52 protein-coding genes (2 of these 52 only partly in view) are annotated in these 56636 nt (G+C 71.5%); 27 read left to right on the top strand and 25 right to left on the bottom strand.

The window, feature by feature from the left end; genetic code table 11:
• Positions 1–897 carry the 5' portion of an acrylyl-CoA reductase (NADPH) gene (gene acuI / locus ACZ466_RS48230; RefSeq protein ID WP_378288345.1) on the bottom strand. It extends 87 nt beyond the left edge of the window, so the window shows 897 of its 984 coding nt (coding positions 1–897); it begins with the start codon at positions 895–897; the stop codon falls past the left edge of the window.
• A 263-nt stretch (positions 898–1160) separates the two neighbouring features.
• Here acuI and ACZ466_RS48225 point away from each other — a divergent pair, with 263 nt between their 5' ends.
• Both ACZ466_RS48225 and ACZ466_RS48220 read left to right on the top strand, forming a co-directional pair.
• Entirely contained in the window at positions 1161–1727 is a 567-nt protein-coding gene (locus ACZ466_RS48225) for a TetR/AcrR family transcriptional regulator (RefSeq protein WP_378288346.1), read from the top strand.
• 129 nt (positions 1728–1856) lie between these two features.
• The gene (locus tag ACZ466_RS48220) at positions 1857–4052 is read left to right on the top strand and encodes an MMPL family transporter (RefSeq protein ID WP_378288347.1); all 2196 of its coding nucleotides are present in this window, start codon (positions 1857–1859) and stop codon (positions 4050–4052) included.
• Positions 4053–4071: 19 nt separating this feature from the next.
• Here ACZ466_RS48220 and ACZ466_RS48215 read toward each other — a convergent pair whose 3' ends face one another.
• Positions 4072–4998: an alpha/beta hydrolase gene (locus tag ACZ466_RS48215; RefSeq protein ID WP_378288348.1), complete on the bottom strand. Its 927-nt coding sequence runs from the start codon at positions 4996–4998 to the stop codon at positions 4072–4074.
• Positions 4999–5269: 271 nt separating this feature from the next.
• Between ACZ466_RS48215 and mftR the strand changes: the two genes are divergently transcribed.
• Positions 5270–5860: a mycofactocin system transcriptional regulator gene (gene mftR / locus ACZ466_RS48210; RefSeq protein ID WP_378288349.1), complete on the top strand. Its 591-nt coding sequence runs from the start codon at positions 5270–5272 to the stop codon at positions 5858–5860.
• An 18-nt stretch (positions 5861–5878) separates the two neighbouring features.
• On the opposite strand, the gene mftG is transcribed toward mftR, so the two are convergent.
• The gene (mftG, locus tag ACZ466_RS48205) at positions 5879–7483 is read right to left on the bottom strand and encodes a mycofactocin dehydrogenase MftG (protein WP_464042017.1); all 1605 of its coding nucleotides are present in this window, start codon (positions 7481–7483) and stop codon (positions 5879–5881) included.
• Between the two features lie 132 nt (positions 7484–7615).
• Between mftG and mftA the strand changes: the two genes are divergently transcribed.
• The 6 genes from mftA (at position 7616) to mftF (ending at position 12775) form a co-directional block, all read left to right on the top strand.
• The gene (gene mftA, locus ACZ466_RS48200; protein ID WP_378288351.1) at positions 7616–7738 is read left to right on the top strand and encodes a mycofactocin precursor MftA; all 123 of its coding nucleotides are present in this window, start codon (positions 7616–7618) and stop codon (positions 7736–7738) included.
• Positions 7739–7752: 14 nt separating this feature from the next.
• Entirely contained in the window at positions 7753–8028 is a 276-nt protein-coding gene (gene mftB, locus ACZ466_RS48195) for a mycofactocin biosynthesis chaperone MftB (RefSeq protein WP_378288352.1), read from the top strand.
• Positions 8025–9260 carry a mycofactocin radical SAM maturase gene (mftC, locus tag ACZ466_RS48190; RefSeq protein WP_378288353.1) on the top strand — a complete coding sequence of 412 codons (1236 nt, stop codon included), beginning with the start codon at positions 8025–8027 and terminating at the stop codon, positions 9258–9260. The genes mftB and mftC overlap by 4 nt, the downstream gene beginning before the upstream one ends.
• 101 nt (positions 9261–9361) lie before the next feature.
• On the top strand, positions 9362–10564 hold the full coding sequence (mftD, locus tag ACZ466_RS48185) for a pre-mycofactocin synthase MftD (RefSeq protein ID WP_464042013.1): 1203 nt from the start codon (positions 9362–9364) through the stop codon (positions 10562–10564).
• A gap of 1 nt (position 10565) precedes the next feature.
• On the top strand, positions 10566–11321 hold the full coding sequence (mftE, locus tag ACZ466_RS48180; protein ID WP_378281345.1) for a mycofactocin biosynthesis peptidyl-dipeptidase MftE: 756 nt from the start codon (positions 10566–10568) through the stop codon (positions 11319–11321).
• Complete coding sequence (gene mftF / locus ACZ466_RS48175) at positions 11318–12775, top strand: mycofactocin biosynthesis glycosyltransferase MftF (protein WP_378281344.1); 1458 nt, start codon at positions 11318–11320, stop codon at positions 12773–12775. Before mftE ends, mftF begins: the two co-directional genes overlap by 4 nt.
• Before the next feature lie 70 nt (positions 12776–12845).
• Here mftF and ACZ466_RS48170 read toward each other — a convergent pair whose 3' ends face one another.
• Positions 12846–13376 (bottom strand): DoxX family protein, encoded by a 531-nt coding sequence (locus ACZ466_RS48170; RefSeq protein ID WP_378281343.1) that lies wholly within the window; start codon positions 13374–13376, stop codon positions 12846–12848.
• A gap of 321 nt (positions 13377–13697) precedes the next feature.
• Between ACZ466_RS48170 and ACZ466_RS48165 the strand changes: the two genes are divergently transcribed.
• Positions 13698–17129, top strand: a complete 3432-nt coding sequence (locus ACZ466_RS48165) for a DUF4132 domain-containing protein (protein WP_378281342.1) — start codon at positions 13698–13700, stop codon at positions 17127–17129.
• A 2-nt stretch (positions 17130–17131) separates the two neighbouring features.
• Here ACZ466_RS48165 and ACZ466_RS48160 read toward each other — a convergent pair whose 3' ends face one another.
• The 5 genes from ACZ466_RS48160 to ACZ466_RS48140 all read right to left on the bottom strand — a co-directional run bounded on the left by ACZ466_RS48160 (position 17132) and on the right by ACZ466_RS48140 (position 23705).
• A complete protein-coding gene (locus ACZ466_RS48160) occupies positions 17132–18382 on the bottom strand; it encodes an MFS transporter (protein ID WP_378281341.1) in 1251 nt (416 codons plus the stop codon).
• Between the two features lie 431 nt (positions 18383–18813).
• Entirely contained in the window at positions 18814–20661 is a 1848-nt protein-coding gene (locus ACZ466_RS48155) for a feruloyl-CoA synthase (RefSeq protein ID WP_378281340.1), read from the bottom strand.
• A gap of 1139 nt (positions 20662–21800) precedes the next feature.
• The gene (locus ACZ466_RS48150; RefSeq protein ID WP_378281339.1) at positions 21801–22025 is read right to left on the bottom strand and encodes a hypothetical protein; all 225 of its coding nucleotides are present in this window, start codon (positions 22023–22025) and stop codon (positions 21801–21803) included.
• Between the two features lie 269 nt (positions 22026–22294).
• Positions 22295–22564 (bottom strand): hypothetical protein, encoded by a 270-nt coding sequence (locus tag ACZ466_RS48145; RefSeq protein WP_378281338.1) that lies wholly within the window; start codon positions 22562–22564, stop codon positions 22295–22297.
• A 736-nt stretch (positions 22565–23300) separates the two neighbouring features.
• Positions 23301–23705: a hypothetical protein gene (locus tag ACZ466_RS48140; RefSeq protein ID WP_378281337.1), complete on the bottom strand. Its 405-nt coding sequence runs from the start codon at positions 23703–23705 to the stop codon at positions 23301–23303.
• A gap of 227 nt (positions 23706–23932) precedes the next feature.
• Here ACZ466_RS48140 and ACZ466_RS48135 point away from each other — a divergent pair, with 227 nt between their 5' ends.
• A complete protein-coding gene (locus ACZ466_RS48135) occupies positions 23933–24481 on the top strand; it encodes a GNAT family N-acetyltransferase (RefSeq protein ID WP_378281336.1) in 549 nt (182 codons plus the stop codon).
• A gap of 480 nt (positions 24482–24961) precedes the next feature.
• Here the strand turns inward: ACZ466_RS48135 and ACZ466_RS48130 are convergent, their stop codons facing one another.
• Positions 24962–25897, bottom strand: coding sequence for a GlxA family transcriptional regulator (locus ACZ466_RS48130; RefSeq protein WP_378281335.1), 936 nt, complete (start codon positions 25895–25897; stop codon positions 24962–24964).
• 71 nt (positions 25898–25968) lie between these two features.
• Between ACZ466_RS48130 and ACZ466_RS48125 the strand changes: the two genes are divergently transcribed.
• A complete protein-coding gene (locus ACZ466_RS48125; protein WP_378281334.1) occupies positions 25969–26304 on the top strand; it encodes a cupin domain-containing protein in 336 nt (111 codons plus the stop codon).
• Between the two features lie 274 nt (positions 26305–26578).
• On the opposite strand, the gene ACZ466_RS48120 is transcribed toward ACZ466_RS48125, so the two are convergent.
• From ACZ466_RS48120 to ACZ466_RS48110, 3 genes are all read right to left on the bottom strand, one after another.
• Entirely contained in the window at positions 26579–27961 is a 1383-nt protein-coding gene (locus ACZ466_RS48120) for a sensor histidine kinase (protein WP_464042007.1), read from the bottom strand.
• Positions 27962–29148: 1187 nt separating this feature from the next.
• Positions 29149–29943 (bottom strand): patatin-like phospholipase family protein, encoded by a 795-nt coding sequence (locus ACZ466_RS48115; RefSeq protein ID WP_378281332.1) that lies wholly within the window; start codon positions 29941–29943, stop codon positions 29149–29151.
• On the bottom strand, positions 29904–30125 hold the full coding sequence (locus ACZ466_RS48110; protein WP_378281331.1) for a patatin-like phospholipase family protein: 222 nt from the start codon (positions 30123–30125) through the stop codon (positions 29904–29906). Before ACZ466_RS48110 ends, ACZ466_RS48115 begins: the two co-directional genes overlap by 40 nt.
• Positions 30126–30410: 285 nt before the next feature.
• Here ACZ466_RS48110 and ACZ466_RS48105 point away from each other — a divergent pair, with 285 nt between their 5' ends.
• Positions 30411–30863: an SPW repeat protein gene (locus ACZ466_RS48105; RefSeq protein ID WP_378281330.1), complete on the top strand. Its 453-nt coding sequence runs from the start codon at positions 30411–30413 to the stop codon at positions 30861–30863.
• A 163-nt stretch (positions 30864–31026) separates the two neighbouring features.
• Here ACZ466_RS48105 and ACZ466_RS48100 read toward each other — a convergent pair whose 3' ends face one another.
• Entirely contained in the window at positions 31027–31488 is a 462-nt protein-coding gene (locus ACZ466_RS48100; protein ID WP_378281329.1) for a MarR family transcriptional regulator, read from the bottom strand.
• A gap of 248 nt (positions 31489–31736) precedes the next feature.
• Between ACZ466_RS48100 and ACZ466_RS48095 the strand changes: the two genes are divergently transcribed.
• Positions 31737–32048 carry a hypothetical protein gene (locus ACZ466_RS48095; protein WP_378281328.1) on the top strand — a complete coding sequence of 104 codons (312 nt, stop codon included), beginning with the start codon at positions 31737–31739 and terminating at the stop codon, positions 32046–32048.
• Between the two features lie 817 nt (positions 32049–32865).
• Here the strand turns inward: ACZ466_RS48095 and ACZ466_RS48090 are convergent.
• A complete protein-coding gene (locus ACZ466_RS48090) occupies positions 32866–34176 on the bottom strand; it encodes a phytase (protein WP_378281327.1) in 1311 nt (436 codons plus the stop codon).
• Positions 34177–34778: 602 nt separating this feature from the next.
• Here ACZ466_RS48090 and ACZ466_RS48085 point away from each other — a divergent pair.
• The 8 genes from ACZ466_RS48085 (at position 34779) to ACZ466_RS48050 (ending at position 41956) form a co-directional block, all read left to right on the top strand.
• Positions 34779–35810, top strand: a complete 1032-nt coding sequence (locus tag ACZ466_RS48085; RefSeq protein ID WP_378281326.1) for a zinc-binding dehydrogenase — start codon at positions 34779–34781, stop codon at positions 35808–35810.
• Between the two features lie 20 nt (positions 35811–35830).
• The gene (locus ACZ466_RS48080) at positions 35831–36454 is read left to right on the top strand and encodes a TetR/AcrR family transcriptional regulator (protein WP_378281325.1); all 624 of its coding nucleotides are present in this window, start codon (positions 35831–35833) and stop codon (positions 36452–36454) included.
• Between the two features lie 186 nt (positions 36455–36640).
• A complete protein-coding gene (locus tag ACZ466_RS48075) occupies positions 36641–37024 on the top strand; it encodes an alpha/beta fold hydrolase (RefSeq protein ID WP_464042003.1) in 384 nt (127 codons plus the stop codon).
• Between the two features lie 247 nt (positions 37025–37271).
• The gene (locus ACZ466_RS48070; RefSeq protein ID WP_378281323.1) at positions 37272–38309 is read left to right on the top strand and encodes a Rieske 2Fe-2S domain-containing protein; all 1038 of its coding nucleotides are present in this window, start codon (positions 37272–37274) and stop codon (positions 38307–38309) included.
• Positions 38306–39061 (top strand): acetoacetate decarboxylase family protein, encoded by a 756-nt coding sequence (locus ACZ466_RS48065; protein ID WP_378281322.1) that lies wholly within the window; start codon positions 38306–38308, stop codon positions 39059–39061. Before ACZ466_RS48070 ends, ACZ466_RS48065 begins: the two co-directional genes overlap by 4 nt.
• Before the next feature lie 19 nt (positions 39062–39080).
• On the top strand, positions 39081–40295 hold the full coding sequence (locus ACZ466_RS48060) for an amidohydrolase family protein (RefSeq protein WP_378281321.1): 1215 nt from the start codon (positions 39081–39083) through the stop codon (positions 40293–40295).
• A complete protein-coding gene (locus ACZ466_RS48055) occupies positions 40292–41188 on the top strand; it encodes an SDR family NAD(P)-dependent oxidoreductase (RefSeq protein WP_378281320.1) in 897 nt (298 codons plus the stop codon). The genes ACZ466_RS48060 and ACZ466_RS48055 overlap by 4 nt, the downstream gene beginning before the upstream one ends.
• Before the next feature lie 48 nt (positions 41189–41236).
• Positions 41237–41956: a TetR/AcrR family transcriptional regulator gene (locus ACZ466_RS48050; protein WP_378281319.1), complete on the top strand. Its 720-nt coding sequence runs from the start codon at positions 41237–41239 to the stop codon at positions 41954–41956.
• Positions 41957–41984: 28 nt separating this feature from the next.
• Here ACZ466_RS48050 and ACZ466_RS48045 read toward each other — a convergent pair whose 3' ends face one another.
• The 3 genes from ACZ466_RS48045 to ACZ466_RS48035 are packed head-to-tail and all read right to left on the bottom strand — an operon-like array spanning position 41985 to position 45050.
• Positions 41985–42950: an acyl-CoA dehydrogenase family protein gene (locus tag ACZ466_RS48045; RefSeq protein ID WP_464044057.1), complete on the bottom strand. Its 966-nt coding sequence runs from the start codon at positions 42948–42950 to the stop codon at positions 41985–41987.
• Positions 42950–44149: an acyl-CoA dehydrogenase family protein gene (locus ACZ466_RS48040; RefSeq protein WP_378281318.1), complete on the bottom strand. Its 1200-nt coding sequence runs from the start codon at positions 44147–44149 to the stop codon at positions 42950–42952. Before ACZ466_RS48040 ends, ACZ466_RS48045 begins: the two co-directional genes overlap by 1 nt.
• A gap of 58 nt (positions 44150–44207) precedes the next feature.
• Positions 44208–45050, bottom strand: a complete 843-nt coding sequence (locus ACZ466_RS48035) for an enoyl-CoA hydratase/isomerase family protein (protein ID WP_378281317.1) — start codon at positions 45048–45050, stop codon at positions 44208–44210.
• 105 nt (positions 45051–45155) lie between these two features.
• On the opposite strand from ACZ466_RS48035, the gene ACZ466_RS48030 reads away from it, so the two are divergent.
• A complete protein-coding gene (locus ACZ466_RS48030; protein ID WP_378281316.1) occupies positions 45156–45884 on the top strand; it encodes a hypothetical protein in 729 nt (242 codons plus the stop codon).
• 56 nt (positions 45885–45940) lie between these two features.
• On the opposite strand, the gene ACZ466_RS48025 is transcribed toward ACZ466_RS48030, so the two are convergent.
• Positions 45941–47131, bottom strand: a complete 1191-nt coding sequence (locus ACZ466_RS48025; protein WP_378281315.1) for an acetyl-CoA acetyltransferase — start codon at positions 47129–47131, stop codon at positions 45941–45943.
• A gap of 1 nt (position 47132) precedes the next feature.
• Positions 47133–48551, bottom strand: coding sequence for an OB-fold domain-containing protein (locus ACZ466_RS48020; protein WP_378281314.1), 1419 nt, complete (start codon positions 48549–48551; stop codon positions 47133–47135).
• A 57-nt stretch (positions 48552–48608) separates the two neighbouring features.
• Between ACZ466_RS48020 and ACZ466_RS48015 the strand changes: the two genes are divergently transcribed.
• On the top strand, positions 48609–49823 hold the full coding sequence (locus ACZ466_RS48015; RefSeq protein WP_378281313.1) for a CaiB/BaiF CoA transferase family protein: 1215 nt from the start codon (positions 48609–48611) through the stop codon (positions 49821–49823).
• 23 nt (positions 49824–49846) lie between these two features.
• On the opposite strand, the gene ACZ466_RS48010 is transcribed toward ACZ466_RS48015, so the two are convergent.
• Together ACZ466_RS48010 and ACZ466_RS48005 are read right to left on the bottom strand one after the other, a co-directional pair.
• Complete coding sequence (locus ACZ466_RS48010; protein ID WP_378281312.1) at positions 49847–50134, bottom strand: Clp protease/crotonase-like domain-containing protein; 288 nt, start codon at positions 50132–50134, stop codon at positions 49847–49849.
• A 14-nt stretch (positions 50135–50148) separates the two neighbouring features.
• Positions 50149–51783, bottom strand: coding sequence for an AMP-binding protein (locus ACZ466_RS48005; RefSeq protein WP_378281311.1), 1635 nt, complete (start codon positions 51781–51783; stop codon positions 50149–50151).
• Positions 51784–51936: 153 nt separating this feature from the next.
• Between ACZ466_RS48005 and ACZ466_RS48000 the strand changes: the two genes are divergently transcribed.
• Positions 51937–53220 carry an amidohydrolase family protein gene (locus ACZ466_RS48000; RefSeq protein WP_378281310.1) on the top strand — a complete coding sequence of 428 codons (1284 nt, stop codon included), beginning with the start codon at positions 51937–51939 and terminating at the stop codon, positions 53218–53220.
• A 27-nt stretch (positions 53221–53247) separates the two neighbouring features.
• Here the strand turns inward: ACZ466_RS48000 and ACZ466_RS47995 are convergent, their stop codons facing one another.
• Complete coding sequence (locus tag ACZ466_RS47995; RefSeq protein WP_378281309.1) at positions 53248–54003, bottom strand: GntR family transcriptional regulator; 756 nt, start codon at positions 54001–54003, stop codon at positions 53248–53250.
• 110 nt (positions 54004–54113) lie between these two features.
• Positions 54114–54338 carry an amidohydrolase family protein gene (locus tag ACZ466_RS47990; RefSeq protein ID WP_378281308.1) on the bottom strand — a complete coding sequence of 75 codons (225 nt, stop codon included), beginning with the start codon at positions 54336–54338 and terminating at the stop codon, positions 54114–54116.
• Positions 54339–54399: 61 nt separating this feature from the next.
• On the opposite strand from ACZ466_RS47990, the gene ACZ466_RS47985 reads away from it, so the two are divergent.
• Entirely contained in the window at positions 54400–55206 is an 807-nt protein-coding gene (locus tag ACZ466_RS47985; protein WP_378281307.1) for an enoyl-CoA hydratase-related protein, read from the top strand.
• 111 nt (positions 55207–55317) lie between these two features.
• The gene (locus ACZ466_RS47980; protein WP_378281306.1) at positions 55318–55770 is read left to right on the top strand and encodes a MaoC family dehydratase; all 453 of its coding nucleotides are present in this window, start codon (positions 55318–55320) and stop codon (positions 55768–55770) included.
• A gap of 26 nt (positions 55771–55796) precedes the next feature.
• On the opposite strand, the gene ACZ466_RS47975 is transcribed toward ACZ466_RS47980, so the two are convergent.
• A protein-coding gene (locus ACZ466_RS47975; RefSeq protein ID WP_378281305.1) for a class I adenylate-forming enzyme family protein crosses the window boundary here: on the bottom strand, positions 55797–56636 show its end. It continues 897 nt past the right edge of the window; only the last 840 of its 1737 coding nucleotides appear in the window; its start codon lies off the right edge, out of view — the gene reads right to left on this strand; its stop codon occupies positions 55797–55799.

Here is a 56636-nt window from a genome sequence, read left to right as displayed (position 1 = left end):
CTCCTGCGCGATCGCGTCGAGCGCGCTCACGTCCAGGTCGCGTGACAGGCGGTCCCAGGCGGTCCTGCGCCGCTCGATGGGCGCCATCACGCTGTCGATGCCGAGCAGGGACACGCCGCGCAGGATGAACGGGGCGACCGACGCCGGGAAGTCCATGCCCTGGGCCAGGCCGCACGCGGCGACCGCGCCGCCGTAGCGCGTCTGCGCGCAGGCGTTGGCCAGGGTGTGGCTGCCGACGGAGTCGACGACGCCCGCCCAGCGCTCCTTCTGCAGGGGCTTGCCCGCCTCGGCGAGCTCCGCCCGGTCCAGCACGGTCGAGGCGCCGAGCCGCGTGAGGTACTCGCCCTCGGAGGACTTCCCGGTCGCGGCGGCCACCTTGAACCCGGCCTTGGACAGGAGCGCGACCGCGACGCTGCCGACGCCGCCCGTCGCGCCCGTGACGAGGACCTCGCCCTGGTCCGGGCTCACGCCGTGGTTCAGCAGGGCGTCCACGCAGAGGCTGGCCGTGTAGCCGGCGGTGCCGATCGCCATGGCCTGCCGGGCGGTGAACGCCGAGGGCAGGGGCACGAGCCAGTCCCCCTTGACGCGCGCGCGCTGCGCGAGACCTCCCCAGTGGGTCTCCCCTACGCCCCACCCGTTGAGCACGACCCGGTCGCCCTTGTTCCAGTCCGCGTGCTCGCTCTCGGTGACGACGCCCGCCAGGTCGATGCCCGGGACCATGGGGAACGTGCGGACGACGGGCGATGTGCCGGTGATCGCGAGGCCGTCCTTGTAGTTCAGCGTCGAGTACTCGACGTCGACGGTGACGTCGCCGTCCGGGAGCCCGGCCTCGTCCAGGCTCGTCAGCGCGACCGTCCGCCCCGCCTCGCCCTTCTCGATGGAAATCGCCGAAAACACTGGTGACCCGCCCTTTCCTTGACCGACCAAGGACCCGTCAGGCCCGTACCGGCGGGCCGCGCGTGCCGCGGATCGGCCCGGTCCGCATCCTGACATGGCCGCATTCATCATTACAAGTATTGCAAGACTATTGCTCTATGTCGGCGCCGCCCCCCACCTCCGGGTGATCGCGGGGCGACGCGACGTGAGCCGGTGACGAAGGCCACGCCGCCTTCCCTGTCCGATCGGTCAGGTCTGACCGATCGGACAGTTAGCGTGGTGCCATGGCACGAACGACCGGCGGGGCGCGCACGTCCGGCGGACTGCGGGAGCGGCTCCTCGCCTCGGCCCTGCGGCTCTTCGTCGAGCACGGGTTCCGCGGGACGTCGCTGGCGGGCATCGCCGCCGACGTCGGCTGCTCGAAGGCGTCGCTGCTGTACCACTTCAGCAACAAGGAGGCGATCCTGGCCGAGCTGCTGCTCCCGATCGGCAGGGAGGTCGCGGCGCTGGACGTCCGCCTGGCCGGCCTCGACGGCGAGAAGGCCGCCGCGGCCACGGTCCACGGCTTCGTCGACCTCACCCTGCGGTACCGGCGCGAGATCAAGCTGCTGTTCGACACCGACGCCGAGTGCCGGCCCGACCTGGAGGTCGAGGGCCTCGAAGGCGTCGAGGAGCGGCTGCTCGACGCGATGGCGGGCCGCTCGGCCGAGCCCTCGGACCGGGTCGCCGCGCTGATGGCGCTCAGCGGCATGTTCGTCACCAGCGCGGCCGACCTGCCGTACGACGACGACACCCTGCGCGCGGCGATGGTCGCCGCCGCCCTGCGGACCCTGGGCCGCGCCCATGACTGACCCGCGCTGACCTCACGCGGACCCACCCCCGTTCTCCCGGACGCCGCACCCGCGGCGGCTTCGCGCTGCCCTCCGACCGATCCGATCGACCGATCCGCCCGACCGATCAAAGGAAGGTTCTTCTCCCCGATGGCGACTTTGCTGTACCGGCTGGGCCGATGGTGCTTCGGGCGCCGCGGCCTCGTCGTGGTCACATGGCTGCTCCTGCTGGGCGTCATGGGCGGGGCGGCGGCCGCGTTCAGCGGCTCGACCACCTCCGAGTTCCGCATGCCCGGCACCGAGTCCCAGCGGGCGATGGACGCCCTGGGCGAGCAGTTCCCGCAGGCCGGGGGCGCCACCGGCACCATCGTGATCGCCGCCCCGCGGAACGCGCCGCTGACCGCGGAGCAGGTGACGCCCATCGTCCGGCAGGCCGCCGCGATCCCCGGCGTGACCGCGGCCACCGACCCCTTCCAGACCCGGTCGCTGTCGCCCGACGGCAGGTACGCGCTGGTCCAGGTCCAGTTCGCGACCAAGGCCGCCGACATCACCGACGCCCAGCGCACCGCCTACGAGAACATCGCCCGGGACGGCGACGGCGCCCAGGACCTGCGGGTCGAGGCCGGCGGCGACCTCACCCAGGCGCCGCACGGCGCCGCGGCCACCGAGGCCGTCGGCGTCGCGGTCGCCGCGGTCGTCCTGGTCATCACCTTCGCCTCCCTGGTGGCCGCCGGGATGACGCTGCTCAACGCCCTGGTCGGCGTCGGCGTCGGGATGGCCGGGCTGTACGCGCTGACCGGCGTGGTGGAGCTCAACGCCACCAGCCCGGTCCTGGCGCTGATGCTGGGCCTGGCCGTCGGCATCGACTACTCGCTGTTCATCACCTCCCGCCACCGGCAGAACCTGATGGAGGGCCTGGACGCCCGCGAGGCGGCCGGGCGCGCGATCGGCACCGCCGGGTCGGCGGTGGTGTTCGCCGGAGCCACCGTGGTCATCGCCCTGGCGGGGCTGTCGGTGGTCGGCATCCCGTTCCTGACCGCCATGGGCCTGGCCGCGGCCGCCACCGTCGCGGTGGCCGTCGTGGTCGCGCTGACCCTGCTGCCCGCCGTCCTGGCCTTCGCCGGTGACAAGATCCTGCCCCGCAAGCTGCGCGGCCGTGCCGCGGCGCAATCGGCGCAGGCCCCGGGCGGCTCACCGGAACGGGCGCTCGGGTTCCGGTGGGGCCGTGCCGTGACGCGCCTGCGCGTTCCGGTGCTGCTGGCCGGGGTGCTCGCGCTGGGTGCGCTGGCGCTGCCCGTCCAGGACATGCGCCTCGCCCTGCCCGACGCGGGCACCGCGGCCGAGGACTCGGCCCAGCGCCAGGCCTACGACCTGACCAGCGAAGGGTTCGGCGAGGGGTTCAACGGCCGGCTGATCGCCGTGGTGTCCGGCCCCGACGCCGCCTCCACCCAGGCCGCCGCCCGGCGGACCACCGAGATCATCGGCGGTGTGGAGGGCGTGCAGGCGGTCGCGCCGGCGCAGTTCAACCAGTCGCGCACCACGGCGCTGGTCGCCGTCATCCCCAGGACGGGCCCGACCGACACCGCCACCGAGGAGACCGTCCACGCCGTCCGCGACCGGGTCGCCGGCGTCCAGGGCGCCGAGGTCGCCCTCACCGGCACCACCGCGGTGGGGATCGACATCTCCGAGAAGCTCGCCGACGCCCTGCCGGTCTACCTGCTGCTGGTGGCCGGCCTGTCGATCGTGCTGCTGATGCTGGTGTTCCGCTCGGTCCTGGTGCCGGTCAAGGCCGCCGCGGGCTTCCTGCTGACCGTCGGCGCGACGTTCGGGATCACCACCGCGGTGTTCCAGCAGGGGCACCTGGCCGGGCTGGTCGGCATCGACACTCCCGGCCCGCTGGTCAGCTTCCTGCCCATCATCCTGATCGGCATCCTGTTCGGCCTGGCCATGGACTACGAGGTGTTCCTGGTCTCGCGGATGCGGGAGGACTTCGTCCACGGCGACACTCCCCGCCGCGCCACCGTCAACGGCCTGGGCCACAACGCGCGCGTCGTCACCGCGGCCGCGCTCATCATGATCGCGGTGTTCGCCGGGTTCGTCGTCACCCCCGACCCGATCATCAAGTCCATCGGGTTCGCGCTGGCGATCGGGGTGTTCATCGACGCCTTCGTCGTCCGGATGACCCTGGTCCCGGCGGTGATGTCGCTGCTCGGCCGGGCCGCCTGGTGGCTGCCCCGGTGGCTGGACCGGGCCCTGCCCGACCTCGACATCGAAGGGGAGAAGCTCCGCCGCGAACTGGACGAGCCCCCGGCCCGCCAACTGGAGTACAGCGGCATGGGCCGCTAGCCGCGGTGTCCGGGGGCGCTCAGGCGTCCTCCGGGAGGGCCTTCCGCAGCCAGGCACGGGCCGTCGCAAGGTAGTCGCGGGCGAGGCCCGTGCCCGCCGCCCACGCCTCGAATCCGTGGGGTGCGCGGGGCACGACGTGGAAGGTGGTGTCGACGCCTGCGGCGCGCAGCCGCCGGGCGTAGTCGCGGTCCTCGTCGTGGAACAGGTCGATGTCGCCCACGCCGATCCAGGCGGGCGGGAGCCCGCCGAGGTCCTCGCGCCGCGCGGGCACGGCGTAGGGCGGCACGTCCGGCGAGCCGGGCTCGGCGCCGAGGTACGAGCGCCAGCCGAAGCGGTTGAGCCGGTTGTTCCAGACGCGGTGGCCGACGGCGTCGAGGTCGCGCCGGGCGGCGGTGCGGTCGTCGAGCATGGGGCAGAACAGCCACTGCGCGACCGGCCGCGGGCCGCCCGCGTCGTGCAGCCGCTGGGCGAGGGCCGCGGCGAGCCCGCCGCCCGCGCTCTGCCCGCCGACGGCCACGCGGGACGGGTCGACGCCGAGCGCGGCCGCGTGCTCCTGGAGCCAGGTCCAGGCGGCGTGGCAGTCGTCGAGCGCCGCCGGGTAGGGGTGTTCGGGCGCGAGGCGGTACTCGGCGGACACGACGGTGATGCCGAGCTCCAGCGCGGTGGAACCGCAGAGCCGGTCGTCCTGCACGGCGCCGCCGATGACCAGGCCGCCGCCGTGGATCCACAGGAGCGCGGCGCCCGAGCGGCGCCGCCGGGGCCGGTACACGCGGATGCCGGGGGTGACCCCAGGGGCGAGTCCGAGGGTGACGCCGGGCTGCCGCGCCGGGGGCATCCGGCGCGTGGCCACCTGCATGAGGCGGCGGGCGGGCGTGCGCTCCAGCGGCAACGGCGGCATCAGGCGCAGCCTGCCGCGCAGCTCCGGCGCGACCGCCGAGAGCCTCATGATCGCTGCTCCGGAGTGGCGATCGCCTGCATGGACGGCTCCCTCCTGGTTCACGGCCCACGCGCCGGCGACGCGCGGCCGACCGGACGGTGGACGTGGCCGGAACGGCAGCATACGCGCGCGCCCTCGCCGGCGCCCGGGCGGCCGGGCGGGCGCACCGGGGCGGGCCGCCCGGTTCCTGATCACCCGAACCGGCCGACCATGGCAGGCTGGTGTCGTGACGACCGACAGCGGAAGGCGGAACGCGTCCACGTCCATGGGGAGGCCGCGTGTGACGTCGCGGGCCGCCCTGGAACGGCTGGCCTTCGGGCTGTTCGCCCGGCAGGGGTTCGACGAGACCACGGTCGACGACATCGCGGCGGCGGCGGGGATCGGCCGGCGGACGTTCTTCCGCTACTTCGCCTCCAAGAACGACCTGGTCTGGGGCGACTTCGAGGAGCACCTGACGAGGCTGCGCAGGCTGCTGAACGAGACCGATCCGGCCGTGCCGCCGGTGGAGGCCATCCGGCGGGCGGTGGTGGAGTTCAACCGGTTCGACCCGAAGGAGGTGCCCTGGCACCGGCAGCGCATGCGGCTCATCCTGGAGGTGCCGACCCTGCAGGCCGACGCCACCCTGCGGTACGCGTCCTGGCGCGCGATCATCACCGAGTTCGTCGCCGCCCGCACCGGCCTCCCGCCGACGGAGATGGTGCCCCTGCTCGCGGGCAACGTCGTCCTGGCCGCCGCGATCAGCGCCTACGAGCACTGGCTGTCGCGCGAGGACGAGCCGGGGCTGTCGGCCCTGCTGGACGAGACGATCCGCCAGGTGGCGGCCGGTCTGGCGACCGTGCTGGACCTGGCCGGAACGCCCGCCCCGCCCTGACCTGGCACTCCACCGGGCTCACCCCCCGTCCTGCCGGACGGCGTGGGCGATCAGCTCCCCGATGAGGACGGCCGTGGCGGCGGGACCGCGCAGCGGCGACGTGGGGAGGATGGAGGTGTCGGCGACGCGGAGCCCGGACAGGCCGTGGACCCTTCCGCGGGCGTCGACGGCTGCCGAGGGGTCGGCGGCCGGGCCCATCGGCACGGTGCCGCAGGTGTGCTGGGACGTGCCGAGACGGGCCGCCGTCCACTCGTCGAGCAGGCGGTCGTCGTCCAGTGTCCGGGGCAGGGGGTCCACCGGCCCCAGGGCGATCTCGCTGAAGGCCTCGGTGGCGACCAGGGCGGCGGTCGCCCGCACCGCCTCGCGCATGCGGCGCCGGTCGTCGGCGGTCCGCAGGTAGCCGTAGTCGATGTGCGGCGGGGTCGCGGGGTCGGGCGAGACGGTGCGCACGCCGCCGGTGAGGCGGGGCGTCTGCACCGAGGCGAGGAAGGCCAGGGGCGCGCCGGGCACCGACGTCCGCCCGCCGACCAGCCCGGCCATCGGCACGAGGGACTGGAGGATCTCCAGGTCGCCCGCGCCGTCGCCGTCCGTGGAGGGCAGGTGCAGGGCGCCGCCGAGCCAGGAGCCGGAGGGCTCGTCCATCGGCCGCCCGGGCATCCACTCCAGCACGACCTGCGGGTGGTCGCTCAGCGTGGCCCCGACCGCGGGGAGGTCGTGCACGACGGGGATGCCCAGGCGGTGCAGGTCCCGCGCGGGCCCGATGCCGGACAGGTGCAGCAGGTGCGGTGAGGCCAGGGAGCCCGCGCACAGCACGATCTCGCCGGCCTCCAGGACGGTCCGGCGTCCCTCGCGTTCGACCACCACCCCGGTCGCCCGGCCGCGGCGGACGACGACCGACCGCACCGGGCAGCCGCCCGCCACGGTCAGGTTGGGGCGTCCGAGCGCGCCGAGCAGGTAGGCGATCCCGGTGTTGACCCGCCGTCCGTCCACCGCGTTGGAAGGGACCGGGCCGAACCCGGGCGGGTCCTGGGCGTTCTTGTCGGGTTCGTCGGCGTGGCCGAGTTCGCGGGCGGCGGCCTGGAACGCCGCGGCGGCGGGGTGCTCCAGGCTGGTGCGGCGGATCGGGACCGGTCCGCGATCGCCGTGCAGCGGGGTGGCCCCGTGGTCGAGGTCGTTCTCCAGGGCGCGCATGAACGGCAGCGCCCGCTCGTAGGACCAGCGGGGGTCCCCCGCCCTGGCCGCCCACCGGTCGAAGTCCCCGCGGCGCGCCCTGATGAAGTAGCCGCCGTTGACGGCGGTCGATCCGCCGAGGAAGCACCCCCGGGTGACGGTGTAGGGCATGCCCGGCGTGAGGCGGGCCGGGAACGTGCGGACGGCGGGGTGGCCCGGTTGCGCGCCGGGGACCAGGCGCGCGTCGAGCAGGCCGGCGGGGAACTCCGGCGGCGTGCGCGGTACCGGCCCGGCCTCCAGCAGTAGGACCTCGCGGCCGGGGTCCTCGCTCAGCCGGGCCGCCAGGACCGCGCCGCTGCCGCCCGCGCCCACCACGAGCACGTCGGGCCGGGAGCCGCCGCGCCCACCCGCGCTCCCCTGGACGCGGCGCACGCGTTCATCGGGCACCGGCACAACAGCCTCCCACCGAATCGGCCCCCGGCCCTTCCTTTTGACACTCGATGCACTTACTATCGCCCACAGGCGGCACGGACCGCCACCCCGCCCCCCGCGGGCGGCCCACCGCTCATCAGCCGAGGAGGCCCCATGGAGACCACGACCCCCGACGCCCAGGCCGCGGACCAGACCGACGACCGCACCGCGGAGCTCGCCGACGCCGAGTCCCTCATCGAGGAGGTCTCGATCGACGGCATGTGCGGCGTCTACTAGAACCAGAGAGCGCCATGCCCGTGATCGACATGGACCGCGCCTGGGACCTGCACCCGCAGGTCTCGGTGCGGCCGGAACCCTTCGGCGCGCTGCTCTACCACTTCGGCACCCGCAAGCTGTCGTTCCTCAAGGACCGGCGGCTGCTGGCGGTCGTGCAGGGCCTCGGGGACGCGCCCACCGCGCGGGCCGCCTGCACGGCCGCCGGGGTCCCCGCGCCCGACCTGGACCGGTACGGCGCGGCGCTCGCCGCGCTGCACGGGTCGTCCATGCTCGTCGAAAGGACTCCATGAGCACCACAACGCGGCCGGCGTCCGGGACGCGGCTGGTCGACCTGTTCGAGCACGGGCTCGACGCGCCGATCTGCCTGACCTGGGAGCTCACCTACGCCTGCAACCTGGCCTGCGAGCACTGCCTGTCCAGCTCGGGGCGGCGCGACCCGCGCGAGCTGAGCACCGCCGAGGCCAAGGCCGTCATCGACGAACTGGAGGCCATGCAGGTCTTCTACGTCAACATCGGCGGCGGCGAGCCGACCGTCCGCTCCGACTTCTGGGAGCTGCTGGACTACGCCACCGCCCACCACGTGGGCGTGAAGTTCTCCACCAACGGCGTCCGCATCACCCCGGAGGCGGCCCGGCGGCTGGCCGCCAACGACTACGTCGACGTGCAGATCTCGCTGGACGGCGCCACCGCCGAGGTCAACGACGCGCTGCGCGGCCCCGGCTCCTACGACACCGCCCTGCGCGCCATGCGCAACCTCGCCGACGCGGGGATGAAGAACTTCAAGCTCTCGGTGGTGTGCACGAGGCACAACATCCCGCAGATCGACGCGTTCAAGGCGCTGGCCGACGAGTACGGCGCCCAGCTGCGCCTGACCCGGCTGCGCCCGTCCGGCCGCGGCGCCGACGTGTGGGACGAGCTGCACCCCACCCCCGCGCAGCAGCGCGAGCTGTACGACTGGCTGGTCGCCAACGGCGACAACGTGCTGACCGGTGACTCCTTCTTCCACCTGTCCGCCTACGGCGACCCGCTGCCCGGGCTCAACCTGTGCGGCGCCGGGCGGGTGGTGTGCCTCATCGACCCCGTCGGCGACGTGTACGCCTGCCCGTTCGCGATCCACGACGAGTTCCTGGCCGGGAACGTGCGGCAGCCCGGCGGGTTCGCCCGGGTCTGGCGCGAGTCGGAGCTGTTCCTCGGCCTGCGCGAACCGCAGACCGGCGGAGCCTGCTCCTCCTGCTCCTTCTACGACAGCTGCAAGGGCGGCTGCATGGCCGCCAAGTTCTTCACCGGCCTGCCCCTGGACGGCCCCGACCCCGAGTGCGTCCAGGGCCACGGTGAGAAACTCCTGGCGCAGCGGCCCGAAGACCGGGCGGGCATTCCCAAGCCGTCGGCCGACCACTCGCGCCGTACCGCCCCGGCCCGGCGGGCACCGGTGCCGGTGACGATCGGCCGCCGCCCGGACCTGGACCGGCCCCCGGTCAGCGCCTGCGCCGAAGACCCGCTGGCTGGCCTGCGGGCCCCCTAGGACGACGCTCCCAGGACGACACAGCGACGACACAGCCCTACTCTTCTCGGGCGGCGAGCGGGACGCGTCCCGCTCGCCGCCCCCTGCAAGGAGACAACCCGATGCCGAGAAACCCCTGGTTCGAGACCGTCGCCGAGGCTCAGCGCAGGGCCAGGAAGCGGCTGCCGGCCATGGTGTACGGGGCGCTGGTCGCCGGCTCCGAACGCGGCCGGACCATCAAGGACAACATGTCGGCCTTCGCCGAGCTCGGCTTCGCCCCGCACGTGGCCGGCCAGCAGGCGCAGCGCGACCTGTCCACCACCGTCATGGGCGTGGAGACCGCGCTGCCGGTGCTCATCTCCCCCACCGGCGTGCAGGCCGTCCACCCCGAGGGCGAGGTGGCGATCGCGCGCGCCGCGGCCAACCGGGGCGTGATCATGGGCCTGAGCTCGTACGCCAGCAAGCCCGTCGAAGAGGTCGCCGCCGCCAACCCCAACGTCTTCTTCCAGATGTACTGGAGCGGCGACCGCGACGCGATGGTGCAGCGCATGGAGCGCGCCCGCAAGGCCGGGGCCAAGGCGCTCATCGCCACCCTCGACTGGTCGTTCTCCAACGGCCGGGACTGGGGCAGCCCCGTCATCCCCGAGAAGATCGACCTCAAGACCGCGGTGAAGCTGGCCCCCGGCGTCCTGCCGCGCCCGGGGTGGCTGTGGAGCTTCGCCAAGACCGGCCGCATCCCCGACCTGTCCGTGCCCAACCTCCAGCCGCCCGGCGGCCAGGCGCCCACCTTCTTCGGCGCCTACGGCGAGTGGATGCAGACCCCGCCTCCCACCTGGGAGGACGTGGCGTGGCTGCGCAAGGAGTGGGGCGGCCCCTTCATGCTCAAGGGCGTCACCCGCGTGGACGACGCCAGGAAGGCCGTCGACGCCGGCGTCACGGCGCTGTCGGTCTCCAACCACGGCGGCAACAACCTCGACACCACACCGGCCACCATCCGCGTGCTGCCGTCCATCGTCGAGGCGGTCGGCGACCAGGTCGAGGTCCTCCTGGACGGCGGCGTGCGGCGCGGCGGGGACGTGGCCAAGGCCCTGGCCCTGGGCGCCCGGGCCGTGCTCATCGGCCGCGCCTACCTGTGGGGGCTGGCCGCCAACGGGCAGGCCGGGGTGGAGAACGTCCTGGACATCCTGCGCGGCGGCCTGGACTCCGCGGTCCTGGGCCTGGGCCACTCCAGCGTCCACGAACTGTCCCCCGAGGACCTGGTCATCCCGCCGGGGTTCCTCCTGACCCTGGGCGGCGGCGCGGTCGCGGACGCCCCGGCGAGCTGACGTGCCAGAGGAGAGGGGCCGCGACCTGGCGGAGGCGGCGTGGCCTGACGTCCAGGCCGATCCGCTGGTGCTGGTGCCCGTCGGCTCGACCGAACAGCACGGGCCGCACCTGCCCCTCTCCACCGACACGGTGATCGCGCGGGCGGTCGCCGAGGGCGCGGCCGGCGCCCTGCGCCGGCACCCGGCCGCGCCCGTGCTCGTCGCCCCGGCGATCGCCTTCGGCGCCAGCGGCGAGCACGCCGGCTTCCCGGGGACGATCTCGATCGGGCACGAGGCGCTGCGCGCCGTCCTCGTGGAGACCGTCCGCTCGCTGGCCCTGTGGGCGGGCAGGGTCGTCTTCGTCAACGGGCACGGCGGAAACGTGGCCACGCTCGACGCCGCCGCGCACCAGATGCGCGCCGAAGGGCACGACACCGCGTGGGCAGGCTGCGAGGTCCCCGGCGGCGACGCGCACGCCGGGTCCACCGAGACCTCCGTCATGCTGCACCTGGCCCCGCACCTGGTGCGGCCGTTCGGCGCCGTCACCGGTGAGCGCCGTCCGCTGGCCGAGGTGCTGCCCGACCTGATCGCCCACGGCGTCCGCGCCGTGTCCCCCTCCGGGGTCCTCGGCGATCCCGCCGGGGCGTCGGCCGAAGAGGGCCGCCGGATCGTGGAGGCGATGGTCTCGTTCGTCGCCGCCCGGATCGGCGCCGGCCGGGTGGACGCCCGGGGACGCCTCCTCGACCCCGGCGTCCCGGCCCCGGGACCACGCCCGTGAGCGGCTCGGGAGACCGGCGCTCCTTCGCCCTCCCGGCGGGCCTCCCCATCGCGCTCGACCGGGGGACGTCCCTCTGGTCGGGCGGACGGGTCGCCACCGGCGGATCACCCTGGAAGGTCGTGCGCCTCGGCGAGGCCGCCCGCCCCCACCTGGCGGCGCTGCGCCGGGCCGGAGCGCGCGGCCTGGCCGACGACTCCCGCGTCGGGCGGGCGCTGGCCCGGCAGCTCATCGACCACGGTCTGGCCCACCCGGTCCCCGTGCCGCGCCCCGGCCCGCACGAGGTGACGGTGGTCGTCCCGGCGTTCGGACGCGCCGACGAACTCGAAGGAACCCTGGAGGCGGTCAAGGGCCTGCCCGTCATCGTCGTCGACGACGGATCCCCGGACCCCGGGCCGCTGCGCCGCGCCGCCGCCGCGCACGGAGCACGGCTCGTCGGGCACGACCGCAACCGGGGCCCCGCCGCTGCCCGCAACACCGGGCTGCGGCTGGCGCGGACGCCGTTGGTGGCGTTCGTGGACTCCGACTGCCGCCCCTGCGACGGCTGGCTGGACGTCCTGGTCCCGCACTTCGACGATCCCCGCGTCGCGGCCGTCGCCCCGCGGGTGGTGCCCCGGTCCGGGGACACCCGGCTGCTGGCCCGTTACGAGGCCGCCCGGTCCGCGCTCGACATGGGCCCGCGGCCCGCGCTGGTGCGCCCGGGCGGCAGGCTCGGGTTCGTCCCCACGGCGACGCTGCTGGTCCGCGTGGCGGCGCTGGAGGACGCGCCCTTCGACGAGCGGCTGCGGCTCGGCGAGGACGTCGACTTCGTCTGGCGGCTGGGAGATCTCGGCTGGAACGTCCGCTACGAGCCCGCCGCCCAGGTCGCCCACACGCCGCGGCTGCGCCCTTGGGACTGGGCGCGCCGGCGCCACCAGTACGGCACGTCCGCGGCCGACCTTGCCCGCCGCCACCCCGGCCGGGTGGCCCCGGCCCGGCCCTCGATGTGGAACCTCGCCGTCCTCGCCTTCCTCGCCCGAGGGCATCCGGTCCCGGCCGCCGCCTGCGGCGGACTGGCCGCGGTGCTGCTCGCCCGCCGCCTCTCACAGCTCCCGGCGGACTGGAGCCTTGCCGTCGCCATCGTCGCCAAGGGCACCGTCGCCGACGCGGCGGCCCTCGGGCACGCGCTGCGCCGCGAGTGGTGGCCCGCCGGCCTGCTGGCCCTGGCCGCCTGCCCGCGCAGCCGCCTGGCCCGCGCCGCCGCGGTGGCCATGCTCGCGCCCATCGCGCTGGAATGGCTGCGGCGCCGCCCCGGCGTCGACCCGGTCCGCTACACCGTCCTGAGGCTGGCCGAGGACGTCGCCTACGGGTCCGGGGTGACGGCGGCCTCGGCGCGCGCCCGGACCGCCGCCCCCCTGCTCCCGGACATCCGCCTCCCCGACGCGCTCTCGTCCATCCGCCGACGTCTCAGAAGCTGAGACCGCTCCGGCGTTGAGCGACTGCTTCAACGGCGGAGCGGCCGCAGGGGTGTGCTCGTCGCCGCCGAGGTCAGCTCGCGGCCTCGACCTCCGCTTCCTCCGAAGTCGCCTCCGGCTCGCTGGGGGCGGGGGCGGGCTTGCGCCAGTACATGGCGAGCTGGGCGGCCGCCCCGGCCAGCCCCAGGCCGGCCGCCAGCGCGGCGGCCTGGCCGCCGGAGATCCGCCGGTCGAGCCCGAGCGCCGAGTCCACGCTGTACTTGCCCGGCCCGAGGGCGGCGAGGGCGGTGGAGGCGATCGCGAGGTTCATCACGTACTCGTAGCCCTCGGCGTTCACGAAGAACCCGTTGGGCAGGTGCACCGACCGGGCCGCGACGCCCATCGTGCCCACGACCGCGGACGCCGCCAGCGGCGTGCCGGCCCCCGCGATGAGCGCGGCCCCCGCACCGACCTCGACGGCCGCGCTCAGCTGCGCCTGCAGCCGGGGCTGCCGGAACCCGATCGATCGGAACCAGCCCGCGGTCCCGTCGAGGGTCTGGCCGTGACGCACCCCGTGCGTGATCATGGTGCCGCCGATGGCGACGCGCAGCAGCAACCGCGCCACGTCCGTGCCTCGGCTTCCGCGCCGTGCTTTTCCGGACACCTTGTTCCTCTCGTTCGCAGACCGTCAGTCTTCTACACCACGCCCGCACCGCCGAGGGCGACCGGGTGGTCTCCAACATCCGCGGTGCACCGCTCCCCCGGGCGACCACCGGCGCCACCGCGTCCGCAACGCGCTCCGGGGTCCGCCCCATCCCCACCTTCATTTCACGTCCCTCAAATCCACAACCTATGAAATCGCTCACGGAAGGATGGGCCCGACAAGCCCGAGCACTTAACCCGAACAGCGGCGTTTTGTCGTGCAGCTGTCCTACGGTGTCGCCCCATGAGTGACGAGCGCTCCCCAGTGCGGGACGAGGATGTCCTGCTGCTTCCGGCCGACCTGCGGCGGCAGTTGCACCCGCGGCGAGGCGGCCATCCCGGCCCTGCCATCAAGATCGACAAGGCCGCCGCGGCGCGGCTGCGGGAGCAGCGCGAGAAGCGGTGGCCCGATCCCGCCGCCCTCAGCGCCAGGATCGTGGCCGGTCCGGATTGGCAGGACGGCGCGCGGCGGTACCTCGCCGGCGAGGCCGACCCGGTGGGCGCGGCGGCGGTCGCCCTGGTCCCGTGGAAGATCGACTGCTCGGTTCCCGGCAGCGAGCACCCGTCGGAGTGGGTCTGGGAGGGGGACGCCTCGACGGGCAGATGGGTGAAGAAATGGGCGAAGGGACGCGGTATCACCGATGAGCGCGCCCTGCCGCCCTGGAACGGCTACGACGAGGACTGGACCAGGGCCCGTTACGGTGGCTGGTCGCGGGGCGGCGTCCCCGAATCGCTGCAGGACCGGCAGACCCTGCTCATCAACGCCTGGAGCGCGGAGCACGGAGTGGCGTTCGCGGCGTGCGCCCTGGTCGAGCTGAGCACGGCCGCGGCGACCTGGGCCGGCGACTCGAAGCTCCGGTTCCGGGCCGGCGCGAATCTCTGGCTGGGCCAGGAGGGCGCCCAGCGCATGCGCACCCTCCTCGCGTCAGCCGATGACGGCGACTACGGGCAGGCGGTCGGAAGGCTGGCCGAGCACCGCCGCACCATCGAGCAGAAGGTCGTCGTGTCGTACCTGGTACCGACACGGCAGGAATGGCTCGCCGAATGCCGGGACTGGCTGGAGGAGAACCGATACGGGCTGGAGTGGCTGCGCCTGGCGATCGCCACACCGGAGCAACTCGCCAAGAAGAACGGGCTGGACTGGGAGGGCTATCCCCTGGGCTCGCTCGTCACGCTGGCCGACGGCGCCGGCGCGGAGGCTCTGCAGCTGTTCGTTCAGGGCCTGGACGGCGATTCCGATGACACCGAGCGCAAGCGGCTGCTCAAGGTGATCGGCCTGATGCCGTCGGACGAGGCGTTCCAGGTGCTGGTCGACCGCGCCGACGATCCGCTTGTCGAGCCCGTGCTGATCAAGGCGATGACCAGGTTCCCGGCACGGGCGCTCCGCCTGCTGGCCGCGGCGGGCGCCACCGGTCTGCTCACCGGTCACGTGCGGGCCCACCCGGAGCTGACCGCCGCGATGCTGCCCGAACTGCCGCCCGGGTCCCGCGCCACCGTGGAGGCGGTCGCCGCGGCAGACGCGCGGGTGCCGGAGGCGGCGCCCGACGACCTGCCCGGGCTCCTGATCGAGCCCCCGTGGGCCCGCGCGGGCGGGACGAGGCGGCAGATCGTCATCGCGGACCTGGCACCGCCGCCCGAGCAGAAGATGACCTGGGCGCCGGGTGAGCGGGAGGCATGGGCCGCCACCATGCCCACCTTCACCACGGAGCTCGGCTCCGACTGGGAGGCTGCGGCGAAGGAGTTCCGCGGCGGCGGCATGTACTGGTACGACGAAGTCGCACTACTGACACAGGGACCCGACGAGGTGGTCCGGCCCTTGCTCGCCGAGTGGAAGGGCATCCCCTCGTGGGATACCGGTGACGTCCCAGCGATGAAGCGCCTGGTGAGCCGGTTCGGCCAGGACGCCCTGCCCGTGGTGTCACGCGCCGCCACGGGGAACCCCGCCGCATGCGGAGGGCTTCTCCTGCCGTACCTGAACGCCGAGATCGCGGCGCTGATGGCCGACTGGCTGGCCCGCAAGAAGCCGGCCCGGCAGGCGGCGCTCGCCTGGCTGGACCGGCACGGCGCCGACGCCGCGCGGATGCTGTTCCCCGCCGCGCTCGGCAAGGCCGGAAGGAACCGGAAACACGCCGAGGGAGCGCTGCGGCTGCTGGCCGGCCGGACCGGCGCCGAAGAGATCATCACAGCGGCCCGCGACCTCGGTGACGAGGCCGCGAGCGCGATCGGGGCCCTGGTGGCCGACCCGCTGGAGGCCCTGCCGGACCGGATCCCGGCCGTGGGCGACTGGGCCAATCCCGGCGCGCTCCCGCAGATCCTGCTGCGGGGCCGCGAGCAGGCCCTGCCGGTGGCGGCGGCCGGCCATGTGATCACGATGCTGGCGATCTCGATGCCGGGCGAGATGTACGCGGGCGTCGGCGTCGTCCGCGAGTTGTGCGACGGCCGCTCCCTGGCCGAGTTCGGCTGGGCGCTGTTCGAACGCTGGGAGCAGCACGGCGCGCCGGCCAAGGAGGGCTGGGCGCTGGACCAGCTCGGCTGGCTCGGCGACGACGAGACGGTGCGCGCGCTGGCCGCCGCGATCGCCGCCTGGCCCGGCGAAGGGGGTCACCAGAAGGCCGTGCGCGGGCTGGACGTGCTCGCCGAGATCGGTACCGACCTGGCGCTCATGCACCTGAACGGCATCTCCCAGCGGGTGAAGTTCAAGGGGCTCAAGGCCCGGGCCCAGGACAAGATCGAGCAGATCGCGGCCCACCGCGGCTTGACGCCCGAGCAGCTCGCCGACCGCATGGTCCCCGACTTCGGGCTCGACGATGACGGCAGCATGACGCTCGACTACGGGCCGCGCCGCTTCACCGTCGGCTTCGACGAGGCGCTCACCCCGTTGGTCCTCGACGAGGACGGGCGCCGGCGGAAGACGCTGCCCCGCCCGGGAGCCGGTGACGACCCCGACCGGGCACCGGCCGCCTACCAGCGCTTCTCCTCGATGAAGAAGGTGGCGCGCACCGCCTCCGCCGACCAGATCCGGCGCCTCGAGAGGGCCATGGTCACGCGACGGCGGTGGACCGCGGCCGAGTTCCGGGAGCTGTTCGTCACCCACCCCCTGGTCTGGCACATCGCGCGCCGCCTCATCTGGCTGGCCGAAGACGGCGGCGCGACCGCCGCCTTCCGGGTCGCCGAGGACCGCACGTTCGCCGACGCGCGAGACGAGGCGTACACGCTGCCCGCGACGGCGACCATGCGCATCGCGCACCCCCTGGACCTCGGCGACGAGCTCGCCGCCTGGCGCGAGGCGCTGGAGGACTACGAGATCCTGCAACCGTTCCCCCAGATCGACAGGCCGACGTACGCGTTCACCGAGCAGGAGCGCGGGAGCGATCACCTCGCCCGTTTCGCGGGCCTCACGGTGCGCACGGTGCGGGTCCTGGCACTGCGCCACCGCGGCTGGATCCGCGGGTACTCCGACATCTCCCGCGACCTGTCCGCCGGCCGTCGCGTCCTCGTCAACCTGAGCCCGGGTCTGGGCTACGGCAGTCCGGACGACGAACCGGAGCAGCGGATCGAGGACGTCCGGCTGGCCGGTGGCGCCCACTTCGGCGACCTGGATCCGGTGACCGCCTCAGAGATCATCGCCGACCTCACCAGACTGGCCGACGCGACAGGCACACCCACCGAGAAGTAGCTTCACCCGGCGGTGACCTCGCTCGCTCGGATCGGCACGGGAGCCGGGTCCTCCCCCGCGCCGGCGATTGAGCGGGCACGGGAGAGGACCCAGAGGACGAGGAGCGTCAGGGCGGTGACGGCGATGGCTGCCACCGCCGCCGTCACGACGATCGGCTGCAGGCCGAAACCGACGACCAGAGGGCCGGAGAGCAAGACGGTGACGGGCATCAGCACATAGCCGGTGACCAGGTTCCAGCTGTTCACACGGACCAGCGCCGCATGGGGGATCTCGTCCTGCAGGGCGGTCGTCCAGAAGACGTAGTAGACGGCCTGCGCCGCGCCTGGGACGAGCGCCGCCGCGGCGATGGCCGGCCATGGGGCTTCGCCGCCCATCAGCAGCATGGGAATCGACACCGACATGGGCAGGAGTACCGTCACCGGGACGAGGTGCGCCGGGCGCCAGCGGACGCCGATCACCGCCCCCGCCAATGCCCCGAGGGGTTGGGCCGCGCCGATGACTCCCCACGCCAGTGCGCCGCCGTGCCCGTTCTCGGTGTAGAGCGGGCCGACGATCTTCATGTAGCAGACCAGGGCCGCGGTGATCACCGTGTAGTGCAAGGTCATGATCCAGACCCACGGGCGCCCCGTGAACTCTCGCCAGCCTTCCCGGAGCTCACGGATGGGGCCGGAGCGGGTCCGGCCGGGGCGATGGGTCATGAGGCGGCTGAGCAGTACGGCACTGATGCCGCACAACGTTCCTCGTACTGCTGCGGCGGATGCGGGACCGGCCAGGGTCACCACCGCACCCGCTGACACGAACCCGATGAGATGGCCGAGCGCCTCGGTCTGGCTGACCAACGCATTTCCCGCACGGCGCTGGCCTCCCTCCAGGAGGTCGGCGATGATCCCTCGCACCGTTGGCATGAAGATGGCCGCGGCGACCCCGCTCAACCCAGCCAGTGAGCAGAGCAGCGGGAGAGGGGCGCGCTCCATGGTGAAGGCCGCCCCCAGCGCCAGCCAGGCCAGGCACGCGAGAAGCTCCGCGCCCATGAGCACGTGGTGACGCCGGAAGCGATCGCCGATGACTCCGCCGCAGAGGATGAGCAGTGCGGGGAAGGTACTGCAGGCAACAACGAGGGAGAGTTCTCGGGCGCCGTATCCCATCCCCATGACGCCCCACGCAAGGGCGACCTGGCCGATCCCGACGCTCGTGCTCGAGATGACCCGGGATATGAACAGCGGAGCGGCCGATGCCTCTCTGAGCGAGGCCACGATTCCGGACAATGGTGGATGCCTTCAGGTGAGCGAGCATGAACTGCGCTACGTGGGTCGCGGGCCGTTCACGGGATCGCCGAGCACGTTGGCGATACTCGACTTCCGGGTCGGTGGGACGCCTGCGCGAGGGTGAGCGAGTTCCTGGGGCCGCCATACGCAGCCGTGCAAGGCAGGACTGTACGGCGAACCTTCGAACGAGCCCCCGAAGACGACAACGCGAGGTCGGCCCCGCCGTTCGAGCAGCCGCCGCTCACGAGAAGTCCCCGAGCATGGCATCGTCGAAGCCTCATGTGTCTCCCCCGCACATAACTCACACCGTCATCTCAGGCCACAGAGCGTAATGAGTATTGCCGTCTGAGTCACCGAGTGAGTGGAATTCGTCGCCGTTAGAGTGGGCCGCCCGCGAGCGCGAGCACATGAGCGCACACTCAGGCGCGCTGCCCTCCCGCCGCATCATCGGGGTTCGCGGTGCTCCATGCGCGTTCAAGGCGGGCATGGCCACGGTCCGCGTCGGCGGGGAGGATGACCTGTTCGGGCAGCGGATCGGTGTGCAGCATGCGGACCAGATGGGCCCGGCGGTCCAGCACCGCGCGCTGGTTGATGTAGCCCTTGTCCGTGATCTCCCCGTCGGCCAGCGAGGCGGGCTCGTCCAGGACGAGAGCTCGGGCGATCCTGCGGGAGGTTCCCGAACCCGCAGCGTTCAGTCGCGTCAGCGCGGCCGCGAGGGCGGCGCGGACCTGGGGTGGTCCAGGGAACGGCTCTCCAGAACCGGCCAGTGCCTCCGCCTTGGCCGGGTTCAGCCAGACGAGGGCGCCGATGTAGGGCGTGTCGTGCCCGGTGAGGACCGCGTCGGCGAGAAGGCCTTGGGAGGCGTTCAGCAGTTGCGTGCGCAGCGTGCCGGCGCTGACCCAGGTCCCGGTGGACAGCTTGAAGTCCTCACTGATCCGGCCGTCGAACACCAGTCCCTTCTCCGGGTCGTCGTCGTCCACCATGCGGACGGCGTCACCGGTCCGGTAGTAGCCGTCCTCGTCGAACGCCTCGCGGGTCCGCGCGGGGTCGTTGAAGTATCCCGGCGTCACAGAGGGCCCCTTCACGCGTATCTCCAGCTTGGGGCCGACCGGCGCCAGTTTGATCGATACTCCGGGCACCGGGAGGCCGATGCAGTCGCTGCGGCCCGAGGCGAAGTACGCCGACGTCGCGGCGGGGGCCGTCTCGGTGCATCCCCAGGACGTCGTCATCGTGGCCTCGGCGCCGACCGACGCGGCGACCCGCGTGATGCCGTCCCAGATCTGCTGGGGCAGTGCCGCCGCGGCGAAGAAGACGAAGCGCATGCGGGAGAAGAACGCCTCCGCGAAGGCGCGATCGCGCTCCAGATGCGGGAGCAGCGACGCGTATCCGGCGGGCACGTTGAAGTAGACGTTCGGCCGGACCTCGGCCAGGTTCCGCACCGTCCGCCGCACGAGGTCGGGACCGGGCCGGCCGTCGTCCACGTACAGGCTGCCGCCGTTGGCGAGGGCCAGGCCGACGTTGTGGTTCCCGCCGAAGGTGTGGCTCCAGGGCAGCCAGTCGAGCATCACCGGCGGCTCCTCGGCGACGAACGGCCAGATCCGCCGCAGCATCCGCTGGTTGGCGCACAGCATCCGATGGGTGTTGATCACCCCCTTGGGCAGGCCGGTCGAGCCCGAGGTGAAGAGGATCTTCGCGACGGTGTCGGGTTCCACGGCGGCGAAGCGTTCCCGCACCTCGGGCGTCGGCGCGGTGGCGGCCCATTTCCGGAACTCCTCACGACCGGCGAGCACCTGCCCGGCGCTCGTCCCCAGGGCACTCGCGTAAGCCTGGGGGTCGTCGGCGAAGACGACCGCCGGTTCGACCAGCCCCACCATGGCCCGCAGCTTGACGTGCGCGGGGTCGAGCAGTGAGTAGGCGGTACTGACCGGCACGACGGGCGAGCCCACGGTGAAGCAGGCAAGCGTCAGCAGCAGGTGCTCGATGCCGTTGCCGGAGAGGATCATGACGGGACGGCCGGCGGCCCCGCGGTCGAGGAGCGCCTGCGCGAGCCCGTCCACCGCCCGCAGCGCCGCGCCATAGGTGACCTCGCGCCACTCGCCCTCGGCCCGGTCGGCGACCAGCAGGCGGTCGGGGTGTTTCCGCGCACCCTCGCGGAACGGCGCCGCCATGTTCCGCGCATGCGGCCCGAGCGGCAGGGCCGACCTCAGGATCGTCGAGCCGTCATCGAGACGTTCCGCAACCGTTCTGGGGGTAGTGAACAGTTCCATCACTTACCTCCGGGCCTTGCCCTGGCCAACGGGAAGTCGGCAGAGAACGAGACGTTCGTGAGTGTGGGGGACCATCAGCCGGTGAACAGCCCGATGCCGCCGCCCCTGGCGCACAGACATGGATGAGTCCGCCACGGCCCTGGCGCCGGCGGCCCCCTGCGGGTGGTCGAGCGGACCTTTGTCTGCCGCGAGACGATCGTCCCGGACCACCACCGACACATGTGTCTGGGAACGTGGATCTCGACCATGCATGCGCTGCGGACATCGCCTCACATTCGGTGCGCAGCGACGCCACCTCGTCGAGTTCCTCCCTGGTGAAGTCCGCCTCGTCCTCGACGCTCTCCGCCGTGTCCAGCATGGAGCGACCCGTACCGGAATCGCGGTTGATCGCGTCCAAGATCCAATGCTCGGTGAACGACTCGCGGGCCCTGGACGGCACCGAGACTCGCGGCCATCCCGGGCACGAGAGAGAGGAAGTCGATCTGAGGAACGGTGGTCCCCACCGCGATGAAGGTGATCGAACCCGGATCGAGCGTCCGGTCCCGCAGGGCCCGCCTGGTGACGTCGACGGAGGATGGCGACCTTGGACAGCCTCATGGCGAGAAGTTATACATCTACATTTCGCACCGTCAATAGCTTGTAGAGAGACGACACGGGGTCACCCTCGATCACGCTGGCCTGCATGGGCCACACGCCGACCGCCTCCTCATCCCCTCGCTCGAGCGTGCACTCCGCCGTCCTGAACTGATTTCGCCACCCAGATCGGCCACCCGGCCCACTTCAATTGATCGCGATGCGCCACCGCGTCACGCTCCTCGCGATCGTCACAGCCCTGCCCTGTCGACGAGCTGACGACCCGACGCCGACATCACCAATGCACGAGAACATGACCGCCGACTCAGCCGCAAGCGACCCCCCTGTTGGACAAGGCGATGCCGTCACCACCCGGTCGCGCGCCCGTCTAGCGCTCTTGGCGGCCCTGACGCAACTGCCGGCCTGGAGTAGCGGCTTACCATCTCGTCGTGGCGGGTGGCGGGCGAACGGCCGCTGGCGGTTGCGCTTGCAGCACCTCGTTGCGCGACCCGCAGGTAGATTCCGGGGGTGGGGCCTCGGGATGCGCTGTGCCGTCCGATGCGGATCTACTCGCCGCGGATCACCCCCGCCGCTCGGGGCAGTACGGCGGTAAGCCGATCACCGGCGGATTCAAGCTCGGCGAGGACCACGTCGTAGTACGCGCGGTCGGCCTTGATGACCGCGCCCCAGCCGATGTCGGCGCCGCCACCCGTGCCGCACGGGCCGCCCGGCGCGTTGGTCACAGCGCTCGGGATCACCGCGATGATCCGGCCCTTGTCACCCAGCAGCACGACCGGCGTAATCCGAGGCCGCTTACAACCGTCGCGAGAGCCAATGACGTTCCCGCCAGCCAGATGCCACCCGCATCCCCGCACAGACGCGCTCTTCTTGTCCTCAACAAACACCTTCGCCGCCTTCTCCCTGGCGGAACGGATTGGCGTCAGCGCGGAAGAGGGCCGGGGTCCACGATCGTTGCCGGCGTGCTCGCTCGTCGGGGCCGAGCCGACCGTACGGCAAAAGCTCCGGCACAAGAATTGCCGGAGCTTTTACCCGCGCATCGTCAGCCGATGCGGATCACGATCCTGGCGCCGTGGTGATGGTGATGGTGGCGGAAGAAGTCGTGCCTGAAGAATTCACGATGATGCCTGTCGAACCTCCGGTCGTCCCTGAACCTCCGATCTCCGTGGTGTCCGTTCCGGTCGCCATCCCTGTGGTGTTCGATGGAGACCCGCTGGCCAACGGATGTCGGAGCCGCGTTGGCGGCCGAGATGCCCACGAGTCCACTGAGCGTGAGCGCCGCCGTCATCAGGAAGATGATAATGAGGCGCACGTCTCTCATTCCTTTCGCTGGATTTTACCCTTCGCCTCCGCCCCTCCTTGCCATGAATGTGTCTTTAGGTCAGCTTATGAAATCTGAGTTAGAGGCACCCCCAAGCCCGGTCAAATCACTCAAAACCCCGTCTGACTCCGCCGAGATGCCACGGATCATGGCAATCGGGCAGCCTGCGACGTCTCCGCAGACGGGGTCGCCAGGTCCTACCGCGTCCACCACCAGGGCGCATCCGGTACCGGCCTCGGCCGCGCGACCTGCATGTCCCCTCTCCGCCCGCTACATGGACCCCGGTGTGGTGACGCAATGCCTTCTGGGTTTCGGTGGAATGGGTGGGCGATGCTCGGCAACCGGTGTTGAGGGCCTGGCAGGGCCGCCAGCGGAGGTGGGTCAACGGAGAGCGCCAAGTGCGGCTTGTTGGCTGGGCGAGTTGCCAGTCGAAGCCGTAAAAGCCTCAACGCCATCTGGCGGTGCCACGCAACAGCCGCCGCGATCATGTGCGAGATCGGCAACCTGATCTCCACCCGCATGACCGAGCTCGGACACCACGATCACGCAGACCGCGAGCTTGTCGTACCTGGTGGCCACGGCCGGTTGCGCTGAGCAGGTTGATCGTGCACTCCACGGCATGACGTTCGCGGTGGTCGGTCTTGGCACCCTTGAGCGGCCGGCCGCCGCGCGAGCTGCGCTTTCCCCGGCGGGATGCCTTGTCCTTCTTGGCGCGCGAGGATTAGGCCTAATGAGTAGGCGGCGCTGGTAGCGCTGCGACGGCCGGCCGCGTCACGCCCTTGTTCGCCCGTACCCGGTCCAACCGGGTACGGGGACGACCGCCACCGGACCGAGGCGCCCGGATGCTCTGCGGCACTGGTTTCAACTGCGGTGAGTCGCCCCGCTGCCCGGCGGTGTCCTCCAGCGCCATCGGCTTTTGGTCCTGCTCGACAGCCAGGTGCAGCTTGGTGGTCAGCCCGCCGCGCGACCGTCCGAGCCCGTGTTCCGCAGGTTCGTAGCACTCGCCGCCCGGCGGTGCTTTCTGCTCGTTCCACTTCCGCGCACCGGCGGCGTGCTGCGCAGATGGTCGAGTCGACGCGACATCCCAGGTGATCGGGCCGTCGGGGTCGACCTGGGCCTGCAGATCGGTCACGATCGGCGCCCAGGGGCCATCGCATTTCCAGCGGCGGAACGGGCCGTACAGCTACCGCTGGGGCACATCCCGCGCCCCCACCGGATCCCATTGATGAGCTGCCGTTTCGTCCGCTTCGGGGGCCGACCCGGCTGCTTTCCCACCGGCAGCAACGGCTCCGGCACCCGCTCCCGTGCGTAACCGTCGAATCACCGCGATCCACGCATCACCGAGCCTAACGTTGGTCCATGCACACGATGCCGTCACGGGTCGAACTACGCCCGCTCACTCTCTCGGACCAGGACGAGTTCTGCTCGCTCGTGCAGGCCAGCACCGAGCTGCACCGGCCATGGATGCAGCTGCCCGCGACCGCGGAGGAGTTCCAGGTCTGGATGCGGCGCTTTGACGACGGCACCAACCGAGGCTTCCTGGTCCGTGTCCAGGAGACCGGCGCAGCCGCTGGCATGGTCAACATCAACTCGATCATCCGGGGGCGCTACCAGGGCGCGTCCCTCGGCTATGCGGCCTTCACCCCGTCCGCAGGGCACGGGTACATGACCGAAGGACTCGCCATGACCCTGCAGTACGCCTTCACCGACCTGCGGCTCCACCGGCTGGAGGCCAGCATTCAGCCGGCGAACAAAGCATCCCTGGCCTTGGTCCAGCGGCTGGGCTTCCGCTACGAAGGACTTTCGCCCGCCTATCTCTATATCGACGGGGGCTGGCGGGACCACGAACGCTGGGCCATCACCGCATCAATTCCCTGGACACCCGATCCATCCCTTCCCGAGGTATGAGTCGCACGGCGCCGCTTATGAAACACGCTCCAGAACGAACGCGCTCGCCATCAAACACCGACCCGCCGCCAACGATGACGCCATACTCGGAAACGGCCACCACCGACCAGGAGCACCAAACCGAACACTGCTGGGCCGCCACTCCCCTCCCACCCACTATCGCGGCAGCCCGCTTTCTACGTACTCCGCGCGAGCAGGCAAGGGCGGGCTTCACACCCCGGCCACCTCATGCCTCCGGTGTCGCTTCGCGGGCGGCGAACCGGCACGCGGTCAATTGCGCGGTCTCACCAGCGAGGTCCCATCCGGGATGACGGCGGCATGACGTTCAGGCGGACGCGCGGCGCACGATCGACGCCTCGTTTGCCTGGGCCAAAGCGCCATCGAGAGTGAGCCCGGCCCGCGTGGACCGGCAGGTGATCGTTCCGTGCCGCCCACGTTCCGCTCTTGATCATTCGCATCAAAGGGATCTTTGCGAACGCGTCACGGGACCCGGAATGCCCGCCGGTACGCGCCCGGGGTCGTGCCCACCTGGGCACGGAAGCGCCGCCGCAGGTTGACCGCAGAGGTAAGGCCGACGCGGGCCGCGATCGCCTCGACCGGCAGGTCCGTCTCCTCGAGCAGGGTGCGTGCCGCGGTCACCCGGCGGGAGAGCAACCACGCGCCGGGGCTCGTGCCGAGCTGGTCGGCAAAGCGCCGGGCCAGGGTGCGCGGCGAGACGCCCAGATGCGCGGCAAGGTCGCGCACCGACAATGGTGTCCCCAGCCGCGCGCCGGCCCATTCGAGCAGGCCGTCGAGCGCGTCCCCGGGCGGCGGGGGCGGCACGTACTGCGCCTGGCCGCCCTCGCGGTGCGGCGGCATCACGATGTGGCGCGCGACGAGGGCGGCGTGCACGGCTCCGTGGTCCCGGCGGACCAGATGCAGACACAGGTCGATACCCGCGCCCGCACCGGCGCTCGTGGCGACGTCGCCGTGGTCCACGTAAAGCTTGTCCGGCTCCACGCGTACCCGGGGAAACTCGCGTCGCAGCTGCTCGGCACGCGCCCAGTGCGTGGTGGCGGAGCGACCGTCCAACAGCCCCGTGCGAGCCAGCGCGAACACGCCGGAGCAGATCGTGACCAGCCGCGCCCCACGCGCGTGTGCCTCCAGCAGCCCGCTGCGCACGCGGGGCGACAGCGGCGCCTCCACCGGCAGCCAGCCCGGGATGATCACGGTGTCCGCGGACTCGAGCGCCGACAGGTCCCGCGAGACGACCATTGCATACCCAGCCGACGTCGGCACCGGGCCCGGCGTTTCCGTGCACACCTCGAACTCATAGTGGGACGTCACGCCAGGCCGCCGCGTACCGAAGACCTCGACGGCACAGCCGAGCTCGAACGTCGACTGCACAGGCCGCACCAGGGCAACCACACGATGCATGGCAGGAAAGTACCCCACGGTGTCATCACAGCCCCTGCCCGCTCCAGCCCGTGCACGGCACGGTAGGAGGCATGCACCCCGAGATCTTGGTTCAAGAGGGCTACACCTCCGCCTCCATCGTCCAATCCCCGGTCCGCGAACTCTTCCCTGGGATCCGGCTCCGTCCCCTCTGGCGGGGACCGTCCGGCGCGCATGCCAATGTGCTGGAAATGGATCCGGGCACCTCCTGGCCGCGCCGCGACGTCCACGACCCCGGCCCGGAGGAGGTCTACGTGGTCGCGGGCACCTTCAACGACGGCGCACGCGACTACCCGGCCGGGACGTTCCTGCACGCGCCGGCAGGAACGTGGCATATACCGGCGACCACCACCGGTTGCACACTGTTCCTCTTCTACCCAGAGGGCTGAGGCGGCCCATCGGAAGGTAGAACGGGCCCCAGCCTGATGCGGAGTCGAGGGCTTCCAGCGGTCGGGGCCGCGCGGGACTCCAGGCCGGTGGCATCATCGCCCAGATCAATGGTGAACGCATAAGCGGTGACAGCGACCCGATCGCGATCGTGCTGGACTATCTCGAAGTGCCCCTCCAAGAACTCCCAACAATTGGCGTCCACCGTGGCGGCCCAGGCCGCTCAGGTTGAAGGTGGCCTTGGTGCCGTCCCCTCCATGTGTCGGCGCGGATCTCTCACGGTCCCGTCGGCGGGGGCGTGGCCCTAGCGGGAAGGCGCAGTACGAATCGTGCGCCGCGTGGGCTGTCCTCGGCGGCCAGGGTGCCGCCGTGGCTGTGAGCGATCTGCCGGGCGATCGGCAGACCGAGCCCGGTGCCGTCCGGGTCCCTGGCGCGGGAGGCGTCCAGGCGCGCGAACCGCTGGAAGATGACCTCCCGCTGTTCGGGGGCGATGCCCTCGCCGTCGTCGCACACCTCCAGCACCGCGACACCCGCCTCCAGGGTCAAGGTCACGGTGACCAGCGAGGCGGCATGCCGTTCAGCGTTGTCCAGCAGATTGTTCAACAACCTGGTCAAAGCAATCCGTTCGCCGCACACGGCCACCCCGGAGACCAGAGAACGGCGCACGGCGAGCGTGCCCACCCTGCACGGTCGCCGGTCCAGTTCGGCTCCCACCAGACCGGTCATGTCGATCACCTCGCGGCGGCCGGCGACGCCCGCGTCCAGCCTGGCGACCTGCAGCAGATCGGCGACCAGGGCCTGGGCCCGTTCGACGCTCTCCAGCAACGCTTTGGCGGTCTGAGGCCAGTCGGCCTGATGCGGCCACATCAGCGCCTCCTCGATCTGCGTGCGCATGGCGGTCAGCGGGCTGCGCAGATCGTGGGACGCGTCGGAGGCGAAACGCAGTTGCCGCTCGACGGCCGACTGGGCCCGTCCCAGGGTGCGGTTGGCGGTCTCGGCGAGCTCGCGGAGTTCGTCGCGGTAGGCGGGCACCGGTACCCGGTGGTTCAGATCGCCGGCGGTGATCTGATCGAGCTCCCTGGTGATCGTGTGCACCGGGCGCAGTGCCCTGCCAACGATCCGGTAGCTGCCCGCGGCACCCGCCGCCACCACCAGCAGCAGCCAGCCGACACCGAGCGGGACCAGCAACCCGCTCCCCACGTACCAGGGAACCTGGGGGGCGGCCACGTTCACCTGCCACAGGCCGTCGTGGCGGTGAACGGGGTAGGCCAGCACGATGACGCACCGGTCGCCGAACACCTTCCCGCCGCACGAGGAGGCCGTGGCGAACGCGTCGGGATCGGGCGCCAGGTGTGTCATGGGCGGCTTGCCCGCCATGTCCGGGCTGGCGGCGGCCACTCGCCCGGCGGGATCGACCACCTGCACCGACTCCCGCGAAGCGTCCACCGGAGTCACATCGACCCCTTGTACTCCCCGGCGTAACTGCTTGCCCACATTCACCGCGTTGTCGAACAGCCGCTGCGTACGGTCTTGGGCGATCTCCTGCCGGACGGCGAACAGCACGAACACCGCCACGGCGGTGCACAGCATCGCCATGACCGCGCCGGCCACCGTTGCCAGGCGAATCCGGATCGACCATCGCCGCCACACTGCGATCACCCCGCGTGATCAGCTCTGCTACCTGCCGGGGGAGATGCTCATAGGTCCACGCTAGCCGCCGGGCACCGGTGACGGAGAACCCGCTCCGGGGATGAGCCGGTCTCCGCCCATGCCGGTGGCCCTGCCGCCCTCGTCGTCGATTCCGACGCCGGTGATCTTCAGGAGGTCGTGCGTGAGAACCGAGAGTTCGCCGCAGTTCTCCTCACACCACGGATCGTACGCCGACCTGCGCCCGGAGCCGATCAATGCTGCCTCCCCAGTCGGACGACGCCTGCCACCGTCCCAGTGTGTGAATGGTGGACGCCGGCAAGCGCGTGGCGGTGTGTCACCGAGATCGCGGCACAGGACGGTGCTGCCGGTGCCGGCAAAGACGTGCGCCCGGCGCGCTGCACCGGCCGAATCGGGGCGATCAGCCCGTGTCCGAGGGGTCGCCAGGGGCTTCAGAACTCTCGTAACGAACGCAGGTTCCGTAAGCAACATAGGCGACATCGGTCATCACTGCCCTCCCATGGCTGGTCGCCTGGGGAATCGCGGTGAACCCCACACCCACCACGGCATCGGGGTGGAGGTCTCCCACCGCCGCGGCCAGGTGCTGAAGAGCGATCTCAGAAGTGGCGCCCGGCCTGCCGACCCGAATCTGCTGCGCCCGTATCCTGCGCTGATCGCCGGGGATGTAGTCCGTTGTGTACATCGGAGTGCCCACACCAACGTGCTGCCCACAGCCCGGTCAATGCCCCCTCACCGGTCATTCACCTGATGGGAAAAGGCCGCTTCTCATGTGCGGACGGGGGCACAGAAACGTTCTCCGCCGACCGCGCCCCGAATGCGCGCCCGGTGATAATCGATCGTCTGGCCCGCCAGGGGTGTGCCAGGAGTGTTCGGCCGGCAAACGGCTCGACAGCCTGCACCTTCGGGGCGGGCATCAACGCGCTAGGTGGGGGCAGACCCAATGACCGCCGAGGGGTGCGCCACTCACAACGAGAACAGTGACCGGGCGCATCGCGCATGTCCGACCGAGGTGACGACGACCTTGGCGCTCAGTCCGGCGTAGGCCGCGGCCTGCGAGACCGTGCAGTCTGATCGTTCCCGGATGCGCGAGCGTTCACCCTGGCACTCGTCATGTCGACGCTGGGATGCCCGAGACCACCGGCAGGGTCGGCTTCTCAGACGAAGGCCGCTGGTGGCCGTCATCCGGCAGGCTCAGATCGAACCGGGCTCGCCGCGGCGTGATCGGCCGCATGACGAGCGCTGTCCGGTACGGGGACGTTGTGCGCGATCCACTCGCGGGTCGTCTCGGTCGCTCGCTCGATCAGGTCGCGGGTCTGCCCGAAGTCGATGGGCAGCACCTGGGCCGGGTACAGCGGCGGGACCAGGCGCAGGCGGGTGCGGTGTTCGACGCACCGGATCGACGCGGCGATGCGCTGCTCGCTCAGCAGGTTGTAGGCGTGCAGCGCCATGGTGATCGCCGTGGAGGGCGGAACGGGCAGGTCACAGCAGAAGCCCGGGGACAGCAGGTAGACCTCGTCGGCCCCTTGCTCGACGGCGAGGTCGAGGGTCGTCCGCTCGGCGACGCCACCGTCCATGAGCACCTGCTCACCGATGGTCACGTTGGGGAAGAGCGCGGGGATCGCGGTGCTGGCCAGCAGGGCCGGCACCGCCGGGCCACACGAGAGGGCGACGGCCTTGCCGCTCCTCACCTCGGACGCCAGGATCGACAGCGGAAGCCGGGCGTCCTCCAGGTTCTCGATCGGAAGGGAACGCCGCAGGAACCGCTGCAGAGGCCGGTTGTCGAACAGATGGTTCTGGCGGCCGACCATCGCCTCGGTGAGCGTGAGCGGACGGAAGGCGAAGGTGTAGTTCGCGATGCCGAGCGCCTGCCGGACGCCCTTCACTGGATGGAGGGGCAGGTTGCGCGCGAGGGCGCGCAACGTCTGCGGCAGGATCAGCGGATACACATCGTGACCGCCGACCGAGCACCACATCGACGCCAACTCCTCGACGCCGTCGATATCGTACGGGCGGCGTAGTAGGCCGCGTTCAGAGCACCGGCCGACGCGCCCACCACAAGGTCGGCGCGTACGCCATGAGCGGCGAGCGCGCGAAGCATGCCGACCTGGGCCGCCCCCAGGCTCCCGCCTCCCCACAGGACGAATGCCGTCGTCATCGCCCCTCCCCCGGGACGGGCTCGGCCCGGGAGCCGACCCGCCCGCGTCGGTAACATGGTGTCATCGGGCGCCGAGAATCACATCGCCATCTCATGGCCATCTTTTTGCAGAGAATTGGCGTGACCCAAAGAACTGCGGCGCTCTTCTCACTCCCCGTCTCCCCGAGGTATTATATCGCTAGGCGATAGAGATTGATATCGCAGGGCGATGCGAGCGGGCCGAGTGGGCTCCACGCGAGGCCCCCGGCTCGAAGACCTCATCCGATCGCGGATTGGAGGACGGCTATGACATTCCGAGCCGCGGGTATCGAATCCCATCCCGATCTCGCAGAGCTGCGCTCCCGCTACGAGTTGGCCGCCGAGCAGCCCACCGCACAGGCGCTGGACGGGTTGACCATTCTCAGCGGCCTGTACCTGGCGGTGTCACCGTGGATCCTCGGGCTCGCGCGTTTCCCGGGCACTGGGGACCTCCGGGTGAACAACCTGATCACGGGCCTCGCCGTGGCCGTGATGGCGATGGGGCTGGCCGCGGCGTTCGGCCGCACCCACGGGGTGGCGTGGACCGTTCCAGTCCTCGGCGTGTGGACGATCATCGCCCCCTGGGTGGTGTCGGGCGCCACCCCCAAGGGCGGCACCATCGTCAGCAACGTCATCATCGGCGCGCTCATCCTCCTGCTGGGCCTCGGGGCCATGGCCCTTCCCACGCGACAACGGCGGACGGTCAACGAGCGACGATGATCGCAACAGGCTGATCAGGTGTCGCGGCCAGGCGCCAGGTACGACGGCGTCGGCGTCTGGCCGTGGCACGTGACCGGAACAGAGGCGCGGCAGGCCAGCCGAGCGAAGCGTTGCTCCAGCACCGTGGCGGCGTCGCGGTTGACCGCGTATGAAAGACGCTGAGTCAGCTCGCGGGTGCCGGGCGCCCTGGCTCGTCCGTCTGCGGGTCCGGGTCGCCGAGATGTTCCAGCAGTGCGGCGAGATGGTCCAAGACGGGTGCCAGTTCGCCGAGTTCGATGAGATGCCGGCGTGTCAGCGCCGTCAGAATCCGCTCGCCGTCGGGCCGCAGCCGGACACGGATCACACGCGCATCGGCGGCGTCGCGGTCCCGGGCGACCAGCCGCGCCTCCTCCGCCCGATCGACCAGCTCGACAGTGCTGTGATGACGCAACATCAGGTAGTCCGCCAGCTCACCGATCGTCGGTCCGCAGGAGCCGCCGTGCCCCTTGATCGCCAGCAGCAACTGGTGCTGCCGCGGAGTCACCCCGGCCGCCCTGGCATGCTGTTCACTCCACGCCAGAAATCGCCGCAGCCTCGTACGAAACTCCAGCAACGTCGCGAAATCCTGCTGCGTCAGCGGCTCCATGGGAAACTCCCCGCTCATTAATAAATCGTACAACGATATCTCCAATCCGTCACAGCCAGACACGTAAAAGCCCGGCGCGCCGCGCAGGACCGCCCCTGGCAGACAGCGCCCTTTTCCGTTCACACCGGCTGCCTCAGAAGGAACGTCGACCCCGCAGAGACGTTCGCCGCCCGGGGACCGCACTCCTCGGGCACCGTGACCAATGCGGCCGGCATCCGCCCACAGCGAAGCACAAAGGTCTTCGAAAGATGAAACTGACCTCATACCGAGCCCTGCTCACACTGGACTCGTCGGCATCACCGGTCAGCGGCATGCCGACCGCGACCCGTTCAGGAGTGATACGGATCCCCGAAACCGATTCGGAAGCGGTTTGCCACTTCCATGCGACCATCACCGCCACAGACGATGAACCTCTCACGCCAGGCGAGCGCCTGCGGGACGTGACAGTGAGCGTCACCGAGGAATCCGCACCGGACCATCTCACCGCAGGCGTGAAATTCGAACTGTGGACCAGCAAGCTGATCGGCCATGGGATCATCAGCCGCCGAATAGTCTGGTGACTTCATTGGACGCTTGTGTCCGCGCCAATGGGCGCAGACGTCCCAACCACCTGGTCGCCGCGACATTCGAGCGGCCGCGAGCGAATCGCCCCGAACCTGGTCCATTCATAGGGACCGATCGCAGCACGGCGCCCTGCTACCGCTCATCCTCAGCCGAGCGTTCGGCGAGATGGCGGCCAGGGCGCTCGTGCCCGGCTTCGTGTCCCTGAGCGGGTGGACGTGGCGCAGGTACGGTATCTGCGGGAATGCCTCCAGCAGGTACGGGCCGGGCGGCGGCAGGATCGGTCCTGGATCACGCACGGCAGCACTTCGCATGGGTCCGCTGGCAGCTTGCGGCAATACGATCATCTCGGGCACCTGAACAGCGACCTGTCGTAGCCGGCCACGTTCCTGGCGACGCAGGGGATCACCCGCGAGGTTCTGCGGTTCGCCCGGCCGCGTCGCCGACACCGCTCATGGACCCCGCGGCCGCACTCGCTGATCGCGTTTCATCGCGCTGCGCAAGGCGATGGCGTACGCCGAACTCAGCGACGAACCGGCGTTCCGGGCCGCGATCTCCACCGCCCGCCGTGAACTCGATGGAGATCACCGGATTCGCGGGGCACGGAGGCACCGGGCCGGTAAGTGCCGGCGAGTCTCTGCCGCGCGCGACTGGAGATCCCGACTGTTCGCCCTGCGATCACCGTCCACTACCGGTCGCGGCTGGCCAGCGCGGTGCGGCGGGTCGGTGTGAGATGAGTCAAGCGCTCATTGAGGAGGCCGCGTCGCCGGACCGATGAACGGCCTGCTCCGGATGCCGGAGCAGGCCGTTCGGCGACTAGGGGAAGCGTGGGTCGTTCCCGGCCCTGGTGTCCACGGTCAGCCCCATCGCGCGAGCGACGGCGCCCCAGGAAACGTAGGAGAAGTTCGTGGCATCGCGGTCGGCATCCACGTCGGGCCCCGTCTCCGGCTCGTCATGGGTGACGAGGAGGCCCTGCCGGTAACCGTCGACGGGACGGTTGGTCACGGCGAGTCCATCGGAACCGTTGATGTCGTCGACGCCGCCGACACCCTTGACCAGGAAGCTGCCCAGCGGACGGTTCCGGCCTTGGCGCTCGTAGACCGCGAACCTGTCGTCGCCCTGGCTCGAGACGAGCACGTATCCGGTCGAGCGGGGGCCGTAGTAGATGTCGACGCCCTCGGCGTCGGCCGTGAGCAGGTTGCCGCCGTAGCCCTTGGCCTTCGGGTCGACCGGTTGGCACTCCTCGGTCTCGTCGTCGTAGACGTCGTGGATCCCGAAGTCCTTGACACGGTCGACGAGCGTGGGCCGGCTGCCGGAGCCGAGCGGTAGTTGCAGCCGCCACAGACCGACGTCCTCCTGGGCTGCGTACAACACGCCCGACGCCTGGTCCACAGCGACGCCCTCGAGTTGCGGCAGCACGCCCGGCTCCTCACAGGGAACCCAGGTCGTCCCGTCCGGCAGCGGGAAGGAACTCGGCATGCTGAGCCGCTGGACTCCCGTGTAGCCGAGCCCGCCCCCGCTTTCGACGATCCGCGCGGTCGCGACAGTGGTCGTCCCCTCCTGGGTGACGACGGCGTAGGTCTCGCCGGGCCGCGGCTGCCAGATGGCCAGGCCGTAGGCGGTCCGCTCCTCGTCAACGGCCTCACGGTCGGGGTTGAACAGGAAGCTCTGGTCGGGCGCGGTGACCTCGGTCAGCGGGGTGCGCGCCGCCGTGCCGGCCGGGTCGATGACGAAGAAGCGGAGCTGATCGTTGTAGCGGTCCGAGACGACGGCGACGTCGACCCGCCGGCCGGACAGGCTGATGCCGTAGGCGATGTCGACGTTGTTGTAGCGCCCCGCGGCGGCGTCGGCCCGCGGCGCCTCGGTGGCGGGCAGCGACTGGAGTTCGCGCGAGCCCGCATCGTAGACGCGGAGGCCGCCCTCCTTGGCCGTCACGATCACCAGCGACTTCCGGGAGTCCGCGGGGTGGACCCAGATGGCCGGGTCGTCGCCGGAGGCGTTCCCACCGGCCTCGTCGTCGTACAGGATGGGGGTCTCGTTGTCCGTGGTCACGACGGCGGGCTGCGTGGTGGTGGCGTGGGCGCCCGCGTGGTGCGGCGCGAACAGCGCGGCAACGACCGTACTCACCGTTACCACGGCATTCAGGGTGTAGTTCACGACGGTCACCTTGCAGGACAAAGATTGCCGCTGCTCTGACCGGCGATGGCCAGGGGTGAAACTCAGCGCTCCCCCTGGACGGAGGACGCAACGTGGGCGACAGGGGCGAACCGGGTGGCGTTTCCCTCGGCTGCTTTGTGTACGCGGTCGGCCTGCTGGTCACAAGGTCTGAGGGCTGGTGGTTTTGATCCCGCGGATGCTGGCCGCGACGCCATCATGACCGCCGGTCCCTGCAGACGGCCGTTCCGCCGACCACGGCTTTGAGCGGCGTCGGCCGCTCCGGGTGTTCATCGGAGCGGCCGAAGCAGTGTCAACGCGCCTGGGCGACGTCGGTGAGTTCGTTGTCGCGGGTCTCCTTGAGCAGGAGGGGCGGCCAGCGAGTGCAGTCGAGGATCGGGAAGAGGATCAGCGCCCAGGGGACGCCGACCGTGTTGGCCCCGAGCAGGACCCGGCGCCGCCCGATCCGGTCCGACAGGATGCCGCCCGAGACGATCCCGATGGCCGTCCCTTGCCTCCCTTATGAGATTCGAGTATCTCTTGATACTCGCGTATCAGTTGATGGAGGGGCGTCCATGCTCGCTGCTTTCACCGCTGCCGGCGGCGTGGCGGCCGGGGAGGTCCCCGAGCCGGTGCCGGGCGAGGGGCAGGTGCTGGTCGCACCGCTCTCGGCGGGGATCTGCGGATCGGATCTGCACCTGGTCGACGCGGTCGCCGGCCTGGGCGACGACGCTCCCAGGATCGTCCTGGGGCACGAGTTCTGCGCCGAGATCCTGGAGGCGGGGCCGGGGACGTCCGGGCGGTTCGCGCCGGGGACGCGGGTGGTGTCGGTGCCCCACGTTCTGAGCCCGTCCGGGCCGGTCGACCTCGGATTGTCGCCGGTGCTGCCGGGCGGGTTCGCCCAGCGGGCGGTGATGCAGGAGTCGTTCCTCCTGCGGGTCCCGGACGGCCTGCCGGACGACCACGCCGCGCTGACCGAGCCCCTCGCGGTGGCCGTCCACGCGGTGCGCGCCGCCCGGCCCGGCCCCGAGGACGCAGCCCTCGTCGTGGGCTGCGGGCCGATCGGCCTGGCGGTGATCGCGGCACTGAAGGCCGACGGGCACGGGCCGGTGGTCGCCGCCGACTTCTCCCCCGCGCGCCGGACCCTGGCCGAGCGTCTGGGGGCCGACATCGTGCTGGACCCGGCCGAGTCCTCGCCGTACGACAGGTGGGCCGAGCTTGGGGTCGTCGAGCGGCCTCCCTCGCCCCTGCTGGGAGAGGGCGTCCCACCGGGGAACGTCATCGCCTTCGAGTGCGTCGGCGCTCCGGGGCTGATCCAGCAGATCATCGAGGGCGTCCCCCGGCACAGCCGGATCGTCGTCGTCGGCGTGGGCGTCGCGCCCGACACGATCACTCCGGTGTCGGCGATCCTCAAGGAGGTCTCGCTCACGTTCGTCTTCGCCTACCGGCAGCAGGAGTTCGCCCACGCGCTGGGGCTCCTGGCGGACGGGCGGGTGGACGGAAACCCCTTCGTCACCGGCACCGTGGGGCTCGGCGGCGTCGCCGGGGCCTTCGCCGACCTGCGCAGTCCCGACGAGCACGTCAAGATCATCGTTCGCCCCCGATGAGGGGCCGGGATACTGGCCGTATGACCTCACCGTCTTCCCCGCCCCGGAACCTGCGTGAGCGCAAGCGGCAGCGGGCGCGTGACGAGATCTACACGGCCGCGCTGGACCTGCTGGCCGAGCGCCCCTTCGACGAGGTCACGATCGACGAGATCTGCGAGCGCGCGGAGGTCGGCAGGGCCTCCTTCTTCAGGATCTACGGGGCGAAGGCCGGGCTCCTGCTGGAGTTCAACCACCGGCTGGCCCGGGACGCGCGGGAGGCCATGGCCGCGCAGCCGTCCGCCAGTGCCGTGGAGCGGCTCCGGGTGGTGCAGCGGACCCTGGTGACCGGCTGGACGGCGACCGGCCCCGCGCTCCGGGAGATGCTGCGCGCGTTCCTCGCCGAGGCCGGCCCCGCCCTCTTCTCGGCGGCCGGGGACGCGCCCGCGCATCCCGAACTGCTGTCGCTCGTCGCGGAGATCGTCGAGGAAGGGCAGCGGGCCGGGGAACTCGACACGCGGCTGGAGCCGGGGTTCGCCTCCTGGCTCGTCGTGACGGGGATGGCCACCGCCACCGGCCGGTGGGTCGTCGGCCAGAACGAGACGGGCCTGGAAAAGGCCACCGAAGACGTTCTGGAGGTACTGCTCGGAGGCCTGGCACGCTTCTGAGGCCGGCGGCCTCGTCCTCGGGACGCCCTTGCCAAGAAGGATCGTCGCATTTCTTATATAAACTATTATCGACCTTTCAGGGGCTCGCCGCCCTCGGCTCGAGCTTCACCTGCACACGCCTGCGGCTGCGGCCGGGCAGGCACTACCCCTACCGCGCTCTACACGTCCGCCCGTTTTGACGCCGATATGGTGGCGACGGCGCACTGGTCCGGGGAGTCGGGCGAGAGCGTCGCAGCGGCCGCCGATGGTGCGTGGCAGACGAAGAACATCCCATTGAGCACCACGCAGCTCATAGAACCCTTCGCCGTCGCGAAGGAGGCCTCGGCGGTCCGCGTTCCGGTCCTCCTGCTTTACGGGGAGCAGGACGTCACGGTCGAGCCGCTGCGGGACGTCGCAATATTCCGCTCCGCTCCCGACATCGCCACCGCCATCATCCCCCGGATGGCCCATATGCATAACTTCGCGCCGACGCGGGCGCTCGCCTGGGCGCGTCTCCAGGCGTTCATACCCCGGGTCGCCGCCGTGGGCGACCACGCCGCCGCGGCCGAGGCGGCTCCCCCGGCCTCCTGAGAAGGCCGGTCCGCACGGCGACTTCCGCGCGACCGGGCCGGAGCGCTCGGGGCGCCGGTCGATGGTGTCGATCGGAGCATGAGCCGGCCGGGCCTCGGAGGTCCGCGGCCGCCGGCCTGCTCACGCGTGCGCGCATCTCCCCCGCATCGGCCGTTCTACCAGGGCGTTCGCGGTCGGGCCTTGACGGGACATGGCTCCCATGGAATTTTCGAAGCACCTTCAAAAATTTCTCGGAGTAGGAGCCGTGGTGCCCGCCCCAGATCTCGATCTCCCCGCGCCCGCCCCCGTTCCCCGCAACCTCCCGGGGCTGCCCATGCCCCAGAACCCCGACCTCCTCTTCGACCCCGGACTGCGCCCGCGCGTCCTCCGGAAGGCCGAGGGCCGGTTCCCCTTCCCCGTCCCCAACGGCTGGTTCATCGTCGCCGCCTCGGCCGACCTGGCCCCCGGCGACGTCCGGCCGCTCTACGCCTTCGGCCGGGAGCTCGTCCTGTTCCGCGGAACGGACGGCGTCCCCCACGTCCTCGACGCGCACTGCAGCCACCTGGGCGCGCACCTCGCGGTCGGCGGCCAGGTCGAGGAGTCCTGCATCCGCTGCCCGTTCCACGGATGGAAGTTCGACGGCACCAGCGGCCAGTGCGTCGACGTCCCCTACGACGACGTCGAGTACGTCCCCGCGCGGGCCTCGATGCGCGCCTTTCCCACCATCGAGCGCAACCAGATGGTCTGGGCCTGGCACCACCTCGAGGGCGGTGAGCCGTTCTACGACGTGCCGGCCGTCCCGGAGTTCGACGATCCCGACTGGCTGCCGATCGTCGTCCGGGAGTTCCCGATCGCCACCTGCTGCCAGGAGATGGCAGAGAACAACGTCGACCGCGCCCACTTCAAGTTCGTCCACGGCACCGACTCCATCCCCGAGGAGGAGTTCCACGTGGACGGCCACTACAAGAAGACCGTGGGCGGGGGCGGGACCTTCGTCCGCGAGGGCTACGGGCTCGGCCTGGGCGTCCTGCGGGTGGAGGGCATGACCACCTTCGTCTCCAGCACCACCCCGCTGGACGAGGACAACGTCCACGTCCGCTGGATCTTCACCGCCCCGCGCTCACTGGGCCCGAACGCCGCGGAGGAGGCGGCCGACCTGTTCTGCCGGGGCCTCAGCCAGGACATCCCGATCTGGGAGAACAAGATCTACAAGGAGCCGCCGGTGCTGCGGCCCTCGGAGAAGGAAGTCAGCGAGCACCGGCGCTGGTGCCGCCAGTTCTACTCGTTCCCCAAGGAGCAGTCGTGAGCCTCACCCGCTGGGTCCAGGAACCCGCCCCGCCGGCCTCCGGCCTGTCCGACGCCACGCCGGCGCTCCCCTCCCTGGAGGCGGTCTACCTGACCGACCCCGCGGCGCTGGCCGAGGTGCTGCCCCCGCCGCTGACCCCGCCGGCGCGGCCGCGCGTCCACGTCCGCGTCGTCGACATCGACCTCCGGTTCGGCGAGCACCGCCACAAGGAGCTCGTCGGCTACTTCGCCGTCGAGGCCGAACTGGACGGCGAGCCGGGCGAGTACCCCCTGCTCATCCCGATCGACCTGGAGCCGGCGATCTCCATCAGCCGGGAGCGGTTCGGCGAGCCCAAGAAGCTCGCCGACATCGAACTCACCCGCGCCGAGGACGGCACGGTCCACGGCGCCGTCACCCGCCAGGGCGTCACGTTCATCGAGATGACCGGCCGGGTCACCGGCGAGCTGCCCGTCCCGGAGCCCTACCCGGCCCGGCAGTTCTGGTACAAGTTCATGCCCGCCGTCGACGGCACCGGCTTCGACGGCGATCCGCTGCTGGTCCGCATGGAGCAGGTGCGCACGGCCGAACGGGTCGAGGCGGTCGAGGGCGACCTCGTGCTCCGCGAGCTGCCCGGCTGCCCGGTCGTGGACCTGCCCGTCCTGGAGCCGCCCACCCTGCGGTGGGTGCGCCGCTCCAGCCGGAACGAGCCGAAGATCGTCGGGCCGGTCGACCCCGTCGCCTTCGCCCCCTACGCCCAGATCCGCTACCGGTGAACCGCCTCCAGGAGACACGATGAGCGAGCGCTACACCCTCATCTCCACCGACAGCCACGCGGGACTTCCCGCCGAGCGCTACCGCGACTACATCGACTCCCGCTACCACGCCGCCTTCGACGCCGCGCAGGCCGAGGCCGAGGCGATGCGGCGGCTCGCCGAGACCGACGAGCACCGCAGGTTCCTCAGCGAGTGGAACTCCGAGATCGGCCACCACGGCGGCATGAAGGGCGCCTGGGACCCCGAGATCCGCACCAAGGAGATGGACCACGACGGCGTCGCCGCCGAGGTGATCTTCCCCGACGCCGACTCCGCCGGCGTCGGCGGGGTCTCCAAGACCCCGTTCACCGCCGGGCTCGGCTCCACCGGCGACGACGACGCCGAGATGACCCTGGCCGGTGCCTGGGCGCACAACCGGTGGATCGCCGACTTCTGCGAGAACAGCCCCGAACGCCGGGCGGGCGTGGCGATCGTCCCGGTCCACGACGTGGACGCCGCCGTGCAGATGATCGGCTGGGCCGCCGACAAGGGGCTGCGCGGCGGCATCATGATCCCCACCAAGTGGGGCAGGCTGCCGTCCTACAACGACCCGGTCTACGACCCGGTCTGGGCCGCCGCCGCCGAGACGGGCCTGCCCGTCCACACCCACTCGGGCGTCGGGCCGGACGAGGACGACTACGGATTCACGCCCGGTCTCGTCTCCATCTACGCCACCGAGGCGTACTGGTGGGCGGCCCGGCCGCTGTGGGCGCTGATCCTGGGCGGGGTGTTCGAGCGGCACCCGAAGCTCAAGTACGTCATCGCCGAGAACGGCGCCTGGTGGGTGCCCGACATCATCAGCCGGATGGACTCCAAGTGGGAGGGCGACCACGCCACCCGCAAGTTCGGCCCGTCCGCGTTCCGGTCCGGTCTCACCATGAAGCCCGGCGAGTACTTCGACCGCAACTGCTGGATGGCCGCCTCGGTGATGGGCGACATCGAGGTCGAACGGCGCCACCGGATCGGCGTCGGCAACCTCATGTGGGGCAGCGACTACCCCCACCCCGAGGGGACCTGGCCGCACACCCGGCCCTGGCTGGCCGACCGGTTCGGGCGCGTTCCGCAGGACGAGGTCCGGCGCATCCTCGGCCTGACGGCGGCGGAGGTCTACGGCTTCGACCTGGACGCGCTGGCCCCGCACGTCGAGCGCGTCGGCCCGACGGTGGAGGAGATCCACGGGGCGGGGGCGGCGTGACCGGGGCCCTCCAGGACTTCACCGGCCGGGTCGTGGTGATCACCGGGGGCGCCGCCGGCATCGGGCGCGCCCTCGGTGTGCGCTTCGCCGCCGAGGGGTCCAGGGTCGTCCTGGCCGACGTCGAGGCCGGCGCCCTTGCCCGGACGGTCGAGGAACTGGCGGCCGGCGGCGAGGTGACGGGCGTGCGGACCGACGTCACCGACCCGGCCTCGGTCGAGGCGCTCGCCGAGGAGGTCTACGGGCGCCACGGCGCGGTCCACGTCCTGATCAACAACGCCGGAGTCGGCGCGCCGTCGGCGAAGTCCTGGGAGAGCACCCCGAACGACTGGCGCTGGGTGCACTCGGTGAACGTGTTCGGCGTCGCCCACGGCGTCCAGTCGTTCGTGCCCAGGATGCTGGCCGGCGGCGAGCCGGGACACGTCGTCAACACCTCCTCCGGGGACGGCGCCGTCAACCCGCTGCCGAACGCGTCGGTCTACGCGGCGAGCAAGGCGGCCGTGTCCGTCCTCACCGAGTGCCTGGCCACCCAGCTCCGGGAGGAGAGCGGCGGGCGGCTCGGGGTCTCCCTGTTCCTGCCGGGCGGCGGGCTGCTCGACACCGGGCTGTGGACGGCCGACCGCAACCGGCCCGCCGAACTGGCCAGGGAGCGCCCGCGCGGCACTCCCGCCGTCACCGTGGCCCAGTTGGTGGAGATGGCCGCCGCCAGGGGCCGGGAACTGCCCGTCCGGCCGCTCGACGAGCTGGCCCGGCAGGTCGTGGACGGTATCAAGGACGGCGTCTACTGCATCACCGACGACCTGGCCGAAGCCGCGGCGACCCTGCGGGAGCGGGCCGATCTCCTCGCCGCGGGCCGCTGCCCGACGGTCGTGGACGCCCATGGGATCCTGACCTGAAACGGCGTGGCGGCGGATGCCGCCGCCACGCCCCGTCAGGAGCCCATCGTGAGCGACAGCAAGCAGCCCGGGGCCGGGCCCGGCCTCCGGGCCGGCCAGGGCCGCGGCCGCGGTCGGCCACCGAAGATCGACCGCGCCGCGATCGCCCGTGCGGCGGGCGAGATTCCGCTGAACGACCTCACCCTCGGCAAGGTGGCCCAGCGGCTCGGTGTCAGCGTGCCGAGCCTGTACCACTACGTGCGCGGCCGGGACGACCTGCTGCGGCTGGCCGCCGCGCAGTCGGCCACCCGGCTGACCCTGCCCGTCGACCACGACCAGCACTGGGCCGTCTGGTTCTACGAATGGGCCGTCTACATCCGCGAGGCGTTCGTCGATGACCCCGGGCTGCTCACCCAGTACATCAACGGAGCGATCAACATCGAGGTGTTGGCCGAGCACGTGGACGGCGCCCTCGGACTGTGCGTCCGGCAGGGCTTCTCCCCCGCCGAGGCCATGCAGGCCTACGACCTGGTCTCCGAGTGCGCCCTGGGCGCGGCCGTCACCTTCCTGCGCCAGGAGGCGCATCCCATCGAACAGGACCTGAGCGGGGCCCTGGCCGAGAAGGACGTGCCCTATCTGCGGCTCGCGGTCAGCGCGGGACCGTCCGTGCCGCTCCCCTTCACCGAGCAGATCGTCACGGTCCTCGCGGGCATCGCCACCCGCCGGGGCGAGGACTGGACCGAGATCTCCGAACTGCTGGCGAACCTTCCGGGAGCCTCGGCCACGTAGAACGCGACGCCCCGCCCCGGCCCGTCCCTCAGAGCGCCGCGGCGAGGTGCTCGGCGTGCTCTCCCGCCGAACCGAAGACCGTCTCCTGGACCCAGGCGCGCTTGAGGTAAAGGTGGGCCAGGACCTCCCAGGTGAAGCCCATACCGCCGTGCACCTGGACGCCGGTGCGTCCGCCGCGGGAGGCCGCCTCGTCGGCGAGGAGCTTGGCCGACGAGGCGGCCTCGCGCGGGTCGCCGGACTCGGGATCGTCCAGCACGAGGGCGGCCACCAGCGTCGCGGCCCGGGCCAGGTCGGTCCTGACCAGGGACTCGGCGAGCAGGTGCTTGACCGCCTGGAAGGAGCCGATGACCCGGTCGAACTGCACGCGCTCCTTGGCGTACCGGACGGCGAGGTCGAGCGCGCCCTGGGCGACGCCGACCTGCAGGGCGGCGGTGAGCACCGCGCCCAGGAGCCGCCAGCGGGCCGCGTCCTCGGCCGTCCCGATCCGCTCGCCGTCCTCCGGGCGTACGGACACCTGCGCGACGGGGGTCAGCGGGTCCAGCGGCAGGGACGCGGGCTCGGCCTGCGGGGCGGGCAGGACGAACAGGCCGTCGTCGTCGACGATCACCACATGGGTGGCGGCCCGGGGGTGCTCGATGACGGGCGCGGTTCCCCCTCCCTGGACGGCACCGGTGTCGAGCAGCGTGACGACCGCGTCGCCGTCGGCCGCTCCCGGCACCAGCCCGGCGGCCAGGAACGTGCCGGTCACCGGGCCGGGTACCAGGGAGCGGCCGAGTTCCTCGAAGAGGATGACCGTGTCGGCCATGCCGAGGCCCATGCCGCCCTCGTCCTCGGGCAGCGTCATCCCGAAGACGCCCATCTCGGCCAGGCCCTTCCAGGCCGCGCGGTCGAAGGAGTCCGTCTCGGACGCGGCGCGCAGCCGATCGGGGTTCCAGGCGTCGGCCAGCCGGCCGCGCAGCGCCGCCCGCATGTCCTTCTGGTCGGCGGTGAGCATCAGGTCCAACGGGGCTCCTTGGGCAGGCCGAGCACCCGCTCGGCGAGGATGTTCTTCTGGATCTGGGAGGTGCCCGCCGCGATGGTGAAGGACAGGGTGTTGACGCGGTCCTCCACGACGCGGGCGTTGGAGCCGCCGGGCAGGTCGCTCATCGCCAGCGCCGCCCGGCCCAGCACGTGCGCGGCGAGGTCGCCGATGCGCTGGCGGCTCTCGGTGAACCTCAGCTTGAACACCGAGGCCCCCTGGACGGGGATCATGCCCGCGGACGCCTCCGAGACGTTCTTGCGGATGAGCGACCACAGCCCGCTCACCTCGGCGGCGAGCGCGCCGGCCTCCCGGCGCAGCGCGGCGTCGTCCCACAGGGTGCCGCCGCCCGGCACGGAGGTCTTCCTGGCGACGGCGACGGTCTCCTCCAGGAGGTTGCGCGACTCGATCACATCGGAGATGAAGGCGGTGCCGCGCTCGAAGGAGAAGGTGACCATGGCCACCCGCCAGCCGTCGTTCTCCGCTCCGACCCGGTTGGCGACGGGGACGCGCACCCCGTCGAGGATCAGCTCGCTGAACTCGCTGCTGCCCACGACGGTGCGCAGCGGGCGGACCTGCACCCCCGGGGTGTCCATGGGCAGGATCAGCCAGGTGACGCCCTTGTGCCTGGGGGCGCCGGGGTCGGTGCGGACCAGCAGTTCGCAGTGGTCGGCGACCTCGGCGTGCGAGGTCCAGATCTTGCGGCCGTCGACGACGTAGTGGTCGCCGTCGCGGACGGCGGTGGTGCGCAGGGACGCCAGGTCCGAGCCCGCGTCGGGTTCGGAGAAGCCCTGGCACCAGACCTCCTCGCCGCGCAGGATCCGCGGCAGGTGGCGGGCGCGCTGCTCCTCGGTGCCCTCCACGATGAGCGTGGGGCCCGCGTGCAGGAGGCCGACGAAGTTGGCGCCGACGTAGGGCGCGCGGGCGCGGGCCGTCTCCTCCAGGAAGATCAGCTGCTCGGTCGGGGTCGCGCCGAGCCCCCCGTGGCCGGCGGGCCAGTCCACGCCCGCGTATCCGGCGTCGAAGAGCATGCGCTGCCAGGCGGTGTCGTAGGCCCGGCGGGCCGGCCAGTCGTCGCGGTCGGGCTTGTCCGGCAGGGTGGGCAGGACGCCGGCCAGCCAGGACCTCAAGCGGTCGCGGAAGGCGGCCTCCGACGGGGTCAGACGCAGATCCACGGGAAGCTCCTGTGCGAGTGCGTGCGCGATGCCGGCGGTCGGTGCGGGGACAACGCCGTCACCAGCCGCGGAACCGGGGGGCGCGGCGTTCGAGGAAGGCGCGCAGCCCTTCCTGACCGTCCTCGCTGGTCATGTTGATCTCGGCGGCCATCGCCTCCTCGGCCAGGCTGGCGGCCCGGTCGCCGTCCAGGGCCCGGTTGATCAGCCGCTTGCCCAGGCCCAGCGCCACCGTGGGCCCGGCGGCCAGGCGGGCCGCCCAGTCCGCCGCGGTCTTGGCCAGTTCGTCGGCGGGGACGACGCGGTTGACCAGGCCGAGGCGCTCGGCGTCGGCGGCGGGCAGGTCGTCGCCGAAGAAGACGAGCTCCTTGGCGCGCTGGGGGCCGACGAGCCGGGTGAGCAGGTAGGCGCCGGCGCCGTCGACGACCAGGCCGCGCCGGGCGAAGACCTCGATGAACTTGGCGTTGTCGGCGGCCAGCACCAGGTCGCAGGCGTAGGCGAGATGGCAGCCGATGCCGGCGGCCGTGCCGTTGACCGCCGCGATGACCGGCTTCTCGCAGTCGAGGACCGCCGAGATCATCCGCTGCGCGCCGCCCGCGATGGCACGCGTCACCGATCCGGCCGGATTGTCGGGCATGTCCTCGGGCGGGGGCGGTGCGTCGGCCGCCGGGGCGCCCAGGTCGGCGCCGGTGCAGAAGTGGCGGTCTCCCTCGCCGGTGAGCACGATCGCCCGCACCCTGGGGTCGGCGCTCGCCTCCGCCAGCCTGGCGATGATCTGCTGGCGCTGTCCGGGGGTGATGGAGTTGCCCGCCCGGGGCCGGTTGAGGGTCATCCGGGCGACGCCCTCCTCCCCCACCTCCCACAGGAGTTCGGGTCCCGGTGGTGTTTCGGACTGTGCTGGCACGGGCCTGCCGCCTTTCTCTCGCCGTCAACGAGTGTAAATTATATAAAACATCATCAATCCAGTAGCGCGGAGCCGTCCAGCGCCCCTCACAGAAGCGGGTACAGCGTGAACGACAAGGTCTACATCCACGAGTTCATCCACATCACCAAGCAGAACCGCGCCCGCTACATGCACCACATGACGGCCAACTGGAGCCCGATCGGCCAGGAGCAGCGCAACCAGCTCTGCTACGGCGTGTGGGGCGTGGTCGGCAGCACCGGCCCCTGGCCCCAGACGGTCAACATGTGGGAGGAGGACGGCCTGGACGGCCTGGCCGCCTCCTTCCGGCTGGAGTTCGGCAACAAGATCCTGCAGGACCCCGCGCTGGAGAAGTGGTGGGCCGGCGCCGCCGACCTGCGCTCGGGCGGTTTCGACCGGATCATGCTCCCGCACCCGGAGACCCTCACCATCGAGCGGTTGTGCGCGGCCGGGGTTCGCGGCGAGGTCTACGCCCACGAACTGGTCAAGGTCGCCCCCGGCACCTCCTGGCGTTTCCTGGACGCCGCCGTGGAGGGCGCCGAGACCGCTCTGGAGCGCACCGGGTGGCGGCTGACCGGTGCGTGGGCCACGGCGATGCGCAACCGCGACGAGTGCCTGCTGTTGTGGACCGTCCCGACGTGGGAGGACTGGAGCGCGGTGGAGAAGGCCCAGATCCGCGGCAACGACGCGCTGCTGTCCAAGGCCGGCGTCCACGTCCGGGAGCGCGAGCGGATCCTGCTCGTCGACGCCCCGCTGTCGCCCTTCCGCACCGGACGCCAGCCCTCTCGCGAGGATCGGACCGACTGGACCGACTGACCCGGACGAGGCGCGGGCGGCGGCCGGCCCCTCGACTCGGCCGCCGCCCACAGGCCTCAGTCCGTACCGAGGATCGACACGAAGCTCACCATCTCCCCGGGGTAGCCGCCCAGGTTGTGGGTCAGCGCCAGGGAGCGGGAGCCATAGGTGGAGATGCGCCGCTCAGCCGGGGCTTCGCCGCGCAGTTGCAGCCATGCCTCGAACATCATCCGCAGCCCGGACGCCCCCACCGGGTGCCCGAACGACTTGAGTCCGCCGTCGGGGTTGACGGGCAGTTCCCCGTCCAGGTCGAAGGCCCCGTCCAGGATCCGCTTCCAGGCGGTGCCGCGCTCGGCCAGCCGCAGGTCCTCCATGAGCACCAGCTCGGTGGGGGTGAAGCAGTCATGGACCTCGGCCATGGCCATCTCGTCGATCGGGGAGGTCACGCCCGCCTGCGTGTAGGCGTCCCGGGCCGAGGCCGCGACCTCGGGGAAGGTCGTGTAGTCGTAGGCCGGGTCCATCAGGCCCGACCCGTCACCGGCGACGAACGACAGCGCCTTGATGAACAGCGGCTTGTCGGTGTACCGGTGGGCGTCCTCGGCCCGGACGACGATCGCGGCCGCCGAGCCGTCGGCCACCCCCGCGCAGTCGAAGACCGACAGCCCGCCGGCCACCTCGGGCATCGCGCGCAGCTTCTCGACCGACATCTCCTTCTGGAACTGTGCACGGGGGTTGCGGGCCCCGTTGGCGTGGTTCTTGGAGGCGATGCGGGCCAGCACCGTCTTCAGCTCGCCGGGGTCGACGTCGAAGCGGCGCGCGTAGGCGGGGGCGACCATGGAGAACATCGCCGCGGCCGTCAGCGTGCGCTGGGTGCCGTCATTGGGGATGGGAAAGGCGTTGAGCCCCTGGTAGCCGGAGTCCTTGACCTTCTCCACCCCGACGGCCATCGCCACGTCGTAGGCGCCGGAGGCCACCGCGTAGGCCGCCTGGCGCAGCGCCTCGGAGCCCGTGGCGCAGTAGTTCTCGACCCGGGTGACCGGCTTGTCCCTCAACCGCAGCGGCTTGGAGAGCGTCAGGCCACTCATGCCCGACTGGGCGGTGCCCAGCCAGTAGGCGTCGACCTCTTCCTTGGCGATCCCGGCCGAGGCGAACGCCTCGCCCGTGGACTCCAGCAGCAGTTCGTCGACGCCCTTGTCCCAGTGCTCGCTGAAGCGGGTGCAGCCCATCCCGACGATGGCGACCCGGTCCTTGATGCCGTGCGAGCCCATCTCAGGCCTCCTTCTCCGGCTCCCGCGCCGGCTCTCTCTCCGGTTCGGCCAGCGGCCGGGCCTTCCAGAAGTAGTTGTGGATCCCGTCGGAGGTGAACAGTCTGCGGAAGGTGGGCTCGACCCTGGTCCCGATCGCGACGTCCCCTTCGTCGACGTCGGTGAGCTCGATGGGGAGCCGGCCGCCGCCGTCGAAGTCGACGACCGCGAACACCACGGGCGGGCTCGGGGAGTAGGCCAGCCGGTCGACGGTGAAGGTGACGATCGTGCCCGCCGTGCCGGCCATGGGCGCGGCCGTGCCGTCCAGGGGGGACGGGGGCATGCGCACCATGCCGTCCTCTCCCTGGGAACCGACGAGGCCGAACTTCCAGTCCCCGTTCCGGGCGGCCGCCGAAGCGGAGGGGCGCGCGGGCTCGGGACGGCGCGGCGGCTCGACCGGCAGCAGGCCGCGCCAGGCCAGGTAGGTGCCGTAGGAGACGGGCGCGGCGGAGGCGATCTGCTCCGTCACGGGCCGTTCCACCGGGTGGGCGGCCAGCGCGGAGGTGGTGCGGAGGACCAGGGCGTCCGCGCCGTCGGCCAGCGACAGCAGGACGATGATCCTGCCCTCGGTCCGGTCCTCCTCGAGCGCCGCCGCGAGCAGCAGCGCGGGCTGGGCCGCGCCGACATTGCCGACGGTGGCGTCCAGCCGGTCGGCGACGCGTTCGGCGGGCACGCCCGAGCGGGCGGCGACGGCCTTGGCGGCGCGGCCGTGCAGACCCGCCACGATGAGCGTGTCCACCGCGGGCGCCTCCAGCCCGGCCTCGCCGAGGGCGAGCTTCAGCGTCTCCGTCCCGAGCGCGGTGTAGCGGGTCTCGCCGAACCGCTCCTCCCACAGCCGCGAGGCCGGCTCGCCGGGCACCCGCCAGCGGTCGACGAACTCCTCGGTCACCGAGGCACGGGCGAGGATCTCGGCGACGACCGGCCCGTCGGCGCCGGAGCCGATGAGCACGGCCGCCGCCCCGTCGCCGCCCGCGGCCTCGTCGGCCCCGCCGGGCAGCCCGCCGCGCAGGTCTCCGGCGACCACGAGCGCCGGGGACGCGGCGTCGCAGGCCGCGCGCAGCGCGCCGAGCGCCGAGCGGACCGAGCCGACGGCGTCGTAGGCGGGCACGTCGCGGCCCAGGCGCAGGGCGGCGTGCAGGGTGGTGGCGTTCGTGCGGTCGAGGTAGGGGGGTTCGGTGGTGGCGAACCAGAGGGCCCGCGGCTCGGCCGGAGCGGCGCGCAGGGCCGTCCGCGCCGCCGCGACGCCGAGGGTGATCGCATCCTCGTCGTAGGAGGCGACGGACCGGGTGCCCCGCCCGCCGCCCGCGCCCGCCACCGACCTGATCGTCTGACGGTCGAGCCTCCGGTGGGGCAGGTAGCCGCCCCAGGACAAGATTCCGCGCATGAAACCAGCCTAATCGTAGATTGCATAAAAGATCTAATCTGCAATTAGACTCCTTCCATGACTCAGGGTGGACCCCGGCCCCTCGACGGCATCCGCGTCCTGGCGCTGGAACAGATGCAGGCACTCCCCTACGCGACCCAGCTGCTGGCCCGGCTGGGCGCCGACGTCGTCAAGATCGAGCCGCCGTCCGGGGACTCGGGCCGCGGCTCGCTGCCCGCGATGACCGATCCGGACGGCCGGCGCGTCGGCGCCACCTTCCTGCGCAACAACCTCGGCAAACGCAGCGTCTGCGTCGATCTGAAGAATCCCCGCGGCAGGGAGCTCGTCCTCGAACTCGCCCCGAGGTTCGACGTCGTCGCCGAGAACTCCAAGGCCGGCGCGATGGCCCGGCTCGGCCTCGGCCACCCCGACATCGCCGCCGTGCACCCGGCCGGGATCTACGTCTCGGTCTCCGGCTTCGGCAACTCCGTCCCCACGCCCTACGGGGGCTGGCCCGCCTTCGCCCCCATCGTCGAGGCCATGTCCGGCATCTACGAGCTGAAGCGCACCGGCGACCGGCCCCCCACCGTGGCACCCGTGGGAGCGCTCGGCGACATCGGCGCCGCGCTGTTCGCCACCATCGGCATCCTCGCCGCGCTGCGCCACCGCGACGCCACCGGGCGCGGCCAGTACGTCGACATCGCCATGCTCGACTCGGTCATCGCCATGACCGACATCGTGACCAACTTCTGGTCGATGGGACTGCGCGGCGGCCAGACCGGCCCGCTGATCATGCACGGCTTCCGCGCGCAGGACGGCTGGTTCGTGCTCCAGGTCGCCCGCGAGCAGCACTTCACCAGACTGGCCGACCTCGTCGGCCGCCCCGAGTGGAAGGACGACCCCCGCCTGGCCACCCGGCAGGGCTGGGTCGACGAACTCGAGACGCTGCTGCGCCCCGCCATCGAGGGCTGGGCGGCGGACCTCACCAAGCTGGAGGCCTGCGACCTGCTGGGCCGCGCGGGCATCGCCGCCGGCCCCTGCCTCAGCGACGCCGAGGTCGTCGCCGACCCCCACGTCCAGGCCAGGAACATGCTGGTGGAACTTCCCCGGACCGACGGTGTGGAGCAGCCCGTCCTCGTTCCGGGCAGCCCCGTCCGGATGAGCGAGGCTCCCCCCGCCGCGGAGACCCGCCCGCCCTGGCTGGGCGAGCACACCGACGCCGTCCTGGCGGCGGAACTGGGCCTCACCGGCGCCGCCCTGTCCGAACTCCGCACCGGCAAGGTCATCTTCTGAGTGGCCCGCCCGCAGCACGACCGTCAGAGCCTGCCTCCGGTGCGGAACTCCTCCGGCATCCACGACGGATCGCGCCGCTCGGCGAACGCCCGTCTTCCCTCCGCCATCTCCTCGTTGTACGGGAGCACGTCGAACGTCGTGCGGTCCACGCGGTCGTAGTTGTCGTTGACGATCCGCTTGACCTGCAGCCGGGCCTGCGGCGCGGTGCGGCAGATCTGGATCGCCACCTCCTCGGCCACGGCGCGCACCCGGTCGTCGGGGAAGTCCAGGGCGGATGCCGGGGTGCCGAGGTCGTCGCTCTCCAGACCCATCGGCCCGGCGCCCATCAGCGGCGCTCGAAGGTCACGCCGGCGGCCTCCCGGTCCCAGGTGGCGGGCGTGACGCCCTCGTCCCTGAGCAGGTTCTTGGTCGCCCGTCCGGTCTGGCTCATCGGAAGCTCGTCGCGGAACTCGAAGTAGCGTGGGACCGCGTAGTACGGAAGCTGCTCGATCGACCAGCGGCACAGGGCCTCCTCGGTGAGGGCGGCCCCTCCCTTGAGTACGACGGTCACCTTGACGTCGTCCTCGCTCACCTCACTGGCCACCGCGTGCACGCACACGTCCCTGACGCCGGGGTGCTCGTGGAAGACCTTCTCCAGCTCCCAGCTGGAGATGTTCTCGCCGCGGCGGCGCATGTAGTCGGCCTTGCGGTCGACGAAGAACAGGTAGCCGTCCTCGTCCAGGCGGCCGATGTCGCCGGTGTGGAACCACAGGTTGCGCCAGGCCGAGACCGTGGCCTCCGGGCGCTTCCAGTAGCCCTCGAACATCACGTGCGGCATGCGGGGGCGGCAGACGATCTCGCCGTGCTCGCCCGCGGGCACCTCGCGGTCGTCGTCGTCGAAGACCTTGACGATGAACGCCTCCGCGTTGACGATGCCGGCCGAGCCGGGCCGCTTCTCCCTGCCCGGCGGCAGCCAGGAGATCAGCGACGCCTCGGTGGTTCCGTAGGCGTTGCTGAAGGTGGTGAGGCCGAAGCGCTCGCGGTAGATCTCGTCGATCTCCGGGGGCATCGGCGCCCCGGTCAGCAGGCGCAGCGTGGTGTTGGCCCCGGGCGTGCCGGAGTTCCTGGCCTGGGGGTGGTCGTCGGCCTTGGCGACGAGGACGGCCAGGGAGCCCAGGAGCGAGGCGATGGTGGCACCGGTGCGGTTGATCTCGGGCCAGAAGCCGGAGACCGAGAACCGGCGCGACAGCGCGGCCCGGCCGCCGTTGATCAGCGTGCCGGTGAGCATGCACGAGATGGCGTTGAAGTGGAACAGCGGGAGCGGGGACCACACGACGTCCTCGGGCGTGCGCCCCCACGAGGAGATGATCTGCCGGGCGATGGACAGGTGGTAGTTGTGGCTGAGCGCGCAGCCCTTGGACGGGCCCGTGGTGCCGCCGGTGTAGACGATGGTGCCCAGGTCCGCGGGACGCACCAGGACTCCGGGCCGGGAGCCGTCGGCCTTGAGCAGCTCCGCCCAGTCGTGCACCGCCCAGCGTGAGCCGGCCCCGGGGCTCCCGTCATGTTCGCCGACGACGACCAGGTGCCGGACGGAGTCGATCGTGTCGAGCAGTTCCATCGGGCGCTCGGCGAGATCGTCCTGGACGATGACGACGGAGGCCGTCGCGTCGGAGAGCACGTGACGCAGCATCGGGCCCTTGAGCGCGGTGTTCACCGGGACGGCGATCGCGCCGAGCTTGTGGATGGCGAACCAGGACACGACGGCGGCGGGGCCGTTCTCCAGCATGGTGGCGACCGTGGAGCCGTGCCCGACCCCCAGTTCGGCCAGCGCGTTGGCGACCCGGTTGGCCTCCAGGTCCGTCTCGGCCGCCGTGTAGGGGGTGCCGCAGCAGTCCAGGAACGGTCCGTCCGGGTCGCGTTCCAGGCGGCGGTCCAGCAGGTCGAGCAGAGTGCTCTGCTCGATGTTCGCCCAGTCGGACATCCGCTCTCCTTCAGATGGTGAATGTGTGGATATAGTATTCAATCTACGGGCACACCGCACGGGGCTCCCACCCCAGAACTGAACAGCGGTTCACTTTTTCGAGACGAAAGTTCAAGCCGCACCGCGATCCCCCACCGCGTTCGGAGGAGCACAGTGAACGCCGAAGACATGATCATGATCAGCGTCGACGACCACGTCGTGGAACCGCCGACCATGTTCGACGCCCACATCCCCGAGCGGTACCGGGACCGGGCCCCGCGGGTCCGCACCACCAAGGACGGCTCGGACGTGTGGACGTTCAACGGCCAGACGATCCCCAACATCGGGCTGAACGCGGTCGCCGGGCGTCCCAAGGAGGAGTACGGCATCGAGCCGACCGCCTTCGACGAGATCCGCCCCGGCACCCACGACATCGACGAGCGCGTCAAGGACATGAACGCCGGCGGGATCCTGGCGTCGATGAACTTCCCGTCCTTCCCCGGCTTCAGCGGGCGGGTCTTCTCCGCCGCCGAGGACAAGGACCTGGCCCTGGCGGTGCTGCGCGCCTACAACGACTGGCACGTCGACGAGTGGGCCGGCACCCACCCGGGCCGGATCGTCCCGATGGCGCTACCGGTGCTGTGGGACGCCGAACTGTGCGCCGAGGAGGTCCGCCGGGTCGCCGCCAAGGGCTGCCACTCGATCACCTTCACCGAGAACCCGGCCACGCTGGGCTACCCCAGCTTCCACAACGAGTACTGGGACCCGCTGTGGCGCGCGGTGTGCGACGAGAACGTCGTCGTCTCCATCCACCTCGGCTCCTCCGGCCAGCTGTCGGTGACCGCCCCGGACGCCCCGGTCGACGTCATGATCACGCTGCAGCCGATGAACATCTGCCAGGCCGCCGCCGACCTGCTCTGGTCGCGCGTCATCAAGAAGTTCCCCGGCATCAGGTTCGCCCTCTCCGAAGGCGGCACCGGCTGGATCCCCTACTTCCTCGACCGCGTCGACCGCACCTACGACATGCACCACCTGTGGACCGGCCAGGACTTCGGCGGGAGGCTGCCCAGCGAGGTGTTCCGCGAGCACTTCCTGACCTGCTTCATCTCCGACCCCGTCGGCGTCGAGCTGCGCCACCGGATCGGCATCGACAACATCGCCTGGGAGTGCGACTACCCGCACTCCGACTCCTCCTGGCCGAACGCCCCCGAGGAACTGGCCGAGGTCGCCGCCGGCGTGCCCGACGACGAACTCAACAAGATCACCTTTGAGAACGCGATGCGCTGGTACTCCTTCGACCCCTTCGTGAACGGCCGCACCAGGGAGAACGCCACCGTCGGAGCGCTGCGCGCCGAGGCCGCGGGCCACGACGTCAGCATCCGCTCCTACGACAAGGGCCGCTTCGAGAAGTCGGTCGGGATCGAGATGGGCAGGCTCGTCGATCAGGCCACCGCCTGACGTCCGCACCCACCGGGTGCCTCCGGGTCACCCGGTGGAGGACGCCTCGTCGCCCGGCTCCTCGTCCTCGAACATGCCACGGCCCCGGAAGAGCTCGACGACGACGTCGCCGTGCTTGCGCAGCATGGCGGCGTACTCGCGCTCGGCGAGGTCGGCGTGGCCGCCCTCGATGGCGGCGACGATGGCCGCCGTCCCCTCGCGCTCGATCTCGTCCGCGTCGGGCACCAGCTCGAAGAAGTTGCCGGGCACGATGTCGGTCATCTGGCGCAGCATGGTGCGCAGCCGCGGCGACTGGGCCGCGTCGATCACCGTCCGGTGGAAGTCCAGGGCGAGCCGGTGCAGGACCTCCGGATCCTCCGTGCCGGCGATCCGCTCCTGAATCACCCGCAGCGGCGCGGCGAGCCCGGTGCCCTTGCGCTCGACCGCGCGGCGCACGCCGAACCCGTAGAACAGGCCGTACAGCTCGTAGTGGTCGCGGACGGCCAGCTCGTCGAGGGCGTTCACGAAGGCGCCGCGGTGCGGGATCATGGTCGTCCAGCCCTCGCGCTCCAGCGCGATCAGCGCCTCCCGCACCGGGATGCGTGAGACACCGAGGGTCTGGGCGATGGCGTCCTGCGGCACCCGCTGGCCCTGCTTGAGCACCCCGTCGAAGATCAGCCGGCGCACGTAGAGGCGCACCTGCTCACCGCTGCTCTTCCGGGCCAGGCTCTCTCCCGGCAGCGCGGCGCTCTCCTGGGGCGCGGCCAAGATGTCGGCCGCTGCGGCCCCCTGGCGGCGTGCCATCCGCTCACGTCCTCGACTCGGCGGGTGACCCTCTGTCATCCGTATTGAGAATAAGATATCAGGATGACGAGGCCGAGCTGATCTCCCTCACCCCGCCCCCCTGTGACGTCTCACTCCTCGGGGAGGTCGAGGCCGAGCAGGCGGATGGCGTTGCCCCGCGCGATCCTGTTGATGGTGGCCTGGTCCAGGTGCCCGTACCGCAGGGCGGCCTCCTCGCGCGAGCGGGGCCAGGTGCCGTCCTGGTGCGGGTAGTCGATCTCGAAGGTGATGCCCTCGTTGGTGACCTCGTCGGCGGGCACGCTGACGGCGGCGATGTACCGCTTGATCCGAGTCATCACCCCGATTTTATCATGTATAAAATAAAAACTTGATATCGAGCAAAGAGGGACGGGGACGATGAGCGGAATTCCGGAGAACCGGCTCGTGCGCGTCACGGCCGAGGGCGGGGTGGGCGTGCTGTCGCTGGCCGATCCAGAACACCGCAACACCCTGTCCAAGCAGATGAGCGACGACCTCGCATGGGCGGTGGACGCCGCGCTGGACGACGGCGCGCGCGCCCTGGTGCTCACCGCCGAGCCGCCCGTCTTCTGCGCCGGCGGCTCCCTCGAGGGACTACTGAACCGCACGGTACCGCTGGCGGAGATGTACGCGGGCATGGAACGCCTCGCGGCGGCGGCGGTGCCCACCATCGCCGCGGTCGGCGGGCCCGCCATCGGCGCGGGCGTCAATCTTCCCCTGGCCTGCGACGTCATCCTCGCCTCACCGGCCGCGCGGTTCGATCCTCGTTTCCTGGACGCGGGCATCCACCCCGGCGGCGGGCACCTGTGGCGGCTGGCCGAGCGGGTGGGTGCTCAGGGCGCCGCCGCCCTCGTCCTGTGCGGGGACGTGCTCACCGGCGAGGAGGCCGCTGACATGGGACTGGCATGGCGGTGCGTGCCGGAGGATCGGCTGGAGTCGACCGCGCTGCGCCTGGCCGGACGCGCCGCTGAACGCTCCGCGCCGCTGGTACGCCGAGCCAAGCAGACGCTGCTCGCGGGACGCGCCCTCTCCAGCCCGAAGGAGGCGGCCGAACTGGAGCTGGCCGCCCAGGAGTGGTCGGTGGGACGTCCCGAGTTCGCCGAAAGCGTCCGTTCCATCCAGCGCAAGCTCGCCGAGCGCCGCGATGGCAGCGGAACCTCTCACACACCGCCCCGATCACCGTGACGACCATGCGGGCGCCGGTCGCGGCGATCGGGTAGGCCGCAGCCGGTCCCGGCGAACGCCTCGTGAAAGATTTTTTATATAATAGATAATAGAAGAACGAGAGGAGTCTCCATGCGGGTGCTCAGCGGTGTGGACGAGATCCGGGGTGCCGTCGGGCAGCACCTCGGCCACAGCGGTTACCGGACGGTCACGCAGCAGGACATCGACACCTTCGCCGGGCTGACCGGTGATGACCAGTGGATCCACGTGGACACCCAGCGGGCCGCCCAGGGGCCCTATGGCGGCACCATCGCCCACGGCCTGCTGACCCTGTCCCTCGGGCCGAGGCTGGTCCGGGAGATCTACAGGATCGAGGGCATGAGGATGGGGGTCAACTACGGCTACGACAAGATCCGGTTCCCCTCGCCCGTGCCCGTCGGCTCCAAGGTCCGGGTCGGCGCGGAGATCGAGGGCGTGGAGGACGTCAAGGGCGGACTGCTCGTCAGGCTCCGCTTCACCTGGGAGGTCGAGGGCTCCCCCAAGCCCGCGTGCGTGGCCTCGATGCTGTTGCGTTATGTCGTCTGAACTCCGAAGGGCCGAGGGGCACGGGCTCAGGAGATCCCCGGCTCCTCTTCGAGCCGGCGCTTGATGACCTTGCCGGTCGCGTTGTAGGGCAGGGCGTCGCGGAACTCGATGAGGGCGGGGACCTTGAAGGCGGCCAGGCTCTCCCCCGCCCACTCCCGGAGCTCCTCCTCTGTGGGCGCGGCGCCGGGTTCGGGGACCACGAAGGCCTTGACCTGCTGGCCGAGGATCCGGTCGGGCACTCCGATGACGGCGGCGTCGGCGACGCCGGGGTGTTCGACGAGGCGGTACTCGATCTCGATCGGGTAGATGTTCTCGCCGCCCCGGATGATGAGGTCGCGCATCCGGCTCTCCAGGTAGAGCACGCCGTCCACGATGCGGCCGTAGTCGCCGGTGCGGTACCAGCGGCCGTCGGCGAAGGCCGCGGCGGTGGCCTCGGGGTCGCTCCAGTAGCCGAGGAAGACGCCGGCGCCCTTGATGCACACCTCGCCGACCTGGTCCTCGCCCAGCGGCTCGCCGTCCGGGCCCCGGACCTGGACCTCCATGGTGGGGGCCGCCGCCCCGACCGACGCCGGGTGCCCGTCCATCCCGGCCCCGTTGAGGAACGTCCCGCCGCCGGTCGTCTCCGTCATGCCGTAGCCGTTGGTGATCTGGACGCCGGGCATCTTCTCCTCGAACAGGCGCAGCAGCTCGGGGGCGAAGGCCGAGCCGCCGCTGCCGATGACGCACACCTGGTCGGTGCCGTGCTCGTCGAAGTCCGGGTGGGTGAGCATCCGCCAGAAGTGGGTCGGCACGCCGTGCCACTGGGTGAGCTTGTACCGGCCGGTCAGCTCCAGCACCCGCCCGGCGTCCCAGCGGCCCGGCGCGGG

Source organism: Actinomadura rugatobispora, from assembly GCF_055379765.1.
Note: the sequence above shows the minus strand (reverse complement) of the source record. Positions and strands in the feature narration are given on the sequence as shown.

Excerpts from the sequence above, each read along its gene's own strand:
- ACZ466_RS48225 (WP_378288346.1), top strand. The coding sequence starts at position 1,161 with ATGGCACGAACGACCGGCGGGGCGCGCACGTCCGGCGGACTGCGGGAG.
- ACZ466_RS48220 (WP_378288347.1), top strand. The coding sequence starts at position 1,857 with ATGGCGACTTTGCTGTACCGGCTGGGCCGATGGTGCTTCGGGCGCCGC.
- ACZ466_RS48215 (WP_378288348.1), bottom strand. The coding sequence starts at position 4,998 with ATGAGGCTCTCGGCGGTCGCGCCGGAGCTGCGCGGCAGGCTGCGCCTG.
- mftA (WP_378288351.1), top strand. The coding sequence starts at position 7,616 with ATGGAGACCACGACCCCCGACGCCCAGGCCGCGGACCAGACCGACGAC.
- mftB (WP_378288352.1), top strand. The coding sequence starts at position 7,753 with ATGCCCGTGATCGACATGGACCGCGCCTGGGACCTGCACCCGCAGGTC.
- mftC (WP_378288353.1), top strand. The coding sequence starts at position 8,025 with ATGAGCACCACAACGCGGCCGGCGTCCGGGACGCGGCTGGTCGACCTG.
- mftD (WP_464042013.1), top strand. The coding sequence starts at position 9,362 with ATGCCGAGAAACCCCTGGTTCGAGACCGTCGCCGAGGCTCAGCGCAGG.
- ACZ466_RS48165 (WP_378281342.1), top strand. The coding sequence starts at position 13,698 with ATGAGTGACGAGCGCTCCCCAGTGCGGGACGAGGATGTCCTGCTGCTT.
- ACZ466_RS48155 (WP_378281340.1), bottom strand. The coding sequence starts at position 20,661 with ATGGAACTGTTCACTACCCCCAGAACGGTTGCGGAACGTCTCGATGAC.
- ACZ466_RS48135 (WP_378281336.1), top strand. The coding sequence starts at position 23,933 with ATGCACACGATGCCGTCACGGGTCGAACTACGCCCGCTCACTCTCTCG.
- ACZ466_RS48130 (WP_378281335.1), bottom strand. The coding sequence starts at position 25,897 with ATGCATCGTGTGGTTGCCCTGGTGCGGCCTGTGCAGTCGACGTTCGAG.
- ACZ466_RS48125 (WP_378281334.1), top strand. The coding sequence starts at position 25,969 with ATGCACCCCGAGATCTTGGTTCAAGAGGGCTACACCTCCGCCTCCATC.
- ACZ466_RS48115 (WP_378281332.1), bottom strand. The coding sequence starts at position 29,943 with ATGTGGTGCTCGGTCGGCGGTCACGATGTGTATCCGCTGATCCTGCCG.
- ACZ466_RS48110 (WP_378281331.1), bottom strand. The coding sequence starts at position 30,125 with ATGACGACGGCATTCGTCCTGTGGGGAGGCGGGAGCCTGGGGGCGGCC.
- ACZ466_RS48105 (WP_378281330.1), top strand. The coding sequence starts at position 30,411 with ATGACATTCCGAGCCGCGGGTATCGAATCCCATCCCGATCTCGCAGAG.
- ACZ466_RS48100 (WP_378281329.1), bottom strand. The coding sequence starts at position 31,488 with ATGGAGCCGCTGACGCAGCAGGATTTCGCGACGTTGCTGGAGTTTCGT.
- ACZ466_RS48095 (WP_378281328.1), top strand. The coding sequence starts at position 31,737 with ATGAAACTGACCTCATACCGAGCCCTGCTCACACTGGACTCGTCGGCA.
- ACZ466_RS48085 (WP_378281326.1), top strand. The coding sequence starts at position 34,779 with ATGCTCGCTGCTTTCACCGCTGCCGGCGGCGTGGCGGCCGGGGAGGTC.
- ACZ466_RS48080 (WP_378281325.1), top strand. The coding sequence starts at position 35,831 with ATGACCTCACCGTCTTCCCCGCCCCGGAACCTGCGTGAGCGCAAGCGG.
- ACZ466_RS48075 (WP_464042003.1), top strand. The coding sequence starts at position 36,641 with ATGGTGGCGACGGCGCACTGGTCCGGGGAGTCGGGCGAGAGCGTCGCA.
- ACZ466_RS48060 (WP_378281321.1), top strand. The coding sequence starts at position 39,081 with ATGAGCGAGCGCTACACCCTCATCTCCACCGACAGCCACGCGGGACTT.
- ACZ466_RS48045 (WP_464044057.1), bottom strand. The coding sequence starts at position 42,950 with ATGCTCACCGCCGACCAGAAGGACATGCGGGCGGCGCTGCGCGGCCGG.
- ACZ466_RS48025 (WP_378281315.1), bottom strand. The coding sequence starts at position 47,131 with ATGGGCTCGCACGGCATCAAGGACCGGGTCGCCATCGTCGGGATGGGC.
- ACZ466_RS48020 (WP_378281314.1), bottom strand. The coding sequence starts at position 48,551 with ATGCGCGGAATCTTGTCCTGGGGCGGCTACCTGCCCCACCGGAGGCTC.
- ACZ466_RS48015 (WP_378281313.1), top strand. The coding sequence starts at position 48,609 with ATGACTCAGGGTGGACCCCGGCCCCTCGACGGCATCCGCGTCCTGGCG.
- ACZ466_RS48010 (WP_378281312.1), bottom strand. The coding sequence starts at position 50,134 with ATGGGTCTGGAGAGCGACGACCTCGGCACCCCGGCATCCGCCCTGGAC.
- ACZ466_RS48005 (WP_378281311.1), bottom strand. The coding sequence starts at position 51,783 with ATGTCCGACTGGGCGAACATCGAGCAGAGCACTCTGCTCGACCTGCTG.
- ACZ466_RS47995 (WP_378281309.1), bottom strand. The coding sequence starts at position 54,003 with ATGGCACGCCGCCAGGGGGCCGCAGCGGCCGACATCTTGGCCGCGCCC.
- ACZ466_RS47990 (WP_378281308.1), bottom strand. The coding sequence starts at position 54,338 with ATGACTCGGATCAAGCGGTACATCGCCGCCGTCAGCGTGCCCGCCGAC.
- ACZ466_RS47985 (WP_378281307.1), top strand. The coding sequence starts at position 54,400 with ATGAGCGGAATTCCGGAGAACCGGCTCGTGCGCGTCACGGCCGAGGGC.
- ACZ466_RS47980 (WP_378281306.1), top strand. The coding sequence starts at position 55,318 with ATGCGGGTGCTCAGCGGTGTGGACGAGATCCGGGGTGCCGTCGGGCAG.